This window comes from Corynebacterium sp. LK31 (assembly GCF_014335015.1).
Taxonomy (GTDB): Bacteria; Actinomycetota; Actinomycetes; order Mycobacteriales; family Mycobacteriaceae; genus Corynebacterium; species Corynebacterium jeikeium_D.
The window spans coordinates 519,043-576,713 of the sequence record NZ_PDGW01000011.1 but is presented as its reverse complement, the minus strand read 5'-3'; the positions used below and the strand labels follow the sequence as shown (position 1 = coordinate 576,713).

49 protein-coding genes and 1 tRNA gene (2 of these 50 only partly in view) are annotated in these 57,671 nt (G+C 59.9%); 21 read left to right on the top strand and 29 right to left on the bottom strand.

Going from position 1 to position 57,671, the window contains the following annotated elements:
* The 6 genes from CRD18_RS04840 to CRD18_RS04815 form a co-directional block, all read left to right on the top strand.
* Window positions 1–586: the 3' end of an adenosylmethionine--8-amino-7-oxononanoate transaminase gene (locus CRD18_RS04840; protein WP_222865656.1), read on the top strand. It extends 773 nt beyond the left edge of the window; only the last 586 of its 1,359 coding nucleotides appear in the window; the start codon falls outside the window, past its left edge; it ends in the stop codon at window positions 584–586.
* A 26-nt stretch (window positions 587–612) separates the two neighbouring features.
* Window positions 613–1,302, top strand: coding sequence for a dethiobiotin synthase (bioD, locus tag CRD18_RS04835; RefSeq protein WP_147719023.1), 690 nt, complete (start codon window positions 613–615; stop codon window positions 1,300–1,302).
* 347 nt (window positions 1,303–1,649) lie between these two features.
* Window positions 1,650–2,501: a pseudouridine synthase gene (locus CRD18_RS04830; protein ID WP_042389329.1), complete on the top strand. Its 852-nt coding sequence runs from the start codon at window positions 1,650–1,652 to the stop codon at window positions 2,499–2,501.
* Window positions 2,502–2,552: 51 nt separating this feature from the next.
* Window positions 2,553–4,865, top strand: a complete 2,313-nt coding sequence (gene der / locus CRD18_RS04825; RefSeq protein WP_187406533.1) for a bifunctional cytidylate kinase/GTPase Der — start codon at window positions 2,553–2,555, stop codon at window positions 4,863–4,865.
* A 157-nt stretch (window positions 4,866–5,022) separates the two neighbouring features.
* The gene (locus tag CRD18_RS04820; RefSeq protein WP_187406532.1) at window positions 5,023–6,033 is read left to right on the top strand and encodes a PASTA domain-containing protein; all 1,011 of its coding nucleotides are present in this window, start codon (window positions 5,023–5,025) and stop codon (window positions 6,031–6,033) included.
* Window positions 6,034–6,119: 86 nt separating this feature from the next.
* Window positions 6,120–6,193, top strand: a tRNA-Pro gene (locus tag CRD18_RS04815).
* Window positions 6,194–6,307: 114 nt separating this feature from the next.
* On the opposite strand, the gene rraA is transcribed toward CRD18_RS04815, so the two are convergent.
* On the bottom strand, window positions 6,308–6,781 hold the full coding sequence (rraA, locus tag CRD18_RS04810; protein WP_016422839.1) for a ribonuclease E activity regulator RraA: 474 nt from the start codon (window positions 6,779–6,781) through the stop codon (window positions 6,308–6,310).
* A 189-nt stretch (window positions 6,782–6,970) separates the two neighbouring features.
* On the opposite strand from rraA, the gene secA2 reads away from it, so the two are divergent.
* From secA2 to CRD18_RS04785, 5 genes are all read left to right on the top strand, one after another.
* Window positions 6,971–9,250, top strand: coding sequence for an accessory Sec system translocase SecA2 (gene secA2, locus CRD18_RS04805; RefSeq protein ID WP_187406531.1), 2,280 nt, complete (start codon window positions 6,971–6,973; stop codon window positions 9,248–9,250).
* 238 nt (window positions 9,251–9,488) lie between these two features.
* Window positions 9,489–9,914 carry an oxoglutarate dehydrogenase inhibitor Odhl gene (gene odhI / locus CRD18_RS04800; RefSeq protein WP_038625554.1) on the top strand — a complete coding sequence of 142 codons (426 nt, stop codon included), beginning with the start codon at window positions 9,489–9,491 and terminating at the stop codon, window positions 9,912–9,914.
* Window positions 9,915–9,987: 73 nt separating this feature from the next.
* The gene (locus tag CRD18_RS04795) at window positions 9,988–10,746 is read left to right on the top strand and encodes a MerR family transcriptional regulator (RefSeq protein ID WP_038625552.1); all 759 of its coding nucleotides are present in this window, start codon (window positions 9,988–9,990) and stop codon (window positions 10,744–10,746) included.
* A 45-nt stretch (window positions 10,747–10,791) separates the two neighbouring features.
* The gene (locus CRD18_RS04790; RefSeq protein ID WP_049193553.1) at window positions 10,792–11,391 is read left to right on the top strand and encodes a bifunctional nuclease family protein; all 600 of its coding nucleotides are present in this window, start codon (window positions 10,792–10,794) and stop codon (window positions 11,389–11,391) included.
* A 388-nt stretch (window positions 11,392–11,779) separates the two neighbouring features.
* Window positions 11,780–12,283: a MerR family transcriptional regulator gene (locus CRD18_RS04785; RefSeq protein WP_172620271.1), complete on the top strand. Its 504-nt coding sequence runs from the start codon at window positions 11,780–11,782 to the stop codon at window positions 12,281–12,283.
* Between the two features lie 163 nt (window positions 12,284–12,446).
* On the opposite strand, the gene CRD18_RS04780 is transcribed toward CRD18_RS04785, so the two are convergent.
* The 7 genes from CRD18_RS04780 to gndA all read right to left on the bottom strand — a co-directional run bounded on the left by CRD18_RS04780 (window position 12,447) and on the right by gndA (window position 22,184).
* Window positions 12,447–14,045: a hypothetical protein gene (locus CRD18_RS04780; protein WP_049193551.1), complete on the bottom strand. Its 1,599-nt coding sequence runs from the start codon at window positions 14,043–14,045 to the stop codon at window positions 12,447–12,449.
* 97 nt (window positions 14,046–14,142) lie between these two features.
* Window positions 14,143–15,060: a hypothetical protein gene (locus CRD18_RS04775; RefSeq protein WP_049193549.1), complete on the bottom strand. Its 918-nt coding sequence runs from the start codon at window positions 15,058–15,060 to the stop codon at window positions 14,143–14,145.
* A complete protein-coding gene (locus CRD18_RS04770) occupies window positions 15,057–16,271 on the bottom strand; it encodes a hemolysin family protein (protein WP_187406530.1) in 1,215 nt (404 codons plus the stop codon). Before CRD18_RS04770 ends, CRD18_RS04775 begins: the two co-directional genes overlap by 4 nt.
* Window positions 16,268–17,653, bottom strand: coding sequence for a hemolysin family protein (locus CRD18_RS04765; protein ID WP_016422831.1), 1,386 nt, complete (start codon window positions 17,651–17,653; stop codon window positions 16,268–16,270). Before CRD18_RS04765 ends, CRD18_RS04770 begins: the two co-directional genes overlap by 4 nt.
* 3 nt (window positions 17,654–17,656) lie before the next feature.
* Window positions 17,657–18,991: a DEAD/DEAH box helicase gene (locus CRD18_RS04760; RefSeq protein ID WP_242458673.1), complete on the bottom strand. Its 1,335-nt coding sequence runs from the start codon at window positions 18,989–18,991 to the stop codon at window positions 17,657–17,659.
* A gap of 80 nt (window positions 18,992–19,071) precedes the next feature.
* The gene (locus CRD18_RS04755) at window positions 19,072–20,685 is read right to left on the bottom strand and encodes a bifunctional hydroxymethylpyrimidine kinase/phosphomethylpyrimidine kinase (RefSeq protein ID WP_049193543.1); all 1,614 of its coding nucleotides are present in this window, start codon (window positions 20,683–20,685) and stop codon (window positions 19,072–19,074) included.
* Between the two features lie 47 nt (window positions 20,686–20,732).
* Window positions 20,733–22,184: an NADP-dependent phosphogluconate dehydrogenase gene (gndA, locus tag CRD18_RS04750; RefSeq protein ID WP_049170491.1), complete on the bottom strand. Its 1,452-nt coding sequence runs from the start codon at window positions 22,182–22,184 to the stop codon at window positions 20,733–20,735.
* A gap of 105 nt (window positions 22,185–22,289) precedes the next feature.
* Between gndA and CRD18_RS04745 the strand changes: the two genes are divergently transcribed.
* Window positions 22,290–22,853 carry a PaaI family thioesterase gene (locus CRD18_RS04745; RefSeq protein WP_224433479.1) on the top strand — a complete coding sequence of 188 codons (564 nt, stop codon included), beginning with the start codon at window positions 22,290–22,292 and terminating at the stop codon, window positions 22,851–22,853.
* A gap of 92 nt (window positions 22,854–22,945) precedes the next feature.
* Here the strand turns inward: CRD18_RS04745 and CRD18_RS04740 are convergent, their stop codons facing one another.
* Window positions 22,946–24,367: an NAD(P)/FAD-dependent oxidoreductase gene (locus CRD18_RS04740; RefSeq protein ID WP_048734034.1), complete on the bottom strand. Its 1,422-nt coding sequence runs from the start codon at window positions 24,365–24,367 to the stop codon at window positions 22,946–22,948.
* Between the two features lie 187 nt (window positions 24,368–24,554).
* Here CRD18_RS04740 and CRD18_RS04735 point away from each other — a divergent pair, with 187 nt between their 5' ends.
* Both CRD18_RS04735 and CRD18_RS04730 read left to right on the top strand, forming a co-directional pair.
* Entirely contained in the window at window positions 24,555–26,009 is a 1,455-nt protein-coding gene (locus CRD18_RS04735; RefSeq protein ID WP_049193541.1) for a class I SAM-dependent methyltransferase, read from the top strand.
* A gap of 117 nt (window positions 26,010–26,126) precedes the next feature.
* Window positions 26,127–27,836: an FAD-binding dehydrogenase gene (locus tag CRD18_RS04730; RefSeq protein WP_049170503.1), complete on the top strand. Its 1,710-nt coding sequence runs from the start codon at window positions 26,127–26,129 to the stop codon at window positions 27,834–27,836.
* Window positions 27,837–27,874: 38 nt separating this feature from the next.
* Here CRD18_RS04730 and CRD18_RS04725 read toward each other — a convergent pair whose 3' ends face one another.
* A complete protein-coding gene (locus tag CRD18_RS04725) occupies window positions 27,875–28,159 on the bottom strand; it encodes an Lrp/AsnC family transcriptional regulator (protein WP_005511316.1) in 285 nt (94 codons plus the stop codon).
* Window positions 28,160–28,333: 174 nt separating this feature from the next.
* Here CRD18_RS04725 and tpx point away from each other — a divergent pair, with 174 nt between their 5' ends.
* Window positions 28,334–28,831 carry a thiol peroxidase gene (gene tpx, locus CRD18_RS04720; RefSeq protein ID WP_049193539.1) on the top strand — a complete coding sequence of 166 codons (498 nt, stop codon included), beginning with the start codon at window positions 28,334–28,336 and terminating at the stop codon, window positions 28,829–28,831.
* Between the two features lie 64 nt (window positions 28,832–28,895).
* Here tpx and CRD18_RS04715 read toward each other — a convergent pair whose 3' ends face one another.
* From CRD18_RS04715 to CRD18_RS04695, 5 genes are all read right to left on the bottom strand, one after another.
* Window positions 28,896–29,933: a hemolysin family protein gene (locus tag CRD18_RS04715; protein ID WP_049193538.1), complete on the bottom strand. Its 1,038-nt coding sequence runs from the start codon at window positions 29,931–29,933 to the stop codon at window positions 28,896–28,898.
* 3 nt (window positions 29,934–29,936) lie between these two features.
* Complete coding sequence (locus tag CRD18_RS04710) at window positions 29,937–31,373, bottom strand: hemolysin family protein (protein ID WP_049193536.1); 1,437 nt, start codon at window positions 31,371–31,373, stop codon at window positions 29,937–29,939.
* Window positions 31,374–31,795: 422 nt separating this feature from the next.
* A complete protein-coding gene (locus tag CRD18_RS04705; RefSeq protein ID WP_016422819.1) occupies window positions 31,796–32,014 on the bottom strand; it encodes a hypothetical protein in 219 nt (72 codons plus the stop codon).
* Window positions 32,015–32,227: 213 nt separating this feature from the next.
* Window positions 32,228–32,938, bottom strand: coding sequence for a YceI family protein (locus CRD18_RS04700; RefSeq protein ID WP_070567052.1), 711 nt, complete (start codon window positions 32,936–32,938; stop codon window positions 32,228–32,230).
* A gap of 17 nt (window positions 32,939–32,955) precedes the next feature.
* On the bottom strand, window positions 32,956–33,348 hold the full coding sequence (locus CRD18_RS04695; protein ID WP_224783748.1) for a hypothetical protein: 393 nt from the start codon (window positions 33,346–33,348) through the stop codon (window positions 32,956–32,958).
* Between the two features lie 81 nt (window positions 33,349–33,429).
* Here CRD18_RS04695 and CRD18_RS04690 point away from each other — a divergent pair, with 81 nt between their 5' ends.
* Window positions 33,430–33,819, top strand: a complete 390-nt coding sequence (locus tag CRD18_RS04690) for an RNA polymerase-binding protein RbpA (RefSeq protein ID WP_005511311.1) — start codon at window positions 33,430–33,432, stop codon at window positions 33,817–33,819.
* 303 nt (window positions 33,820–34,122) lie between these two features.
* On the opposite strand, the gene CRD18_RS04685 is transcribed toward CRD18_RS04690, so the two are convergent.
* The 5 genes from CRD18_RS04685 to CRD18_RS04665 all read right to left on the bottom strand — a co-directional run bounded on the left by CRD18_RS04685 (window position 34,123) and on the right by CRD18_RS04665 (window position 42,758).
* Window positions 34,123–34,935 (bottom strand): polyprenol monophosphomannose synthase, encoded by an 813-nt coding sequence (locus CRD18_RS04685; protein ID WP_016422816.1) that lies wholly within the window; start codon window positions 34,933–34,935, stop codon window positions 34,123–34,125.
* A 12-nt stretch (window positions 34,936–34,947) separates the two neighbouring features.
* Window positions 34,948–36,636, bottom strand: coding sequence for an apolipoprotein N-acyltransferase (gene lnt, locus CRD18_RS04680; protein WP_070546148.1), 1,689 nt, complete (start codon window positions 36,634–36,636; stop codon window positions 34,948–34,950).
* 38 nt (window positions 36,637–36,674) lie between these two features.
* Window positions 36,675–37,295 carry an FxsA family protein gene (locus CRD18_RS04675; RefSeq protein ID WP_048734054.1) on the bottom strand — a complete coding sequence of 207 codons (621 nt, stop codon included), beginning with the start codon at window positions 37,293–37,295 and terminating at the stop codon, window positions 36,675–36,677.
* 76 nt (window positions 37,296–37,371) lie between these two features.
* Window positions 37,372–41,022, bottom strand: coding sequence for a cobaltochelatase subunit CobN (gene cobN, locus CRD18_RS04670; RefSeq protein WP_187406557.1), 3,651 nt, complete (start codon window positions 41,020–41,022; stop codon window positions 37,372–37,374).
* A gap of 173 nt (window positions 41,023–41,195) precedes the next feature.
* A complete protein-coding gene (locus CRD18_RS04665; RefSeq protein ID WP_187406529.1) occupies window positions 41,196–42,758 on the bottom strand; it encodes a lipase family protein in 1,563 nt (520 codons plus the stop codon).
* A 252-nt stretch (window positions 42,759–43,010) separates the two neighbouring features.
* On the opposite strand from CRD18_RS04665, the gene cobG reads away from it, so the two are divergent.
* The 5 genes from cobG to CRD18_RS04640 all read left to right on the top strand — a co-directional run bounded on the left by cobG (window position 43,011) and on the right by CRD18_RS04640 (window position 47,645).
* Window positions 43,011–44,186: a precorrin-3B synthase gene (cobG, locus tag CRD18_RS04660; protein ID WP_070549304.1), complete on the top strand. Its 1,176-nt coding sequence runs from the start codon at window positions 43,011–43,013 to the stop codon at window positions 44,184–44,186.
* An 11-nt stretch (window positions 44,187–44,197) separates the two neighbouring features.
* A complete protein-coding gene (locus CRD18_RS04655; protein ID WP_187406528.1) occupies window positions 44,198–44,848 on the top strand; it encodes a precorrin-8X methylmutase in 651 nt (216 codons plus the stop codon).
* Window positions 44,849–44,851: 3 nt separating this feature from the next.
* A complete protein-coding gene (gene cobJ, locus CRD18_RS04650; protein WP_048734064.1) occupies window positions 44,852–46,462 on the top strand; it encodes a precorrin-3B C(17)-methyltransferase in 1,611 nt (536 codons plus the stop codon).
* Window positions 46,463–46,834: 372 nt separating this feature from the next.
* Window positions 46,835–47,359 carry a hypothetical protein gene (locus CRD18_RS04645; protein ID WP_187406527.1) on the top strand — a complete coding sequence of 175 codons (525 nt, stop codon included), beginning with the start codon at window positions 46,835–46,837 and terminating at the stop codon, window positions 47,357–47,359.
* A complete protein-coding gene (locus CRD18_RS04640; RefSeq protein WP_070653059.1) occupies window positions 47,340–47,645 on the top strand; it encodes a hypothetical protein in 306 nt (101 codons plus the stop codon). The genes CRD18_RS04645 and CRD18_RS04640 overlap by 20 nt, the downstream gene beginning before the upstream one ends.
* A gap of 24 nt (window positions 47,646–47,669) precedes the next feature.
* Here the strand turns inward: CRD18_RS04640 and CRD18_RS04635 are convergent, their stop codons facing one another.
* From CRD18_RS04635 to CRD18_RS04595, 9 genes are all read right to left on the bottom strand, one after another.
* Window positions 47,670–48,410, bottom strand: a complete 741-nt coding sequence (locus CRD18_RS04635) for a cobalt-precorrin-6A reductase (RefSeq protein WP_070595229.1) — start codon at window positions 48,408–48,410, stop codon at window positions 47,670–47,672.
* A complete protein-coding gene (cobM, locus tag CRD18_RS04630; RefSeq protein ID WP_016422807.1) occupies window positions 48,398–49,171 on the bottom strand; it encodes a precorrin-4 C(11)-methyltransferase in 774 nt (257 codons plus the stop codon). Before cobM ends, CRD18_RS04635 begins: the two co-directional genes overlap by 13 nt.
* Before the next feature lie 46 nt (window positions 49,172–49,217).
* Window positions 49,218–50,444 carry a bifunctional cobalt-precorrin-7 (C(5))-methyltransferase/cobalt-precorrin-6B (C(15))-methyltransferase gene (locus CRD18_RS04625; RefSeq protein ID WP_070549296.1) on the bottom strand — a complete coding sequence of 409 codons (1,227 nt, stop codon included), beginning with the start codon at window positions 50,442–50,444 and terminating at the stop codon, window positions 49,218–49,220.
* Entirely contained in the window at window positions 50,441–51,205 is a 765-nt protein-coding gene (locus CRD18_RS04620) for an SDR family NAD(P)-dependent oxidoreductase (RefSeq protein WP_049193518.1), read from the bottom strand. The genes CRD18_RS04625 and CRD18_RS04620 overlap by 4 nt, the downstream gene beginning before the upstream one ends.
* Before the next feature lie 32 nt (window positions 51,206–51,237).
* Window positions 51,238–52,353 carry a Xaa-Pro peptidase family protein gene (locus CRD18_RS04615; protein ID WP_187406526.1) on the bottom strand — a complete coding sequence of 372 codons (1,116 nt, stop codon included), beginning with the start codon at window positions 52,351–52,353 and terminating at the stop codon, window positions 51,238–51,240.
* A gap of 89 nt (window positions 52,354–52,442) precedes the next feature.
* Complete coding sequence (locus CRD18_RS04610) at window positions 52,443–55,229, bottom strand: RNA helicase (RefSeq protein ID WP_088611547.1); 2,787 nt, start codon at window positions 55,227–55,229, stop codon at window positions 52,443–52,445.
* 24 nt (window positions 55,230–55,253) lie between these two features.
* Entirely contained in the window at window positions 55,254–56,480 is a 1,227-nt protein-coding gene (tatC, locus tag CRD18_RS04605) for a twin-arginine translocase subunit TatC (protein WP_065421641.1), read from the bottom strand.
* An 18-nt stretch (window positions 56,481–56,498) separates the two neighbouring features.
* The gene (gene tatA, locus CRD18_RS04600) at window positions 56,499–56,810 is read right to left on the bottom strand and encodes a Sec-independent protein translocase subunit TatA (RefSeq protein ID WP_049170543.1); all 312 of its coding nucleotides are present in this window, start codon (window positions 56,808–56,810) and stop codon (window positions 56,499–56,501) included.
* Between the two features lie 74 nt (window positions 56,811–56,884).
* Window positions 56,885–57,671 carry the 3' portion of a YafY family protein gene (locus tag CRD18_RS04595; RefSeq protein ID WP_049170545.1) on the bottom strand. Its footprint extends 245 nt past the window's final position, so only the last 787 of its 1,032 coding nucleotides appear in the window; its start codon lies beyond the right edge, outside the window — the gene reads right to left on this strand; its stop codon occupies window positions 56,885–56,887.

Here is a 57,671-nt window from a genome sequence, read left to right as displayed (position 1 = left end):
GTGTGACAAGCACGGGATTCTGCTCATCGCGGATGAGATCGCCACCGGCTTCGGCCGGGCCGGTGACCTGTTCACGACGCAGGCGGCCGGGATTGTGCCGGATATTATGTGTGTCGGCAAGGCGCTGACCGGCGGCTTTATGAGCTTCGCAGCCACCCTCACCACCGCCGACGTGGCTCGCACCATTTCCAGTGGTGCAGGCGGAGGTATCATGCACGGCCCCACCTTCATGGGAAACCCCTTGGCCTGTGCGGTGGCCTGCGCGCAGCTCGACCTGATTGCAGAGGGGCAGTGGCGTGAGGATGTCCCGCGCATCGAGTCCCGACTTCGCAACCAGCTCCAGCCCCTAGCCAGCAGCGATGCTGTGGCCGACGTGCGTGTCCTTGGCGCAATCGGTGTCGTGGAGATGCAGCGTCCAGTGGACATGGGCCTGGCCACCGCAGCGGCCGTCGATGCCGGGGTGTGGCTGCGGCCATTCGGCAAATTGGTGTACACCATGCCGCCGTACATCAGCACCAATGACGAGGTCGACCGTATCTGCGAGGCCATCGCCGCCATCGTCGCCGCCGAGGAAGAACGCAAGTAGCGCAACCAAAAGGAGCACCAACCACCATGAGCATCGTCCTTGTCACCGGCACCGGTACCGATATTGGAAAGACCATCGGCACGGCAGCCCTGGCGGCGGCACTACGCGAAGAGGGCAGGCAGGTGCACGTCGTCAAGCCGATTCAGACCGGTTTCCCGGGCCCAAATGGCGGCGATTTGGACACTGTCGCAGAGCTGACGGGGATCGATAACCTGCATGGTTTCGAGCGTTACCCCGAGCCGATGGCGCCGTTGGCGGCGGCGCAGCGCGCGGGAATGCGCCTGCCGAACGCCACGGAGATCGCGGAGAAGATCAAGCTTATCGACGGGCCGAACCGCGTTGTCCTCGTGGAGGGCGCGGGCGGCTTGCTGGTGCGACTCGGCGAGGACTGGGCGCTGCCGGAGCTGGCGGGGTTGTTGCCGGGTAGTCAGATGGTGGTCGTGACGCGGTTGGACCTGGGGTGCCTGAACGAGGCGGAGCTCACCGTCGAGGTGGCGCGGGGCCGTGGGGTCAATGTCACGGCGCTGGTGGGCGGTTCGTTGCCGGCGGAGGTCGACCCGATCATTGAGACGAACCTGGAGGAACTGCCGCGCATCACCGGGGTGCCGCTGCTGGGGTCGGTGCAGGCGGGAGCTGGCGCGCTGGACCGGCAGGAGTTTGTGGCGAAAGCTACGCAGTGGCTGCCGGGCGTGCGAGAGTGGGCCGCAACGCTGTAAAAGGCGCTGTAGGTGGAGGCCGCGCGGGACATCGTTAAGCTGGCGTTTTGCGAAAAACGTGCTAAGGTGGCTAGACGACAAGGCGCGAGGCTTTCTCTGTAATTCTCTTTATTAACCTGCTTCCACCGGCCATTTTGGGCCCACGGGGGAGAGAACAGCGTCGCCTGGCGCTGACGTTCTAACAAACAGAACATTCTCCAACGCTTGAAAAGGATGTAGGTCAAGTGGCTAAACCCGCTCGCCGAGAAGGCACACCGGCACACAAGAACCGTAAGAATCAATCCAACCGCGCACACGGCTCCACTAACGCCCAGCGCAACCGCAGCCGTCGCGACAGCGGCGCGAAGGTGGAGACCTCCAACGTCCACGCGAAGGACATCTACGTATCCAATGCTCGCCCGGCGCGCCACCAGCACGTGGACTCCGACCGCCGCGGCTCGGGCAAGCGCGTGCACAGCGAAGCAGGCGAAGGCGTACGTCTGCAGAAGGTGCTTGCACAGGCAGGCGTGGCGTCGCGTCGTATGGCGGAAAAGCTTATCGACGAAGGCCGCGTCGAGGTCGATGGCAAGATTGTGACGCGACAGGGCGTGCGGGTGGACCCGAACACGTCTGTGATTCGCGTTGATGGTTCCCGCGTCATCGTCAATGAGGACATGCAGTACTTCGTCCTGAACAAGCCGCGTGGTGTGCAGTCGACCATGCACGATGACATGGGCCGCCCGTGTGTGGGCGACATCATCGGTGAGAAGATCAGCGCTGGTCAGCGACTCTTCCACGTGGGCCGCCTGGATGCGCCCACCGAGGGCCTGCTGCTGCTCACCAACGATGGTGAGCTGGCCAACCGTCTGATGCACCCGAGCTACGAGGTCACTAAGACCTACATGGCCACCGTTGTCGGCGAGGTCGATGCCAAGGTCATGCGCGAGCTGGAAAAGGGCATTGAGCTCGATGACGGCATCGCTAAGGCGGACATGGCGCAGATCATCGATGTCTGGCAGGGTCGCTCTATTGTCCGCATCGAGCTGCACGAGGGCCGCAAGCACATCGTCCGCCGGATGCTCAAGACTGCGGGCTTCCCGGTCGAGCGTCTGGTGCGCACTAAGATTCACACTGTTCAGCTGGGCGAGCAGACCCCGGGCGCTCTCCGCGCACTCAACCGCGCTGAGCTGACCTCCCTCTACAACGCGGTGGGGCTGTAAATGGCACTAGTGAAGAAGAACGAAGAAAACCAAGGAGCTGAAGGAGCCCACATGAGCGAGCAGAACACTGACGACATGCTGTTGGTTGCCATCGACGGCCCTTCCGGCACTGGCAAGTCGACTGTCTCCCGGATGGTCGCAACCGAGCTGGGTGCAAAGTACTTGGACACCGGCGCAATGTACCGCGTGGCCACCCTGTGGGTGCTGCGCCAGGGCATCGACCCGACTGATGAGGAAGCCGTGGCCAAGGCGACGGCCGCCCTGCCACTGGAAGTCTCCGATGACCCGAACTCCACTGCGGTCCTCCTCGACGGCGAGGATGTTTCCGGCGAGATTCGCGGCCCGGAGGTCACCCGCAACGTGTCGGCGGTCTCCGCGATTCCGGCCGTGCGCACCAACCTGGTCGCACTCCAGCGCTCGTTGGCCGCATCGGCTGTGCGCTGTGTGGTGGAAGGCCGCGATATCGGCACGGTCGTGCTCCCGGACGTTCCGGCGAAAATCTTCATGACCGCCTCCGCCGAAGTGCGCGCTCGCCGCCGCTACGACCAGGACATCGCTGCTGGTCGTGAGGCCGACTTCGACACCGTGCTTGCCGACGTCATCCGCCGCGACGAACTCGACAGCAACCGTGCGACCTCTCCGCTGAAGCCAGCCGAGGACGCATTCATTCTGGACACCTCTGAGATGGACATTGAAGAGGTCGTGGAAAACGTCCTCGATGTCGTTGAGGCCGGTTACCCGGGGTCCACCATGGACTGGGACGATGTCGACAACGAGGAGTTCGAGGAATCTTACGAGGGCTCTTACAACGACTCCGAGGACGACACCGCCGGACACCTGGTCGCAAACGTGGAGAGCGAAAACGCGCCGGGCACCGCAGGCAGCCACACCAGCGCAGACGAGTTCATCGACCGCACGATTGCCGACCACGAGACGATCATCTCCGAAGCCATCGAGCGCGCCGAAACCGGTCAGATCGACGACGATGCCGACTGGGAAGAACTGGAAAACGCCTTCGCAGCGCTTGGCGTCAGCGACGAGGAGGAAGAAGCTCTTCCGACCGTGGCCATTGTGGGACGACCGAATGTTGGTAAGTCCACCATGGTTAACAGGTTCATTGGCCGTCGTGAAGCAGTTGTCGAAGACTTCCCGGGCGTGACCCGCGACCGCATCTCCTACCTGGGTGAATGGGGCGGACGTCGCTTCTGGGTGCAGGACACCGGCGGCTGGGACCCGGACGCCAAGGGTATGCATGCGGCGATTGCTCGTCAGGCGGAGACCGCCATGGAGACCGCCGATGTGATTGTCATGGTCGTCGACACCACCGTCGGCATCACCGCCACGGAAGAGGTCATGGCCCGCCGCCTGCAGCGCGCGGAGCAGCCGGTTATTCTCGCCGCCAACAAGTTTGAGTCGGATTCGCAGCTTGGCGACGTCGCGGAGTTCTGGGCCCTCGGGCTCGGCGAGCCGCACCCAACCTCGGCCCTTCACGGTCGTGGCAATGCCGACGTAATGGACGAAGTGGTGTCCTCCTTCCCGGAGGTGCCGCGTGCGAAGTCGCTGCCGACCGGGCCGCGCCGCGTGGCGCTGGTGGGCAAGCCGAATGTGGGCAAGTCTTCGCTGCTGAACAAGCTCTCCGGTGAAGATCGCGCAGTGGTCAGCGACGTGGCCGGTACCACGGTTGACCCGGTGGACTCGCTGGTGCAGATGGACGAGGCGCTGTGGCGCTTCGTCGATACCGCTGGTATTCGCAAGAAGACCAAGACCGCCAAGGGCCACGAGTTCTACGCCTCGCTGCGTACTCGTTCGACGATTGACAACGCCGAGGTCGTGATTTTCCTGGTCGATGCCTCCGAGCAGATTACCGAGCAGGACCAGCGCGTGCTGCGCATGATTCTCGACTCCGGTCGCGCACTTGTGGTGGCCTACAACAAGTGGGACCTCATGGATGAGGACCGCCGCGACCTGCTCGAGCGCGAGATTGAAGAGCAGCTTTCGCACGTCCCGTGGGCTCGGCGGGTGAACATCTCCGCCAAGACCGGGCGTGCTGTGCAGAAGCTGGAGCCGGCAATGCTGGAGGCCGTGGAGTCGTGGGATAAGCGTATCTCCACTGGTCGCCTGAACACCTGGTTGCGCGCGATCATGCAGCAGAACCCGCCACCGCTGCGTGGTGGCCGCCAGCCGCGCGTGCTGTTTGCCACCCAGGCATCCTCGCGTCCGCCGGTGATTGTGCTGTTCACGACCGGCTTCCTGGAGCACGGCTACCGTCGCTTCCTGGAGCGCAAGCTGCGTGAAGAGTTCGGCTTCGAGGGCTCGCCGGTGCGCATCGCGGTCCGTGTCCGCGAGAAGAAGAAGCGCCGGTAGGAAGCTGTTAGGAAGCGCGGCTGGGACGTGCTTTTAAGCCCTGCTAGTCGCTCGAACTGAGCTGAGAAAAGCCCAAAATGTGATTTAGGCAATTGCATTTTGGGCTTTTCGTTGGCATTTTAGAGTTTCAGTAAATTAGCGATAAGGAGAACTGACAATGGTCAGGCGCGGCAACAACCGTGACGGCTCTCAGCACGATGGCCGAGGTAACAGCTACGGACGCGATTCCTCAAGCTCATACGGCGATGACTCCGCGACTCGCTACATTCCGCGGGACGAGGGATACCGCGGATACAACCCAGATGCCGACTTCGCGGGTGAGCAGCCGACCGAGTATTTCAGTGGCGGCTCCTCTGAGACACGATTCCTGCAGCGTGGCGATGAAACACGATTTGATAACCCGCGAGGTGCCGGGGCCGGGGCGCAAGGTGCTGGCGCACAGGGCAGTGGCGCTCAGGGTAGCGGCCAGTACTGGGCCCCGCTTTCTGAAGAAGAACGCGGCTATGGCCAGGCGAGCCAGCAAGCAGGTGCAACCCAACAGTACGCTGCAGGTCGTGCAGGTGTCGCAGGCGGTTACGGCGACCCGCACAACGGCAACAACCGCGGTAATAACCGTGGCAACAGCGGCGACGATGACTCCAAGAAGGGCTGGGGTAAGCCTGTCGCCATCGTGGCCATTGCCGCGATGGTGGCCGTAGTCGCGCTGGTAGCCCTGGTTTTGTCCTTTACTTCCGGAACCGAGGACAAAAATGACAATACGGCGGCGCCGACGCAGGAGACGTCGTCAAGCCCGACGCCGACGACAACCTCGCCGGAAGAAACCACGACAAGCCCTACCGATCGCTTGGACCCGTCGGGCACGATTAATGACACCCGTGAGCGCCTTGAGCAGGAGCTGGATCAACTTCGCGAGTCGCCGCCAGCTATCCCTGGACCCGGTGAGCGCAGTAGCGGCTGGGGTACTATCCCGCAGGGTGTGGTGGGCAAGAGCCCGGCCTCGGTCGAGGTGGAGCTGCGTACCAACGGCTACCAGAACGTGACCGTCGTCGACGCAGAGGGCAACCAGACCAATTCTGTGGCCGCGATTATGGGCAAGGTTGCCTCGATCGATCCGCCGGAGGGGCAGATGGCGGAGACGTCCACGCCTGTGACCATCTACCTGCAGTAACGCGGCAGGCAGGGCAGGGACCAGGGGCGATTTCCGCTAGCAAACACCAATGATGTAACCTATAGCTCGTTGCACTTTCGTGCATGCGGGCTGTAGCGCAGTTTGGTAGCGCACCTCACTGGGGGTGAGGGGGTCGTCGGTTCAAATCCGGTCAGCCCGACAAAATAACCGCCGTCTTCTGGAAGATTCCGGGAGGCGGCGGTTTTTGTTTGCGGTTATTGCTTTACGGTTTCGTTTGCCGTCTAGCGCACGATGCTACTAGCGCACGATGCTACTAGCGCACGACAATACCGTCGGAGTCAGCGTAGAGCGTCTCGCCCGGAACGAAGTCAATGCCGCCGAAGGAGACAACGACGTCGCGCTCGCCCTCGCCGGTCTTGGTGGACTTGCGCGGGTTGGTGCCAAGCGCCTTGCACCCGAAGTCCATCTCACCGATCAGCTTGGAGTCGCGGATCGCGCCGTTGACGACCACACCAGCCCAGCCATTGTCCTTGCCGAGCCCCGCAATAACGTCACCGACCAGCGCCGTGTGGACCGAAGCATCACCGTCGATGACAAGCACGCCGCCCTCAGACGGCTCGGAGAGGACCTTCTTCAGTAGCGCGTTGTCCTGGAAGCACTTGACCGTGGAGATCTTGCCGCAGAACTCCACGCGACCGCCGAGGTTGCGCATCTGGGTATCGCAGGAACGCACGTCCGGGCCGATCTCATCAACCAGGTCAGCGGTGGGGATGAATTCAATTGCCATAGGGGATTCAAGTCCTTCCGAAATTACTCGCATCAAGTGTTAACTCCATTGTTTCAAACTCAAGATGTGACCAAAGACATATGGTGCAAATTCGCTGGCAGCGATTGACACTCCGAAGGCCGGTCCAGATTGATTACTCTGGTGAGTCAGAACGCGCCGACAACCACACGTGCGCAGGAAGGGTAGAAGATGGCTGGGTTTAATTGGTTTTGGAAGGCTCTTGGCGGCAAGCAAGGGCGCAACCAAAAACGCAGCGTAGGGCTGGTGGCGCGCGCCGCTGAGCTCGAGCCACAGGTACAGGCGCTTTCCGACGCCGACCTCGCCGACTTCGCCCGCCAACACGCCACCGACGCACCGGAGCTTTTAGCCGCACTCCGCGAAGTCTCCCAGCGCACCCTGTCCATGCGCCCCTTCGATGTGCAGCTGCAAGGCGCACTGGCGCTCATGGAGGGAGACGTTATCCAGATGGCCACCGGTGAGGGTAAGACTCTTTCCGGCGCCTTGGCTGCAGCCGGGTTCGCGCTGCGTGGCCACCGCGTGCATTCGGTGACCGTCAACGACTACCTCGCAGGCCGCGATGCGCAATGGATGCAACCGCTGTTCGGGTTCCTTGGGCTCTCGGTGGCGGCTATTTCGCCGCAGGATGGTCCGGGGGAGCGTCGTAAAGCATATGCGGCAGACATCGTCTACGCCGCCGTCAACGAACTCGGCTTCGACGTCCTGCGCGACCGTTGCGCGCCGACCATTGCAGACCGCGTGCAGTCGCCAGCTGACGTCGCGATCATCGATGAGGCTGACTCCGTACTGGTGGATGAAGCGCTAGTCCCGCTCGTGCTTGCCGGCAATGAACCGGGCACCGCACCGACCGGACAGATTACCGACGTGGTGCGCCGCCTGCAGCTCGGCGACGACTACACCGTCGACGAAGGTCGCCGCAACGTCTTCCTCACCGATACCGGCGCCGCACGCGTCGAACGTCTGCTTGGCATCAGCTCGCTGTACGACGCCGAACACGTCGGCACCACCCTGGTTCAGGTCAACGTTGCACTGCACGCCCACGAGTTGCTGCAGCGCGATGTCGACTACATCGTGCGCGACGGCAAGGTACAGCTCATCGACGCCTCGAAGGGACGTGTGGCGGAACTTCAGCGTTGGCCGGACGGTCTGCAAGCGGCGGTAGAGGCCAAGGAGGGACTGCAAGTCTCGGAGGGCGGCCGCATCTTGGACTCCATGACCATCCAGCAACTCGTCGGCCGCTACGACGTCACCTGCGGTATGACCGGCACCGCCACCTCTGCGGGCGACCAGTTCCGCGAGTTCTACGGACTCCACGTCTCCGTCATCGAACCCAACGTGCCATGCGTCCGCGACGACGAGCCCGATCGCATCTACGCCACCACCGACGACGCGTTCGCCGCGCTTGTCGACGAGGTCGTGGAACTCAACGGCACTGGTCGACCAATACTCGTAGGCACCCGTGACGTGGCCGAATCGGAACGACTGGCCGATGCGCTAGTCCTGCGCGGCATCGAATCCTCGGTACTGAACGCGAAAAATGACGAGCTGGAGGCCCAAGTCATCGCGGGTGCTGGCGATATTGGCCGCGTCACGGTGTCCACCCAGATGGCCGGCCGCGGTACCGACATCCGCCTCGGAGGGGCAGACGAATCCAACCGCGATGCGGTGGTCGAGCGCGGTGGCCTATGCGTCATTGGTCTGGGCAAGCACCGCACTGACCGACTGGACAACCAGTTGCGTGGCCGTGCCGGGCGCCAGGGCGATCCAGGCTCGTCGGTGTTCTTTGTCTCCCTGGATGACCCGGTGATTTCCGAAGGTGCTGCCGGCGAAACACTGAGCGTGCTGCCTGAGGACGATGGACGCGTTCGCGATAAGAGGGCCTACCAGTTCATCGACCGCGCGCAGCGGGTGACAGAGGCGACCATGCTGTCGATTCATGCGACGACATGGAAGTACAACAAGCTCATCGGCGACCAGCGCGAGATTCTGGATGAGCGCCGGGAGAAACTGCTGACTACGAATGCTGCCTGGGAAGAACTGTCCAAGCTGGCATCGGCGCGAGCGAAGGAAGTGGAAGCCGCAGTTGGGCGCGACGTCGCCGAGGACGCTGCCCGGGAAATTATGCTGAGCCACCTGGATCGCGGGTGGTCGGACCACCTGGCGGATCTGGACGACCTGCGGGAGTCGATTCACCTGCGCGCGCTGGCTAAGGAAAGCCCCATTGATGAGTTCCACCGCGCCGCCATCGGAGCCTTTAAAAACCTGGTCAACAATGCTGTGACCGACTCAGTGCAGACCTTCCAGGAGGTCGAAATCGATAGCGATGGCGCGCATCTGGAGGACACGGGACTTGCCCGCCCGAGCTCGACGTGGACGTACATGGTCAACGACAACCCATTGAGCAATGGTGGTGGCTCGGTCGTCGGTTCAATTGCAGCGATGTTTAGGTAAGTCGTAACCACAGGTTTGGTAACAATTTGAAAATATTTCTCAAGTGACCGGCCTAGGTACACCCACGGAGAAAGCTCTCCGATGTCGGTATTTACGCATATCAATCATGTTGTACATACCCTGTCGGTGAGCTGCGTCACAACATGGTTGGGATTAGATAACAACATGAAATCGGTTGGGGCGCTATTATCTAAAAAGTAACGAGTAAATCGCCCAAGGTTATCCCGGAGGGAAAGATATGACTAGCAATAGCGGCCAGCCAGAGGCATCGGTCGAGACCACCTCGGTCTTCCGTGCAGATTTGCTGAAGGAGATGGAGTCCAGCTCTAACACGGACTCCACGGTCTCCGGTGTTGAAGGACTTCCGGCAGGCTCGGCACTCTTGGTCGTCAAGCGGGGGCCAAACGCGGGTTCGCGTTTCCTGCTCGATCAGGCAGTCACCACCGCTGGTCGTCACCCGGAAAGCGACATTTTCCTCGATGACGTGACTGTTTCCCGTCGCCACGCAGAGTTCCGCAAGAACGGTGACTCTTACGAGGTTGTCGACGTGGGATCGCTGAACGGCACCTACGTTAACCGCGAGCCGAAGAACTCCGCGGTTCTGGCTAATGGTGACGAGGTCCAGGTCGGTAAGTTCCGCCTCGTATTCCTTATCGGTAACTAATTCGACATCGGTTAGTGTCGACGTCTGTCGGCATTAACCCTCCCTTATTTTTGTAAAGGCTCGGAAAAGACCAGTGGCAGCAGTACACAAATCAGCGGTTTCGCAGCCGGCTTCGTCAGAAAGCACTGCGAAGCAAGCACGCTCGGTGGGCAAGAAGAAGACCATCGGTGCTGTGCTGAAGGAAGTCAAGGTTGAGTTCCCTGATGTAACGCTGTCCAAAATTCGTTTTCTCGAGTCGGAAGGGCTGCTGTGCCCGTCGCGTAGTTCCTCGGGCTATCGTCGCTACAGCCAAGCGGACATTGACCGTCTGCGCTACATTCTGACCGTTCAGCGCGATAACTACTTGCCGCTGAAGGTTATTAAAGAGCAGCTCGACGAAATTGATGCGGGCAACGCTGGCGGCGACGGTCTGGCTTCGGTTACTCCACTGGTGACGGCGGATCAGTTCCGCGAAGCTGCAGTGGTCTCGCTGACGCAGGCGGAGCTGGCAGAGCGCACCGGCGCTAGCGAGAAGTTCATCACTGAGCTGGTCCGCGTCGGCCTGATTACTCCGGATACGCTGAACATGTTCGACGGCGATGACCTGCTCATCACTGAGACGGCAGTCAAGCTGGCTGAGTTCGGCCTGGATGCCCGCCACCTCAAAACTGTGCGTACCGCTGCGACCCGTGAGGCTGATTTGGTGTCGCTGGCAGCTAGTCCGCTGAGTAAGTCGCGTGCGGCTAGTGGCAAGCAGAAGGCTGTGGAGATGGGCCGTGAGATGACCGCGCTGATGGTCACGCTGCACGGCACGTTGGTCAAGCGCCAGGTCAACAAAGATCTGGGGAAGTAGTCAGTAGTCGCGCGTGAATAGCGGCTCGCTACAATTATCGCTGTTATGGACGAAAAACTCGTAGAAGTCAAGTTTCTAGACTGGATGGCGCATCCTCCTGAGGACGATCCGGTACTGCTCCTGCATGCCGAAGAGACTAACCGGATTATCCCGATTTGGATTGATTTGGCGACGGCGACGGAGTACTCCGCCCGTGAGACCGGCGCTACGCAGCGTCGCCCAGGCATGCATGAGGTCTTCGTCGATACGCTGGACATGGTGGGGCAGAGCGCCCTGCGCGGCCAGATTACGGGCGTGCACGAGGGCGTTTTCATCGCCAGCCTGGTGCTCGAAGGTGGCGCAGAGATTGATATGCGCCCCTCCGACCTAATCCTTATCGCCAGCGAGCTTGAGGTCCCGCTGTATGTTGCGCGCGATGTGCTCGACGCCACGTCGGTGTCGGCGCGTCTTGTCGCTACCAATGGCGGTTCGCTTACCGACGATACGGAGACCGACTCTGTCGAGGCATCGGTGTCGGAGTTTGCTGAATTTCTCGACAGTATTGATGCTGACTACTTCGCCGAGCCGCATGGTGATGCGGAGGACAAGAAGTCTGATGGTGAAGCCGACGGTGGCGCCGATTCAGCTTCCGATGGCGACCGTTAAACGTGTGACTGGAGTGAATAACCGGTTACTTTTGAGGTAGTTGTGACGCTTATTTCCTCCGGCGTGTCGCTGAATGACCCCATAAAAGGGGTAACTTTTCGTAAGTTATAGTTTCATCCCGTCCTGCGGTTTTGCTCCCGGGTCGTGCTTGAGCTGGGGAAACTGTGACTCCAAACTCTAAACCTTAACTTTAGGTTTAGAGATTCGGCGTGTCGTCCTGTGATGTATTGACAGCCGATTAACCTTGGCGAAAGATAAATAACGGCAGTGAAACTACCTCGGGAGAATTTATATGGTCGACGACAACAGCGGTTCGCTCTTTGGCGACAATGAGCTCCGTGCGTCTGACTCGCAAGAGCCGCGCGCGGTTCAGGAATCCCTGTTCGACATGGGACCGGACGAGCAGGTTGGCTACCGCGTTCCTATCGCATGTCAGGTAGCGGGCATTTCTTACCGCCAGCTGGACTACTGGGCACGCACCAAGCTGGTGGAGCCTTCTATCCGTACCGCTAAGGGCTCGGGTACCCAGCGTCTGTACTCCTTCCGCGACATCCTCGTTTTGAAGATTGTTCGCGGTCTGCTGGACACCGGTATTTCCCTGCAGAATATCCGTCTGGCTGTCGATCGCCTGCGCGACCTCGGCGTCGATGACCTGGCTACCATCACGCTGGTTTCCGACGGTCGCACCGTCTACCAGTGCCGCTCCAATGAAGAGGTCATCGACCTGCTCAACGGTGGCCAGGGAGTGTTCGGCATTGCTGTCCCGGGCATTATGAAGGAACTGACTGGCACCATCGCCTCCTTCCCGTCCGAGCGTATTGACGGTACTCAGGAGAACCCAGGTACTGGCATCGACGAGCTGGCTGAGCGTCGTCGCCGCCGCATCTCCTAACCGCCAACAGATACGGTAACCGCCAACGATACGGCTGGACAGCGGCGTCGCTGCTATGGCCTCCGTTCAAATAGCCGAAACAAACTAAACGAAAACCGCCTTCCACAACTGGTTCCGTTTTTCCTCTCCCGAGGTTGGACCAGATGGAGGCGGTTTTTTCTACTTACTCCGTACCGATAGCCGCAGCCAACTGAGAGGCCAGGCCATCGCCGTAGTCAGCCGCAATGCGCAGAGAGCCAGTGGTCATATTTGCCACTTCCTGCAGCTCGGGGCTGGAGCTGTCGCCGTCGGGAAGCACGATGACCTCAATCGTTACCGGGCGGTCCGGGCTAATGAGTTCCTTAATCCTCTCGACAGACTCGGCGGCATCGGCGCCCGAGGCATCGCGACCAGAGGTGAGCACGACGAGACGGTTCGGCTTGTCAGGGGAGTAGGTGTCGCGGGCGGCCTGGTAGGCATCGATAAGCGCTGGCCAGAACTGTGCCTCACCACCAGCCGGAAGTTCGGCCAGTGACCCCTTTACGGCGTCCGCGCCGTTGTTGGCCTCGTCATCGGGCGCGGGAAGTTCCGCGAGGCGGTTCACCTCAGGTGCGAATGTCCACAGGCCGTAGCGGCCACCAGGTGCCGCATCGATAGCGCCGGAAAGTGCCGTAGACAGCGCCCCAACATCGACGCCCTCGGAGGTGTCAGCGAGCAGGAGCGCCGAACCCACCGCAGTTGCGGGCTGTTGCGCGTCCGGCTGCTCCAGTGCTGGCGGCAGCGCAAAAGAATCCGTCTGAATCTGCGAGAGCACTCCAAAGTTCTCTGCTACTTCAGGGCTGAAAGTGCTCTCAGCAGCTTCGCCGTCGGCGCCGTGATCTGCTGCGAAGTTTCGGAAGTCCTCGGCCGCACGAGCCGTGTTCTCGTCGATCTTGCCGCCGGAGCCAAAGGTGACAACTGGCGCGTGCAACTGGGGTGCATCCGCAGGGGAGACCAGCTTCAGCCCCTCGCCGGCCATCTGCAGCATGGGCTGGGTCGCGGCCACGCCGTCGAAGTCAGCGACACTCTGGCTGAGCATGGTCAGCAGAGTATTGGAGGTGTAGACCTCACCCAAGCCCGCGCGTTCGCGAGCGACGTCCGGGCCACCGCCAAGTCGAGCACTAATCACGGCCGACAGTGCCGCGTCGGAGCCACCGGGGGCGGCTACGCGCAATCCTGCAAGCTCTTCCCAGGTGGCGTTGTTCAGCTGGTCAGCACGATTGGTTGTGAAGGCCACGCCGCTGGCAATCGGCGGCAACCACGTCTTGGGGTTGTTGACCTTGACCTTGTCTGAGTTCTTCGCCCGGTCTACGAAAGAGATATCGGCGGGAATCCAGACTCCCGGAGTCATAATTCCAGTACCGGCTTCACCCGCAGCGGGGTCCTCCGGAGCTCCCTCACCAGCTTCAGTGCCACCAGCCTTAGTCAGGGCGTTCACAACCTCCTGCGAGCCCGCCACCGTAATCTGTGGCCGCACACAGAAGTCCCTCACCACGGGATTCGACTCGCCGTAGTCCTGCACAAGCTTCTGTGCCGAGCCCACCGCAGCAGGATCGGCGGTCACCACCAGCGTCAGGTCACCCTTCGTGCACCGTGCACGGTCAGCATCAATCGACGAATCGTTGCTCTTGCGCAGATTAACCCAGGCAAAAACCGCAGCGACCAGAACAATTACGACCAAGACGGCAATAAAAGGCCCCTTAGCCACTCGATAGTTGTTCTCACCCGAGGCGTGTCGTCCCATGTCGTTCTAGCCCTTTCTATGCTGAGTGTGCTCGGCACTGTCGACTCGCAGCAGACCTCGTCGTAAAGCACAAACGCGCACGTAACTCCTGTCAACTTTACTGCGTGGACAATGCGACATCTACCACTTCGAGAAGACGGCCGCGCAGAACATCGGCACGCGCGCTGAGCTCACGCTGGCGGCGGACGTACTCGGCCTTGCCTTCGGGAGTTTCGATGCGAATAGGCGCAAAACCCCAATCCCGCAGATCGTAGGGAGCGGCGCGCATATCCAACTCACGGGCACTGCACGCGAGCTCGAAAGTATCCAGCCACAGGTCGCCGGGGACCGCCTCGCCGAGCTTGGTCGCCCATTTATACAAGTCCATGTTGGCGTGCAGACACCCCATCTGCTCACAGTGCGGCTGTGTCTCGCGCGTCGGGGCAAACTCGTTGAGCGGCACGGCGTCGGGCGTGAAGAAACGGAAGGCGTCGAAGTGCGTACATCGAACCGTGTGGGCCTCGACGACCTCGTCCGTGCCTGCCTGACCCAGCCGCAGTGGCTCCGGATGACGATGCTCCGGCTGGCGATACACCATCGCCCATTCATGCAGGCCAAAGCAGTCAAAGTGCGCCGGATTCGCGCGCGTCGAACGCAACAGATGGCCGATGTACGCCACCGTCTTACCTCGCTTATCGACGTACGCCGAAACATCCATACGCGCCGTCCCCGAGGCGGTATCGGTGGGCTCCTTGCAGGCAGGGCTATCGGTAGTGTCGTCCGTGTCGAGGGTAAAGAACTTCAGGTGACTGATGTCCTTGGCCGTCGCACCGGGAAGATCTACGCCGATGCCCGGTGACCAGCGGCGGAGTTGGCCGGGTTTAACGGGGTAGTACTCGAAGATGAAGTCCCAGACCGGGTGGCGCTGGCCGCGACTGCGACGGGACAGGTGGTCGCGGGTCAGGACATCGACGCGGGCGATATGCCTTGCTTTGGCTTCACGCCAATCGAAAGACGAATCGGGCGTAGGCGTCACTGCTGGCGTCCCTGCGTGCTGCCCGGTCGGGTCCGGGGCTGGTTCACGGTCGAGTGCTGCTTTGGCGCACCGCTGCGACGCGGGGAGACCTCGTGGGTCCAGTCGCGCACGACACCGACCTGCTCCTCGATGAGGTCCTCCAGAGCCACGATGCCGATCTGCTCCGCGCCGGAGAAAGCACCGGTCTTCGGAGCGATGCTTGCCGGGGCGTTTGCGCGCAGGTGCGGCTTTGGCATGCGAGCGCGTACAGCCACTGCCATGTGGGCGCTGTAGCGGCGCATGATGCGCAATCCCTCATCCAGCGTGGCATCGATCGGAATCTCGATCATCGGGCGAATCTCGTCATCGGGGATGGCTGTCTCTGGGCCGGAGGCAGGATCCATGACGCGGTCGAGGACATCTTTCACGTGAACATAGCCGCGGTACTCGTTGGGCTCATTGTTGGCCGCAGCGACGGGGAACCGGGAGAAACCAGTTTCGGTGACCGCCGTCTCTAGATCGCCCACAGTCGGTGCGGTGGGGAGGCGCCGAATCTGCTCGTGCGGAATCAGTACCTCCTCAATGGTGCGCGTGGCCGAAGCCAGTGTGCGACGAAGGCGGACGTGCTCCTCGCTGTCAAGGAGCCCCTCTTGACGAGACTCCGCAATCATCGATGCCAACTCAGTGGAATCGACAGTGGTGTCGAGCTCATCGTGCTGCTCAATGCCGAACAGCTTAAGCGTATGGCGAGCCATCCAGTTAAACAGCAGCAACAGCGGCTTGGTCAGACGGTAGAAGACCATATGAACCGGAATAAGCAGCATGGCCATCGTTTCCGGTCCTGCCAGCGCGATATTCTTCGGCACCATCTCACCGAGCATGATGTGCAGCACTGACACCAGCATCAATGCGATGGCAAAGCTCAGCGGGTGCAGCAGCGACTCCGGAATACCCATCGCCTGGAAGGGAGCTTCCAGCAGATGTGCCAGCGCCGGCTCAGAGACCTTACCCAGCAGTAGCGAGGCAATGGTGATGCCCAGCTGTGCGGCGGCGAGCATCATCGACAGGTGCTCAGAAGCATTGATAACTGTGCGTGCGCGCTTCTTTCCCTGAGCCAGCAGCGCTTCCAAACGGTCACGGCGCGCAGCAATAAGTGAGAACTCCGCGCCCACGAAAAACGCGTTGACCAACAACAAGAAGAAAGTCAGGAGGATTCCAAACCAGTCACTCATAGGTTGAACATCTCCTTAGCGCGTTCGTTGGTCACAGGAATCAAAATTGCACGGTCCACGCGGCGGTCATCCATCGCCAGAATGCGGGCGTACCAGCGTCCGGCGATACCCGATTCGAACTCGTCCATGAAATCGCGTTCGGTCTCTGGCAGCAGGACGACGTCACCGACCTCCGGGATGCGACCGAGCGCAAACATAATCAATCCACCGAGCGTTTCGAAGCTACCTTCTGGGGCGAAGTATCCGACCTTGGTCGGCAGCTCGTCGGTACGCACAAGGCCAGAGCAGTTCCAGCCTTCGATCGCGCGTTTGACTTCCTGCTCGGACTCCTTGTCGTCGTACTCATCCCAGACCTCGCCAAGAATTTCCTCGACGACATCCTCGATGGTGACAATGCCGGCGATGCCGCCGTACTCATCGGCGACCAGCGCAATCTGCGAGCCGGCCGAACGCACGGCCTCCAGCACGGCATCGCCGTCCAGCGACTGCGGCAGCGTCGGCACAGGCCGTGCAATCTCCCGCATAGTGGTGGTTGAGCGCTTCGCCGCAGGCACCGCAAATGCGTCCTTGACGTGGACAACACCGACAGTGGCATCGAGGTCCCCGTCAGTAATGGGGAAGCGGGAATGCCCCGATTCGATAGCGACAGCCAGCAGATCCAGCGCCGTGTCATCGACATCGAGGGAAGTAATCGTCGACCGCGGCGTCATTAGGTCCTCCGCCGTCGTTTCGCCAAAGCGTAACGACGACTCGAGTACAGCGGCCTTCGACTCATCCAATGCACCCTGCTCCGCAGAATTACGTACCAGTGCTTCCAGCTCCTGCGGGGAACGCGCCGAAGCCAACTCATCCGCCGGTTCAATACCGAGCTTGCGCACCAGCCAGTTCGCCGTGGCATTCAGCGAATGGATGAAGTAATGGAACACCCAGTTAAACGCCATCACCGGACGAGCCGTAACTCGCGCTACTGCCAACGGCTCTGTAATCGCGACATTCTTTGGCACCAACTCGCCATAGACCATTGACAACATCGTGGCCACAATGAGCGCAAGAATCAGCGCGGTCGGTCCCGCTGCAGACTCGCTGAGCCCCATCCAATGCAACATCGGCGTGAAGTACTGCGCCAGCACCGGTTCCGCGAGGAAACCAGTTGCCAGTGTCGTCAACGTAATGCCCAGCTGTGCACCGGAGAGGTGGAAGGACAGTCGATTATGCGCCTTGTGAACGGCCTCAGCAGGTGCATCCGCTGAACGGGCGCGGTCGGCGTCAATCGTAGACCGCTCCAGTCCCGTCAGCGCGAATTCAAACGCCACAAAGAGGCCGGTGCCAGCGGTTAGCGCGATAAAGCCGACAACCGCGACAATATTGAGAACAATATCCACTGATTATCTCTTCTTCTTTTTCCCTCGCTTGGGGCGGTGTACGCGACCGCCAGCACGATTCTTTCCGCTTGCCGACGAACCGCCGCGCCCGCGGTAACCGGCACCACCAGCACCGCCTGCCGATTGGCTCTGATCTTGACGAGCCCGGCGCGGACGCCGTGCGCCCAGTTCCTTGACAAATCGCGGCAGTCCCGGAGCGGCGCGCAGCTCTTCAGCTTCAACGCCGGCCCCTGCCAGCAGCTCGCGGGCCTGATCAACCTGGCGGTCACGCACAATCATCGCTACCGTGCCGGAAGCACCTGCACGAGCCGTCCGACCAGAGCGGTGAATATACGTCGCGGAATCCCTTGGCGGATCCGCGTGCACAACCAAGTCAAGAGCATCGATATCAATGCCACGAGCGGCCACATCCGTGGTGACGAGGACATTGATTTCACCCTCGGCAAAGGCCTTGAGGACCGCGCGGCGAGTTGCCTGGCCACGATCGCCGTGGAGGAAACCTAACTTGATGTCATAGAACTGTAGAAACTTAGCCAGCTGCACGACACGCGCCTTAGAGTTGGCGAAGATGACGCACTGATCCTTGCGGGAGGCAATCCAGGCGACCACTTCGTCGGCTTCGTTGTTGTCCTCCACCCGAAGTAACAGATGCCGCATATTGCGCATGGTCAACCGGGAGGCAGTGACCTTGTGCTTCGCAACTTCAGTGCTACTTGCGCGACGATCGCGAATAAGCCCCGCGGCGTCGTCGTTAATCGTGGCGGAAAAAACCATGCGCTGTGCCGACTTCGGGCACGCACGGACCAGGCCCAGAACATCGGGCAGAAAGCCCATGTCAGCGAGCATGTCCGCTTCGTCAACGACAACAGCGAGGACGTGCTCAAGGCTGAGGAGACCGCGGCGGCGCAAATCGTGTGCGCGACCCGGTGTGACCACAGCGATATCGACTGGTGCCGCGAGCAGAGTCTGCTGCTTGGCCACGGAGTCACCGCCGACCAAGCTCAAGACACGCAGACCTGCAGCGGCACCGATGTCAGCCAGGACATCAGCAATCTGATCTGCGAGTTCGCGCGTTGGCGAAATAATGAGCGCGCGCGGGTAACCGGGAAGCGCTGGAGAGGCGTTATTGAGTAACGCGACCAGCGGAATGCCGAATGCGAGCGTTTTGCCCGAGCCTGTGGGGGCCTGTGCGAGAACGTCCTTGCCAGCGAAAGCATCTGGCAAAGTCGCCACCTGCACGGCGGTAGGCGAAGTTATGTGCTGGGCACGCAGAATACTCACAATCGCTTCCGGCGTGCCCAACTGTCTGAAATCACTGGACTCAGCAGGAGGGGGCATGCTTGTTAGAATACCGCTATCCCCGGACAGCCATGCAATAGGCACGTCCGGTGAGCTTGAAAACTACCGTCCCATGACATTTACCAACCGCGACCCGGTTGCGCATAGGCCTCGCGCTCAAGAATGGCGGCTCGACGGAAGATGTTGCGGATGGATTTGAGCTCCGCATCGCTGGCCGTGGACATATTCTTTTCAAGGACCTCGAGAGCCTGCTGAACACTGTCAACATACTCGGGGTCGGAATACACCTCCACCCAGTTCGCGATCGCGGAATCCCCATCAACCAGCGATTTTCCTTGCAGAGTCAGCTCGGTTGCAATCCACATTTCGGCGACGATACTGGTTACGGCGACCCGATATGGGTTGAAAGCGCTACAGGAAGAATGCACGTCCAGCAAAAGCTGCGTGATGGTTGTCGGCTCGATGTCCTCGAGCGCCGAAGAAGTCTCTTCCAGCGCGTTATTGCTCAATTCCAACGCACGCACCAGGGCTTCCTGTGCGAGTGACGACCACAGAACCTGTTCCTTAGCGCAGGGTGCTTTGGTTGCCAGATGCGACAGGACTGGGAAAACTTGGTGCAAGTACCAGGCCTCTTGCGCTACGAAGAAGTTGGTTTCGTCCGAGGAAAGGTCGCCGCGGAGCATCGTGGGGACGCTGAACATTCCGCCAATCTCGGCAACGATGTCCTCGATGTCCCGCCACAGCTGGGAAGTAAAGGGGCCCGCCGGCGCAATCTGGAGTGAGTGGCCGAAGAAAGATTCCAGCTCCTTCGGCGTCTGCTCAGTATCAGTGCCTTCGATGGCCGCCGGGTAAAAACTAGAGTTCAGATGCACTGGTTGCATTCGGCGAAGCGCGACCTTTTCCAGGCGACGAGCCCTGTGGCCGTGGTCAATGGGGCCGTGCCCCTGGCCGACGTTGAGGTTATCCGCGAAACGAATGGACTCGCTGAGCCAGCGCGTAGTCCAGCGCAGGGCATCATTAATCGCAGAGCCCCCACCAATCCGTGTGGCAAGAGCTGCGGACAGCGAACAACCCGTGCCATGGGTGTTCTCAGTGTGAATGCGGGGAGAAGAGCTGAAGAAAACCTGGCCATCGGGGAAGGCCACGGCATTGCCGGCTTCCTCATCACTTAAGTGACCAGTCTTTGCAATCACGATGACATCGTTCTTGCTCGCGAACTCCAGCGCCTGCTCAATCAGCTCAGTGAAGTCGCTGGCCTCCGGGGCGTCGGCAAGCAATGCCAGTTCGGGAACATTCGGCGTGATGACGGTGGCTTCCGCGACCAAGTCACGCATTGCGTCCATGGCATCTTCGTCAAGCAGACGGTCGCCAGAGGTGGCGACCATAACCGGATCGAGAACAACCACGGCTGGCTTGGTCTCCCGAACCCAGTTGGTGACGGCCTGCGTGAGTTCGCGTGAACCCAACATGCCAATCTTCACCGCGTCGATGGTGACATCCTCAGTTACAGCAGCCAGCTGCTCGACGAGGAAGTCAACAGGTGGGGTGTGGACGGCACGAACGCCCACGGTGTTCTGAGATACCAAAGCGGTGACCACGCCCATGCCATAACCACCGGCGGCGGCGATTGATTTTAAATCGGCATGGAGCCCAGCGCCACCTGTTGGGTCTGTGCCGGCGATGGAAAGAACTCGTGGCACAAAATCAGGCTTTGCCTTCTTGGGAAATGGCATCTCAGACCCCTTTTAACTTCAAGAGCGTGAAGCGACAGACTTCAAGACTACGCTTCAACCTCGGAGCGGTCGCCAGACCAGAGGGTGTGGAAAGCACCCTCGCGGTCAACACGCTGGTAAGTGTGCGCACCGAAGTAGTCACGCTGCCCCTGAACCAGTGCTGCCGGCAGACGCTCCGCACGCAGGCCGTCGTAGTAAGCCAGCGAAGAGGAGAACACCGGAGCCGGGATACCCATCTGTGCTGCAGTGACGACAACGTCGCGCCACGCGTCGAGGCACTCGGTGACCTGGTCACGGAAGTACTCGTCGAGTACCAGCGCCGGCAGCTCCGGATTGCGGTCGTACGCTTCCTTGATGCGGTTCAGGAACTGTGCGCGGATGATGCAGCCACCACGCCAGATGGTCGCCAGCGCACCGCGGTCAATCTCCCAGCCGTACTCCTTGGCACCAGCGTTAATCTCATCGAAGCCCTGCGAGTAGGCAACGATCTTGGAAGCGTAGAGCGCCTTACGGACGCGCTCCACAAAAGCATCGCGATCTTCCGGTGCCTTAGCCAGGCTTCCCGACGGCAGGTTGCGGGCAGCCTCACGCTGAGCAAGGGAAGACGACAGGGCGCGAGCGAACACGGCCTCGCCAATACCAGTTACTGGAATGCCCAAGTCCAAAGCGGCCTTGACCGTCCAACGGCCGGTACCCTTCTGACCAGCAGCATCAACGATGACATCCACCAGCGGCTTGCCTGTCTTCTCATCGACCTGAGAGAGAACCTCAGCGGTAATCTCGACCAGGTAGGAGTCCAGGTCGCCCTTATTCCACTCGCGGAAGATATCTGCAATCTCGGCAGGGGTGAGGCCAGCGGCCTCACGCAGCAGGTGGTAGGCCTCGCCAATGACCTGCATATCCGCGTACTCGATGCCGTTGTGGACCATCTTTACAAAGTGGCCAGCGCCATCGGAGGAAATGTGAGTACAGCACGGAACGCCATCAACGTGTGCGGAGATGGACTCCAGCAGCGGGCCGAGGGACTCGTAGGACTCCTTCGTTCCACCCGGCATAATGGATGGGCCAGTCAGAGCACCTTCTTCACCACCGGAAATACCAGTGCCAACGTAGTGCAGGCCACGGGCGCGAATAGCCTTCTCGCGACGGATGGTGTCCGTGTAAAGAGAGTTACCGCCATCAATGATGATGTCGCCGGGCTCCATCACGTCGGCAAGCTGATCGATGACCGCATCAGTAGCGGCACCTGCCTGAACCATGATCAGAGCGCGACGCGGGCGCTCCAGCGAAGCGACGAACTCTTCAATGGTCTCGGACGGGATGAATGAGCCTTCATCACCGTGTTCAGCGATGAGGGTGCGAGTTTTCTCCGGACTGCGGTTGTACACGGCAACGGTGTGTCCCTTGTGGGCGAAGTTGCGTGCGATATTCGAGCCCATGACGGCGAGCCCGACGACACCAATTTGTGCGAGTTCATTGTTATCGGTCATGCCCACCATCTTAAAGCCTGGCCGGGGTTCGTTGTATCTGGGACTCAGAAATTGTTACTGCTTTTAACGTTGAAACTGCCACGAGTGATGGCGTGCGCTGGCACAATGTTTGGCATGACTGACGAGACTATTGCGAATAATGGCAGTTCACAGGACTCTAACTCTGCAGCTTCCGTCGCCGAGCAGGCGAAGAGGAAGGCGCTGCGCGATTATATGACACTGGCGACGAAGGCTAGCCAGGAAGCGCTGAGCGATGAGGAGCTGGCTGTTTTTAACAGCACCTTGGGCGATAACGGAATCGGCGGTCTAGATACCTTGCTGGGCACGAAGTTTGTCCATGTCGGGCCGGAGCGAATTCAGATGGAGCTCGAGGTCGGGCCCGACCACCTGCAACCGTGGGGCCTAGCCAATGGCGGTGTTTATTGCTCGCTAGGTGAGACTGCTGGCTCTATTGCTGGTTTCGTTGCCTGCGGTGCGAAGAAGCCGGTCGTCGGTGTGAACAATAACACCGATTTTTACCGCTCCGCCCGAGCTGGCGAGGTAATCGTTACCACGGCGGAGCCAGAGTACCTGGGGCGCACCATGCAACTGTGGCGTATTGAGCACACCCGCAAGGCAGATGAAAAACTGCTGGCCCGCACCAACCTACGAATTGCGGTACTCGACAAGCCGCTGTAGCAAATCGTTATAGGTGGTAACGGGCCTGGTAGGAAGCTCGCAGGTGGCTTGTCGTGATTAGCTGTTTTCTAATCTGGCCACCTGCAAGTTAACTACTTGTTCCTTTTTGCGCGGTGCTCGCGGCGAGTGTCGCGAACCTCCAGCGGCAGATCCTGCTCAGCCTTGTCCTTGTTGAACTCGGCCAGGCGGTCGATGGCGTTGCGTGCGTACATCTGCTGGCGGGTGGAAACCATCTGCCAACGGTTGCGGTCCAGGACGTTCAGGCCCCAGCTGACGCAGGAGACGAGGCGGTTGCGGAAGCCCACCAGGAACATCAGGTGGACGGCCAGCCACAGAATCCAGCCGATGAAGCCGGTGACCTCAACCTTGCCCATCTTCACCACTGCGGAGAAGCGGGAGACGGTTGCCATGGAGCCCTTATCGAAGTACTCGAACGGCTGACGCTCAGCGACGTCGCGGCCGTCGGCCTCAGCTGCAATGTTGGCGGCGACGTACTCGCCACCCTGAATAGCAACCTGAGCAACACCCGGCAGGTTCTCGCGGTTGGACATGTCGCCCACGACGTAGACGTTCTTGTAGTCACCAGCTGTCATGTCCTCGTTGACAACGACACGGCCAGCGCGGTCGGTCTCGGCGCCAGTCTGCTCGGCAATCATCTTGCCCAGCGGGGAAGCGGACACGCCGGCGGACCAAATCTTGCAGAACGACGGGATGAACTCCTCGGTTCCATCCTTCATGTTCTTGTAGGTGACTCCCTCTTCATTGACGTCAGTCACCATCGCGCCCAGCTTGACGATGACGCCCATCTTCTCCAGGGACTTCTGAGCCTTGCGGCCCAGACGCTTGCCAAACGGCGGCAGAACCTGCGGTGCGCCGTCGAGCAGGACGACGCGTGCAGCGTGCGGGTTGTAGCTGCGGTAGGACGATGCGAGGGTGCGGTTAGCCAGCTCGGCCAGCTGGCCAGCAAGCTCAACACCAGTCGGACCAGCGCCGACAACAACGAAGGTCAGCAGGCGCTCGCGCTCAGCCGGATCGTCGGTCAGCTCGGCGCGCTCAAACGCGCCGATGATGCGGGCACGGATTTCGAGTGCGTCGTCGATGTTCTTCATGCCCGGAGCAAACTCGGCAAAGTGATCATTGCCGAAGTAGGACTGGCCAGCGCCAGCGGCAACCAGGAGGTGGTCGTATTCCCACTTGGAAGTCTGGTGACCCAGTTCCGAAGTCACAACCTGCTTTTCGACGTCGATGTCGGTGACATCGCCCTTGACAACACGAACGTTCTGAACACCGTCGAAGATTGTACGAGTGGACGGAGCGATTTCGCCCGAGGACAGGATGCCCGTTGCTACCTGGTAGAGCAGTGGCTGGAACAGGTGGTGGTTAGTGCGGTCGATGAGAGTGACGTCGACCTCGGCGCCCTGCAACTTCTTCGCCGCGAACAAGCCACCGAAACCCGAACCGATGACGACCACGTGCGGGCGTCCGGAGTGCGGGCGGTACGGAGTCTCGGTCATGTATTTTCTCCTCACAGACTTGAAAGTTCTCGAAGTTTTAGATTCGGCTTTTAGCCGGCAAGCCACAATAGTAATCCTCTCGGTGCGCCACCGCCTATTCTGGGGCCCTGCGCGGTAGGCTTCGAGAGCAAACTCAGTTCGTTATTCGTACCTTTATGCGGCGCGATTGTTAGGAGGTTCGGGCAGGGTGAATTCGGCAAGCCGGCAGGCAATTGACGCAGAGCGATGGCCTCGGGTTGCGCGTATTCCAGAGGGGCGTTTCCTAGCGAAACGTGCCGAAATGATGGAACGCTCTTTTGAGTGGCTCTGCCAGGACAACGGCATTGAACTGGTCGAATCCGGTGAGTTTGTCGGAGAGTCCTTCATTACTCGGTCGACGGGTGACGCCGATTTGGCTATCGACGGAGTCGGTGGTGCCAGCTCTAGCAGCGGCAGTGAATCTCCCACTAGTTCTGAATCGTTTCGTCCAGTCATTTTCAGCGTCATTGATCCTGTTTTCTATTCTCGACTAGCTGATTCAGAATGGCTCGGATTGGGGGAGGCCTATCTCGCGGGCGAATGGTCCAGTGATGATTTGCCAGAGCTTCTCAGCCGACTGCTCAGCGCCGAGCTTGATATTGCTTCGTTGGGGCCGCTGGCACGTGGTCTGATGAAAGTCGCGCGTTCACGTCCGCGTCTCGATGGGCCAGATATGGCGGGAGAGTTGCCGACCTCATTGCTCGAGCTCTATTCCGGCGAATTGCTGATGGGCGGTTCCGGCCTGTTCGCCTCCGGAGTGCGAACCTCGTCGCGGGAACAGATTCAAAACTATGCCCGTGGTGCTGGCAAGGGTGGGGTTCCCTCGCACTGGTCAGTTGACGTGACTTATGTCGATGCCCCGAAATCCGTCGCGCGTGCCGATTTTCTGCATGCCCAGGTGCGCAATATTGAGCACATCCTCGATCTTGCTCGAGTCCGGGCCGGAGACCGTGTCGCCGAATGGCCGTCGGCAGGCGGAGAAATTTCCCTTCGGGCTGCAGAAAGAGGAGCGGGCGCGGAGGTTATTACCGTCTCTGATGACCACACCGAAACGGTGCTGGAACGGGTGGAAAAAGCCGGATTGCGCGGCGCGGTCGATGTGATCCAGATGGATCGCAACATTCCGTCGCCACGCGAATTCGAGTCCGACTTCGAGGCGGTTATCAACGTCGGGCGTCTGGAGACCTTCGGTCGTGCAGGTGCGCTGCGCTGGCTGAAGAGCGCCGAGCGTCTGCTTGTCGACCGCGGCACCATCGTCGTCCAAATGGTGGTAGCGACGGACAAATTCGATGCGCTCGCCGAGCGCAGCTTGGACCTCGTACGCGCTTATGTGTGGCCGCAGCTGCAGCTTTTCACCATGGAAGAGCTGCGCAAGATGGTGGACCGGGAAACCGGCCTGCGCATCGCGGCGGAAGAGTACATTCCGGCGCACTTCGCGACGACCTTGCAGCTCCAGCGAGATTTCTTTGCGGCGCATGCGCGCGAAGCCGCTGGTATCGGCTACGACAGAGTGTTCCGGAGGATGTGGAATTACTATCTGTCGCTGTTTGAAGCGCTCGTGCGCGCAGAGAAAGTCACGCTCGTACAGGTCGAGCTCGTGCATGCGCCACGCAGGCCTCACTAGCAGTGGGCGGCTCCGGGCGCGTTGGAAATTCGCCAGATAAATAATGCCTGTAAAAATAAATCACGTTTTTAGGCAAAACCACCTCAAAGGTGATGTTTAGGGTCTAAAAACGAAACTATGAACGCACAGAGCACCACACGTACTGCAGACATTGTTGTCGTCGGCGCCGGACTTGCCGGATTGGTCGCGACGTATGAGGCCACGCAGGCCGGCAAGAAGGTCATCCTTGTCGATCAGGAGAATGCCAACAACCTCGGCGGACAGGCTTTCTGGTCGCTGGGAGGAATCTTTCTCGTCGACTCGCCAGAGCAGCGCCGCCTCGGAGTCAAGGACAACCGCGAGCTCGCTGAAGCTGACTGGTTCAACTCCGCGCAGTTCGACCGCGAGGAAGACAACTGGGGACGCAAGTGGGCCAAGGCCTACCTGAACTTCGCGGCAGGGGAGAAGCGTGACTACCTCCGCAATCTCGGCGTGAAGTTCCTGCCTGTCGTCGGGTGGGCTGAGCGCGGTGAAGGGCGTGCCGACGGTCACGGCAACTCGGTACCCCGATTCCACCTCACCTGGGGCACAGGCCCCGAAATCGTCCGCGTATTCGCAGAGCCGGTCGCTGAGGCTGCGAAGAAGGGGCTGGTGGAATACTGCCATCGCCACCGCGTTGACGAGGTGATTGTGGAAGATGGCCGCGCCGTCGGCGTGCGTGGCAAGATTCTGGTTCCCTGTGAATCTTTAGAGCGAGGAGTGGCGTCGTCACGCGAGGAAACAGGGGAGGACTTTGAGATCCGCGGGTCGGCCGTGTGCATTGCGACGGGCGGTGTTGGCGGCAACCTGGAAGCCGTGCGTAAGTGCTGGCCGACCGAGCGCCTGGGCGAGATGCCGAAGGACATGGTCTGCGGTGTGCCAGAGCATGTTGACGGCCGTGGTATCGAGATCGCAGAGCAGGCCGGCGCAAACCTCGTCAACCGTGACCGCATGTGGCATTACACCGAGGGCATGAAGAACTGGAATCCCGTGTGGCCGAATCACGGTATCCGTATCATCCCGGGGCCGTCGGCCATGTGGTTCGACGCAGAAGGAAACCGCCTGCCAGCGCCATATATTCCGGGCGCCGATACTGTCGGCACGATGAAGCACATTCTGGCCACCGGACACTCGTACTCCTGGTTTGTGCTGAATAAGAACATCGTGGGCAAAGAGTTTATTTTCTCTGGCTCAGAACAGAATCCGGATCTGACCGACAAGGAGATCAAGAAGCTGATTGGCAAGGTGACCTCTGGTGTTGCCGCACCTATTCAGGCGTTTATGGATAACGGCGAAGACTGGGTGGTTGCCGACGATCTGCCAAAGCTGGTCGAGGGGATGAACGAGATTGTGGAGGCGAGCTCGGGCGGGGAGTCCGGAGCCGCAGCGCCGAAGATTGACCTGGAGAAGCTCGAGGAGCAGATTCGTCAGCGCGATATGCAGACCGGTAATCCCTTCTCCAAGGACTACCAGGTCAATTACGTCAACGTGGCCCGGAACTTCCTCGGGGACAAGATCATCCGCTCCGTGCCGCCATCACCGATTTTGGATCCGAAGAACGGCCCACTGATTGCTATTCGTCTGCGCATGCTGACCCGCAAGACGCTCGGTGGCATCGAGACCACCCTCGACGGCCAGTGCTTGCACCCGGACGGAACACCTTTTGAGGGGCTCTACGCTGCAGGCGAGGCCTCTGGCTTCGGTGGCGGTGGCGTTCACGGCAACAACGCGCTGGAAGGTACATTCCTGGGCGGCTGTATTTTCAGTGGCCGCCAGGCAGGCCGCGCGATGGCGGAAGTGGTTAAGTAGCTCCCGCATACCGCACGGCTCGGTGGAAGAATCCGCGGCTACTCCAGCCCGATGGAGAATGCACTTTCCAGGTCGTGCTGAGAGTAGGTGCGGAAAGCCAGCTGAGTCTGAGTGCGAATAACACCGTCGACCTTGCTGATGAGATTTGGAATGATTTCCGCCAAATCATCGTGATTAGTTGCGCGCACCACGACGACCAAGTCCCAGTCACCAGTAACGGAGTAGACCTCAGTCACGCCGTCGATCTCGACGATGGTCTCGGCGGCCTCCGGAATCTTGTCAGCTTCGACATCGATGGACACAATTGCGGTAATCAAACTCATGGCTGCCTTTCCTCGGAGTATAAACGTGGGGCCCGCTGAATAGCGTGGCCCGGACCGCAAGGTACGAAAGATTGCTCAAGATACTGCGGCCCGGAATTTCATTTCTGTCACGATTCTACTGATTTCCAGGAAACAGCCTGGAGGATCCGGACGAAAGGCGGTAAAAAGGGCGCTATGACACAAACCGCATTTCAGTCCAACCCAGTCCAGCTTTCCGGAGACCTGCCCCAGGTGGGCAACAAGGCTCCGGAGTTTACCCTCACCGGTGGTGACCTCGCCGAGGTCACCAATGAGACCTTCGCTGGTAAGAAGGTCGTCTACAACATCTTCCCGTCGGTAGACACCGGTGTTTGTGCAGCTTCGGTGCGTCACTTCAACGAGGACGCTGCTGGGCTGGACAACACCGTCGTGGTTAATGTTTCGCGTGACCTGCCGTTCGCTCTCGGCCGCTTCTGCGCTGCAGAAGGCCTGGACAACGTTGAGGTTGCCTCGGACTTCCGCCACGGCTTCGGCGAAGCCTTCGGTGTTGTCCAGCAGGATGGCCCGCTCGCTGGCCTGCTTGCTCGTGCCGTAGTCGTCACTGACGAAGAGGGCAAGGTCATTTACAACCAGCTGGTCGATGAGATCACCACGGAGCCGGACTACGACTCCGCACTGGCTGCACTGAAGTAATTAGCTAACAAGCTTTCAGCAGCAAGTAACCAGCTGGAATCGACGGGGCTCGTCGGCGCACGCGCTAGGCTGTTGCCTGGCGGACTTCGCCGACGAGCTCTTCTAGTACGTCCTCCAGCGCAACGATTCCGCTGACAGAGTTCTCCGAAGTACTATTTTCCTCCGTCACCAAGGCAAAGTGAGCCTGCTCGCGCTGCATCAGCCGCATGACCGTCTGGAGCTTGGCATCCGGGCTGACGCTTGCGAAGGTGCGAATCAGATTCCGCGGGAAGGGTCGGTCGCGGTGACCGTCGTCAAGCGAGAGCAAATCCTTGACATGAAGGTAGCCGATGAAGCTGCCATCGGCATCGGTGATGGGGAAGCGGGAAAAGCGCGTGCGTGCGCTGAGCTCTTCGATGTCGGCGACGGTGGCGTCGGGGCCAATGGTAACGAGGGTGTCGAGTTGCATAGTGACATCCGCGGCGGTGAGATGCTCGAAGCCGAGAGCTTTGTGGAGGAGCGCGAGCTCGTCATTGTCGAGAAGGCCCTGACGCCCGGACTCGGCGACGAAATCCTGCACCTGACTAGCGGTGAAGGAGGAATCGACCTCGTCCTTCGGAGTGGCGCGAAGAATCTTGCGAACCACGATGTTCGCGGTCGTATTCATCGCCCAGATAACCGGATTGAGCACCCGCACAATCACATACAGCGGAATAGCCACGAACTTCGCCGTCGGGCTGGGGGCCGCAATAGCGATGTTCTTCGGCACCATTTCGCCGACAACCATGTGTAAGAAAGTGACAATCAGCAGCGCCAACGCCAGCGCAACCACGTGGGCGGTGCCCGCGGGGAGTCCCAGCGCTGTCATGTAGGGCTCGAAGAAGTGCGCAATCGCAGGCTCGCCGACGGCACCGATGAGCAGGGAACAGGCGGTAATGCCCAGCTGTGTTGCCGCCAGGGAGACCGACACGTTTTCGATACCGCGCAGCGCGTACTTTGCGCTGGTAGAGCCGCTGACGGCATCCGGTTCAATTTGATCGCGGCGAGCCGAGACCATCGCAAATTCAGCGGCGACAAACCAGGCATTGAGGGCCAACAGCAAAATAAGAGTACGTAGTGGCATGTTCTAGCCCTCCTTTTCGCTGTTGTGCTCGACGTGGTTGTGACTGGTGCCGTCCTGGTCAGCGCCTTCATCCGTGCGCGTGACCTTGTTGCCGGCGAGGTCCACCTGGACACGAATACGGCCAACGCGGTGACGCGCCATGCGCTCGACTCGAAAAGCAACTTCAGCGGTGGTAGGCAAGTTCTCCTCATCGAGGTTTTCGTGGTCGGTGGCTTCGACCGTAATCGTGTCGCCGAAGCGAGGCATGCGATCCAAGCGTTCGGTGATAAATCCACCAATAGTGTCGGATTCTTCGCCCTCCGGCAGGACCAGGTTTAGGATCTCTCCCAACTCATCAGGGCGCATGAGACCGGAAACAATCACCGTATTGGGGCTAATCCGGCTGTAGAGCAACGAACGATCGTCTTGTTCATCGTCAATTTCACCGACGATTTCCTCGACGAGATCCTCCAACGTCACAATGCCGTCCGTGCCGCCGTACTCATCGACAACCACTGCGAACTGGTATGCATCCTCACGCAGTTGACGCATCAGCGGATCAAGTGTGGTCGAGTCGTTCACCACGAGTACATCTTTGGCCAGGCTCGCAGCCGACGTCGTCAAGCGTTGTGCGTGTGGCACGCTGAGCAGATCGGTGTAGTGCACCACGCCGCGAATGTCGTCGACGCTGTTGCCGACGACGGGGAAGCGGGCGTGCCCGGAATCTGCGACGACCGTCAGCATCTCTGCGACGCTCTGATCTTCGATAAAGATGATCTGTGTGCGTGGCGTCATCACATCAGCCGCCGTGCGCTCGCCGAACTCGATCGATCGCGCCACCAACTCGGCGGTCTGCGGGTTAATCTTTCCTTCATCGCTAGAGCGCGTGACGACGGCACGGAGTTCCTCCGCCGTCCTGGCACTGGCGACCTCTTCCTCAGGGGAGAAGCCGAGCCGTTTTAGCACCCAATTAGCCGCGCTGTTGAGTAGCCAGACCAGCCAGCCGAATGCGAACATGAAGGCATTCTGTGGCCTGACCACGAGGTTTGCGACTTTAGTGGGCTCGGCGATGGCCCAGTTTTTGGGGACGAGTTCGCCAAAGACCATTTGAGTGAAGGTCGCGATAATGAAAGCGCCCGTAGTGCTGATTGCAGTGACGGTGGCGGGAGAGATGCTAGTGCCACCAAATGCGGCTTCGAGGAGGACGCCGAGGGAAGGCCCGGTCAGGAAACCAGCGACGAGGCTGGTGACCGTAATTCCCAGCTGTGCGCCGGAGAGGTTAGTAGAGGTGCGTGATAGAGCACGGTCTACTAAATATGCGGACCTTGAGCCGGCGTTTGCGGCGTTCTTGACGTCGTTTCTATTAACCGTGAGGTAGGAAAACTCGACAGCAACGAAAATTGCGTTGGCGAAAACGAGGAAAAGAAAGACCGCTAAGACGATGAGTGCGGATACAATCACGCGGCATCACCTGAAGTGTTCGCTGCGTTCGCTGAGGATGCTGCGGCGGTTGCTGCGGTGATTGCGCTTACTGCGGCTACAGAGAGCCCGTCAACGTTGGCGCGAGGCTCTGGGTCGTCGGACGAGCCAGATCTATCTGATGTGTCGGATGTATTGGGTCTGTCTGAGCTGCTGGATGTGTCTGAGAGTTCAGGCATGCGGGAAATCTTACTAAAAATTCCTTAGACCTGACGGCAATGGCGCATCGGCGGTAATGGGGAGGACGGGACCCTTAGGCCAAAATGTCATAATGTATATTATCGGACAAATAATGAAAGTGGTTGGCCCTGGGGTTTTCTGAATTTCCAGGACTGTCGCCTTTTTCGCCGCCGCTTTTTCTGCTGCCGTGTTCTATCTTGGCGCTTGATCTATGCCGTCGGGATTTATTGCTCATTGTCCTTGGCGTTCGCTGCAAGCTCATCCGCGTTGCGGACGGCGATCTCTTCCCGCAGCCGCTTGTTCTGCCATAGCGTCATGCCAATCAGGAGTATGCCGACAGCCACGAGCCACCACACGCCCTTGTAGGCCACGAATGCAATGAAGATAATCAGAAGTACCATTCGCACCTTTCGTGCGAGCAACATTGCTTCGTAGGTGTTCATATCGTTGTGACTCCCAACTGGCCTACCAAAATTGTTTTTGGCAGGACTTCTGTGGTGTGTGGCTAAATGGCTTTATTGCGTCACAGTGACGAATCGAGGTGTATTTTCGCTGGCTATAAGCCTCTTTGGATTAGCGCTACTGCGATTCTCTTTAGAGCGCTACTGCGATTCTCTTTAGATGGCTGTGTCTGCCAGCCGCGAAACCTACGCGTCCTACGCGTCCTGCTTCTCTGCGACAATGCGCAGATTGAGTTCGCCGTTCTCCTCGATAGATGCAGCTACAAACTGTGGCAGGCGCACGTTGTAATCCAGGCGGTTGATTGGCAAAGTGCCCGACAGCAAAACCAGGTTTTCGGTACGAGCGGCCTTCATTGGCACGGTGACATCATTGGTGACACCGCGAATGGTCAGGCGTCCCGGAATCTCGATATTTGCCCATTGGCCGTTATCTGGAATGCTTGAAATATCGAGCGGCTCTGCAAGCTCAAACTTAGCTTCTGGGTACTGCTCAACGCTGAAAATATTGTTGCGGACATTGATGTCACGACGTTCAATATCGCTAGTCAGAGTTGCCATATCAACAACAACGGATGCGTCCTCAAGATTGTTGTTAGCAACCTTCAGCTCGCCGGTGACATCGTGGGTGGAACCGGACGTCGTCCGCCTGCTGCCCGGCAGTACCTCATTAAAAGTAAAACCAACGGAGGTGTTCTGTGAGTTATCGCCACCGACAATCTTCCAGGTGCCATTCGCATCAGTCGTTGCTGCAGGCAGCTCCGTGGCCTCGAAATCCCCAGTACGCACCCCTTCATGCGTGAAAACGCGATACAAAACTGGCCCCACAATAACAATTGCGAGCGCAACAACTGCAACGGCTATCAAAGTAATAATTGACTTACGGACACCAGAATTCATAGTGCTCATCCTATCCTTTTAATCCGCTATGGGATAAACCGTTCCACTTCACGCGTTTTCATAATCAATTCCTGCGTAATCTCCTGCAGGACGGCAGTCTCCATGCCGTCGTCAAGCGCGGTGCGCAAGTCTTCGGCGAGACAACGTACTTCGAAGAGCCCGTCCCCTATTCGCTTTACGACGTCATCGCCCGCCGGCCTGCTCGTGGCATCGGTGGCGGTCTTCAGCGTGAGATCCGAATTGATTCGCTCGGCAATCGGCCTGGAAGCGCCTTTTGCTACGCCAGTGCGTTTTTCATACGCGCGCTGCCGGCAGGCTTGGCTGCAGAACTTGCGACGGCGACCGCGGATAGCGACCTCCATTTCGCGGCCACACCACTGGCAATTGGCGGTAGTTGTGCTCGGCTTTTGATCTGACACAGAAGTCAATTATGGCATGAATGCTGACTAAGGCGTTATAATGTGTGGTCTAGTATTTCTACCAAAGGGGGCACGTTCCACATGGCAGATCGAGTTCTTCGTGGCAGTCGCATGGGCGCCGTTTCGTATGAGACCGATCGCGATCATGACCTCGCGCCGCGAATGATGGTCCGCTACCGCACTGAATCCGGTGAGATCTTCGAGGTCCCATTCGCGGATGACGCGGAAATTCCAGGTGAATGGCTGTGCAAGAATGGCCAAATTGGTGAGCTGGTTGAAGGCGAAGGCACTGAAGCCAAGCCGGTGAAGCCGCCGAGGACTCACTGGGACATGCTCCGTGAGCGCCGCTCCATCGAGGAGCTCGACGTGCTGCTGGATGAGCGTGTTGACTTGCTGCGCAAGCGTCGTCGTAACGCCGCTCGCCTGCTGAAGGCTCAGAAGGAAGCCGAAGAAGCAGAGAAGAACGCTTAAGGTTTGAGCTGGCTTGCGCTAGTGAGCTTTAGGGCGCTGCAGCTGTGAATTACATGCTGCAAAATGGGTCCGGATAAGGTTTTGCTCCTTATTCGGGCCCGTTTTTTGTTGGTGCCTGGCTGCGGCGGGCCGATCCGAGTTACTGACTGCGTTTATGACAAAAATGGCCTGAAAAATGGCCTGAAACTGTCATAAACTTAGACAGTTTCACATTTGCAGCCCCCATTCATACAGGCAGCCCGCAGTCATACAGGCAGCCCGTCTCCACACAGGTAGGCCGCAATCTTTGGGGCTGCCCTAGCCCTACTTGCGGAATCGCTGCTTAAACTCGTGACCAGCCAGGCGACCAATCTCCGACCCCAGGTTTTTTACCTGCTGCGAGCGGTGCTTGAATCCCCACTTGGTGACCTGCAGCAGAGACTGCTTCACAAAGCTGCCATCCATCTTGGACTCGCCGTACTCGCGCTCAGTAAAGGTGATCGGAACCTCCTCCACCAAGAAGCCCGCCTGTACAGCCTCAAAAGCGAGCTCGGTCTGGAACAGGTACGCAGCCTTGCCAATGTTCTCGAGGTCAAGGGTTTCGAGAACTTCCCGTCGATAAGCACGGTAGCCAGCGGTGATATCCGAGATGCCCGCGCCGAGCGCCAGCGAGATGTAGAGGTTGCCGCCGCGGGAGAGAACCTGACGGCTCATTGGCCAGTTGACGGTCTTGCCGCCCGGAATGTAGCGGGAACCGATGACGACATCGGCACCGTCCTCGAGCTTCTCCAGCAGCAGATGGAACTGCTCTGGTGCGTGGGAGCCGTCGGCATCCATCTCGCAGAGAACCTCGTAGTCGCGCTCGAGACCCCAAGCGAAGCCCGCGCGGTACGCACCCCAGAGACCGCCCTTGCCCTCGCGGTGCAGGACGTAGATGTGCTCTTCGCCGTTGTCCGACTTGTCAGCGGCAGCGATTTCATCGGCGAGCTCACCGGTGCCGTCTGGTGAAGAGTCATCGACAACCAAAATGTCGACGCGAGGCTCCGCTGCGCGCAGGCGTGCAATCACGCCCGGCAGGTTTTCCCGCTCGTTGAAAGTGGGAATGACAACCAGCGTCGACTCATTTAGGGCAGTCACTCGTGATTCTCCTTAGTGCATGTTCTGCTCAGTATCCCGGCCATCAACTTCATCTGCGCCTGCCCTGGCATCTCCGCCACGGCGACGCAGGACGGCACCAACCACACAAAGAATACCGAATGCGGTCAGTAGACCTTCAATCCACGTCCCGAAGCGGGCTGCAAAAGTCAGGTGGGCGTACTGAGGCAGAGTTTCAGTGAGTACCTTCTGCTCGAAGATTTTGCTCCGCTTTACGACGTCTCCGTGCGCATCCACAATCGCGCTCACACCGCTGGTTGCGGCGACGGCCGTGGAGCGTTGGAACTCCATGGCTCGCATGCGGCTCATGGCCAGCTGTTGGTAGGTCATGTCGGTGAAACCGAAGGTGGCGTTATTTGTGGGCGTGGCCAGCATGGTTGCGCCGTGTTTGACTGCGTTGCGGAAGGCACCATCGAAGACCACTTCGTAACAGGTGGCCACGCCTAGATTGACCTTCTTTAAACCATCGGTGCCTGGCGTTGTAACCACGGCATCGCCGTTGCCCGGAGTCATGTCTCCGGCGTGAGCGACCATGTCGGAAAAGTGACGTAGCAGTTCGCGGAATGGCATGGTCTCGCCGAAGGGCTGGAGATAGATTTTCTCGTGCTGGTCGCCGGGGCCGGTCTGCGGATCCCAGACCACCATGGTGTTTTGCACCCCATTGGTGTAGGTAAAGGTGCCGACCACGATGGGAGCGCCAATATTCATCGCGGCGTTTTCGATAATGCGTGCCGCTTCCCCATCCGTAAACGGGCTGACATCGGAGGAGTTTTCGGGCCAGATGACGATGTCCGGCTGCTCTTCCTTACCTTGGTGGACACGTCGGGCCAGCTCATTGGTGGCATCGGCGTGGTTTTGCAGGACTGCGCGGCGCTGGGCATTGAACTCTAAACCGAGGCGCGGAACATTGCCCTGGATAACCGCGACACGGGTGTTGTCAGCGGCCGTAGGCTCAGGCAGCGGTTGGGTCCACGCAGGAAGAACCCAGCCGACGAATAACGCTCCCACCAAAAGCGCAGCGGAGGTTGCATAGGAACGTAGCGTGAGCGCGACCAGTCCCGCACCAACGCAAGCAGCGAGGAAAGTGACCAATGCAGTGCTGCCGATTGCCACTGCTGGGGCCAGCGGGCCGTCGACCTGCCCCCAGGCAACGCGGAGCCAGGGGAAGCCTCCGAAAGGCCAGCGGGCTAGCAGCGCCTCCCCTGCCACGAGCGCAGCGGCCATGCCAGGGAGCTTCAGCGCGAGGGGGAAACTGGATTGGGCAATCAGCCACATCGCAAGCGCCGCCGGAATTGCGAGCAGTCCCAGCACAATTGAGAGCGCCACGTAGGGGCCAATGCCGACGAAGGAGCCGATCCACGGCAGTGAGAAAAGAGCCGTCGCTGTTGCCCAGCTGAAGCCCACCACTACGCTGGATTTCCAATCGGCTGCGCAGAAGAAGGCAAAAATGAGCAGGGCGAGGCCGATCCAGGCCGTCCACCACCAGCTCATGGGCGCATAGCTTAAGAACTGCAATCCACCAGCGAGGATTGCAATGAAGGCGAGAACGAGGCGCTGCTTTAGTGGGGTAAGCGCGCGAAAGCGCGCCTGCCAGCGATTCGGATTCTCCAGAATGTCTTTCGAAGCGTCTTTCTGAGCGACGTTCCCGTGCTCGCTGGAGCGCGCTTGGCGGTTAGTGTGCACTTGTATAAGAGAACTCTCTACGTTTGCGAGTTTTTGAGTTAGCGCTTGTCGCTGTCGTCCTGGTCATCATCCCAGGCGTTGTCCGGTGCCGGTGGGACGATTTTATCCTGTGGGAAGGCCTTGCCATCCGCACCCGGGAAACCACCAGAGAATCCAGGGAAACCCGAAAAACCGCCAGCACCAGCGCCAGTTCCTGGAGCACCCGGGTTCATGCCGTACTGAGAGACCACCATCATGCTGCGGTCACTGAAGTTGCGGAGTCCGTTGAGCAGCGCCACCGATCCGCTCTTACGAATCAGCCAGCGAGTCGGCGGTAGCACCATGAGGAAACCAACAACCGTGGAGACGACGCCCGGCAGGGCAATCAGCCAAGAGCCAACCAACAGGATTGCCGAGTCAGCCACAAAGTGTCCCGCGCCCTTTGCCGAGCGCTTGATTGCCTCCTCCGGATGCTTCTGTCCGTACTCAGTAAGAGTACGAGAAGTATCCAGCAGCAACTTCTGGTAGATGCGCTTGAACTCGATGGCGGCGAAAACCAATCCCAGAATGAATAGACCCAGAACCAGCAGGACGGTCCAGCCATAGCCAATCCATTCACCAAGTGCGATAAAGGCCGCAATCTCGGCGATGAGGTAAATAATTGTGAACCACTTGCTCATAGTTCCCCAGTGTAACCGCCACTAGATGAGCAAGTGGTTACGGCTATCGGCCGGTTAGACGACGACTAGCGGTCGCCTACCGGTCAGCGCGCTCCTCCAAGTCGCCCTCTGTATCCAGGTAGGTCTGGCGCAGCAGATCCATGCGTTCCTGGTCGGGGTTTTCCCACATACCGCGCTCGGCGGCCTCCATCAGGCGCTCGGAAATATCGTGCAGAGCCCACGGATTCGACTGTTCAAAGAACTCGCGGTTTTCCGGGTTCGCAACGTACTCGTCGGTAAGCGTTTCGTACATCCAGTCATCCATGACCTGCGCCGTCGCGTCGTAACCGAAGAGGTAGTCGACGGTTGCGGCCATTTCGAAGGCGCCCTTGTAGCCGTGGTTACGCATTGCCTGCATCCAGCGTGGGTTGACCACGCGGGCACGGAAGACGCGTCGCGTCTCCTCGTGCAGGGTGCGGGTGCGCACGGCGTCCGGGCGGGTGGAATCGCCCACATAGGCCTCCGGAGCGGAACCCGTCAGTGCGCGGACCGTGGCGATCATGCCGCCGTGGAACTGGAAGTAGTCATCGGAGTCGGCGATATCGTGCTCGCGGGTATCGGCATTCTTCGCGGCAACCTGAATACGGCGGTAGGCCGTCTTCATGTCGTCAGCTGCCTCTTCCCCATCGACACCGCGGCCATAGGCGTAGCCACCCCAGGTCGTGTAGACCTTTGCCAGGTCCGCGTCATCGCGCCAGGAACCGGAATCGATCAGCTGCAGCAGGCCAGCTCCATAGGTGCCCGGCTTGGAACCGAAGATGCGACGCGGGCGCTCCTGCTGGTCGGCCTTCGCATGGGCGCGCACGTAGTTGTCCTCATCGGATTCATCAAGCTTGACGACGAGCTGAAACGCATCATCCAAAAGGTCGATAACATGCGGAAACGCATCACGGAAGAAGCCGGAAATACGGACGGTCACGTCAATGCGCGGGCGGCCCAGCTCCTCCAGCGGAATCGGCTCAAGGCCGACAATACGGCGAGATGCGTCATCCCACACCGGATGCACACCAATCAACGCGAGCACCTCGGCGATGTCATCGCCCGAGGTACGCATGGCGGAAGTGCCCCACACCGACAGACCAACCGACTTGGGGTACTCACCGTGGTCGGCGCGGTAGCGCTCAATCAGGCCATCGGCGAGGTTAACACCGGTTTCCCAAGCCAGGCGCGACGGCACCGCCTTGGGGTCAACCGAGTAGAAGTTGCGGGCAGTCGGCAGCACGTTGACCAGGCCACGCAACGGTGAGCCGGAGGGGCCAGCCGGGACGAATTCGCCATCGAGAGCAGAAAGAATGCGTGGGATCTCCTCGCTGGTAGCAGCCAGGCGCGGGAGAATTTCGTCGCGGGTGAACTGCAGCAGCTCGACGACCTGGTCGAGGCCGTTTGGTGCCGCGATATCGGCAAATTCCTCGGAGCCGAGCACATCAGCCGCGATCTGTGTCACCGGTTGGTCGGGATTCTTCACCACGGCGGTTACCAGCGCCGTAGCCAGTGCATCGATAGAGTCCACAGCGTGGCGTTCATCGGTGCCGTCCTCGGCCAGGCCGAGAGCTTCGCGCAGGCCCGGCAGGGTCTGCTTGCCGCCCCACAGCTGGCGGGCGCGCAACATGGTGGTCACAGTGCCGATTAGGGATTCATCTTCCGGTGCCTGGCTGAGCACGTGGAGGCCACCGCGGATGGCGACGTCCTTAATCTCGCAGAGCCAGCCGTCGACATGCATGAGCATGTCATCGAAGACCTCCTCGTCCGGGCGCTCGTCCCAGCCGAGGTCGCGGTCCATCTTCGCGGCGGTCAGCAGCGTCCAAATCTCCTGGCGGATGGCCGGCAGCTTGGCCGGGTCCATGGCGGAGATGTTCTGGTGCTCGTCGAGAAGCTGTTCCAGACGGGTGATGTCGCCGTAGGATTCGGCGCGGGCCATCGGCGGAATGAGGTGGTCGACCAGAGTGGCGTGAGCACGGCGTTTGGCCTGTGTGCCTTCGCCCGGGTCGTTGACCAAGAAGGGGTAGATCATTGGCAGCTCGCCGATGGCAGCATCCGGGCCGCAGGAAGCGGAAAGGCCGACGGTCTTGCCCGGCAGCCACTCCAGGTTGCCGTGCTTGCCCATGTGAACCACGGCATCAGCGCCGAAACCGCCCTGCGCCTGCGACAGCGACAGGAAGCGGTAGCAGGCCAGGTAATGGTGCGTCGGCGGCAGATCCGGGTCGTGGTAGATACCCACCGGGTTGTCACCGAAACCGCGCGGTGGCTGCACCATGACCACGACATTTCCGAAGGTCAGGCCCGCAATGTAGATGTCCTGGGTATCCGGGTGGACGTACAGGGTGCCCGGCGCGGCACCCCACTTGTCCTGCATGTCGGAGCGAAGTTCTTCCGGCAAGGTAGCGAAGAACTTCTCGTAGGTGGCAGCGGGCAGGCGGAGTTCGGCTGCCTCCATAACCTCTTCGGTCAGCCAGTCCGGGTCTTGGCCGCCGGCCTCGATGATGGCGTGCATGAACGCATCTGGTTCATCGGCACCATTCTCGGCGGTGGCATATCCGGGGATTTTGGTGGTGTCGCCGAGGTTGTATCCGGCGTCGGCAAGCGCGTGCAGCACCTTCAACGTGGATGCTGGTGTGTCCAGACCGACAGCGTTGCCGATGCGGGCGTGCTTGGTCGGGTACGCAGAGAGCATGACGGCGACGCGCTTGTCAGCGTTGTTGATGTGGCGGAGCGCGGCGTAACGGGTGGCGATGCCGGCCAGGCGGTCGCAACGCTCGAGATCCGGGACGTAGGAAATGAGCTCGTCGGAGTCGATTTCCTTAAACGAGAACGCGACCGAGATGATGCGGCCGTCGAATTCGGGGACGGCGACCTGTGTTGCGACGTCCAGCGGCGACAGACCTTCGTCGTTGTCCTCCCATGCCGCCTTGGACGAAGTCAGGGCCAAACCCTGGATGATGGGAATGTTCAGGTCTGCGAGTGCGGCGACATCCCAGCCGTCATCGTCCTGGCCGGCCTGCGCGAGTGCCGGGCGGTTGCCGCCAGCGGCGAGCACCGTGGTGATGAGCGCGTCGCAGGAAGCTAGCTCTGCCAGCAGTTCATCGCTGGCGGTGCGCAGGGACGCGGCGAAGATAGGCTTGGCGACGTAGCCGCGAGCCTCGACCGCGTCAGCAAGCGCCTCAATGTAGTGCGTATTTCCCGCCAGGTGCTGGGCGCGGTAGTAAATAATGCCGACGGTGCCGCGGGAATCTTCCGTGGCCACCTTGGAGTCGCGCTCCAGGAAACCCCAGGCCGGCATGCGAGTGGGCTCTTCAAAGCCAAGACCGGTCAGAAGCAGTGTGTCCGACAGGAAATTGTGCAGCTGTGCGAGGTTCTTTGCGCCGCCTTCCGCCAGGTAAATGTGCGTTTGCGTGGCGACGTTTGCGGGAACTGTCGAATACTCGGTGAGTTCGGCATCGGGTGCCTGCTCACCGGAGACGAGGACGGTGGGAATACCGGAGTTCACAAAGTAGTCGATGCCGGATTCCCAGGCGCGGCGGCCACCGAGAAGTCGGATGATGACGACATCGGCGCCGTCGGCAAGCGTGGGCAAATCATCGTCGAGCAGACGCGCCGGGTTTGCCCAACGGTAGGACACCTCCGGGTTGGCCTGAGCGGCCGCGCGGGCGGACAGAAGGTCGGTATCCGAGGTCGACAGCAGCAGAATCACGGTGTAGTCATTCACTTCCTGGGGAGCAACGCGTCCCCGGTCGGCGGGAGTCTGCCTTCTAACCGATGACGAGGTCTGACTGTGACAGTGGCGCGACCGTGCGGATTTTCACCGAGCTTCTCGTCAGCGGCATGGCAGTGGATTTCTCCATCACTCTACTGCAGGGGCTATTGCTAGAGTTCCAGCGACTGCTCCGCCGGCTGATCTGGGAAGTGGGACCAGAGGAAGTCGGTGGCATTAGTCAGTTCCGCGAGCATCGGAACGATATGGTTAATGCCCGTCTTCGGTAGCACCGGTGAAGTCGTGTTTTCGACGTACTCCAGGTCGGTGAAGCCGAGATTCAGCCAGGAATCGCGCAGCTTGCGAACCTGGTTGATGGGGATGATGTCATCATGCTCACCCGAGTAGAGGTACACCGGCGCATTTGGGACGAAGTTGCCGACGCGCTGGCGTGCGAGTTCCTTCTGTACCGGCTCGTAGCGCTTAATCATCTCGCTGAGTGACTCACCGCTAGTCGTGTACTGGTCAGTGGTTTCAAACGAGTGATGGAAACCCAAGCCACCCGCGCAGTAGTTGCCCACGTTGTCCAGCAGTTCTTTGCCTTCGGGGCTGATTTCTTCCTTGAGGACTCGGCGCAGCTCCGGATCCTTATCCAGGACAGAATTGATTGCCAGTGCAATCGCGGCGGTCAGCGTAGTGCCATCAATCTGGTCGAGGACGTTTGCGAGATCGGACGGCGGGCCGCCGGCGGCAGATGCGGCGACGTTGAGCTCTGGAGCGTAGACACCTGCACGCTCAGCGGCTGCAGCGGCTGCGGAGCCACCCTGGGAGTAGCCATAAACTCCCACGGGCGCATTTTTGTCCACGCCGAGCTCGTGTGAGGCAGACACGGCATCAAACAGCGACTGTGCCGAGGCGATGTTGTCGACGTAGTCCTGGTTACCCTGGGAATTGCGGTGGTGGTCGATCATCACCACAGTCGCGCCTCGCTTCAAGTTCGCGACCATCGGGATCGTCTCGTATGGAGCAATAATGTCCAACGGACCGAACTCAATCTTTAGGCCGGTCTGTGAGGAGATTGATGGGTCGCATTTTTCCGCGCCACCCTGCGTGCCCGGCGCGATTGCGACGACCGGACGCGGACCGCTGCCCTTCCACTCCGTCTTCGGAGTCACCACAAGGGCTGTGTCCACACTGGGATTGCCGAGGGAATCCGTGGAGTTGTAGTGAATACGCTTGGCATCCACATTCCACAGCTTGTCGTTCACCATCATCTCGGCATCCTCGCTGCTGACCAGCGTGCCGGCATTTGCCGTGCGCGACGGGGTCAGCGGCAGAGAATTCAGCGGCGAGGCTGCGGCCACGCGTGCCTGTTCCGGGGTCAGCTGCCTACCTGCGTCCTCGCTGTCAGACTCCTCATCGTCTTTCTCGATGCCGAGTAGCCTTTCCATATTCGGGTTCGGTACATGGCCGAAACCAGGCAGTTCGCGGTTTGCGCTTGACGACGACACCTTATCCGCCAGCCCACTATCCGATAGGCCTGGGATGTTTAGTGGCTGTGCGTTTGCAGGTGTAGCCAGGCCGATGGTCATAAGACCTGCTAGCGCTACCCCGATTCCCGTTCGGATGGTGCGACGGTTTCGTCGTGAAGCAGAGCGTGTCTGTGTCGAGGCACGGCCGGTGCCGACGGTGTCGTGTGCCTCGTGCGTGAGTGCTTCAGCGTCGTGATGTGGCATGAAATCTCCTGAATAACCCCAGATTGAAAACCCAATGAAAACTTCCCTTAATTCAGAGGAAGTTAGGTTATGAAAACAATAAGGTTTTAAAAAGGTAGATCGGTGGATTTTCAGTGAAGAATTTGTATGTTTTTCGCGGAGGGGTATCAAAACTCCACTTCAGAAGGGTTTCGTTGGGCTGGAAAGGAGTCGGATAATGTGCCCCTGTTTTCGGGGGCTCAGCTCTGTGTGTGTTTGCGTATTCTTGAGAGTATGACTGCATCTGATCAAGGAACCCGCACTCGTCAGGACGGCTGCCCCGGCAGCCGCAAGGTTCATATCGCAGCTGATGGCGCAATTGGTCGTCTGCGCTTCCCCGGAGGCTTTCTTCCCGCGCCGGGCTTCGCCGTACTCGCCGATTTGGCCGAGAATTTCGGCGACGGTGATATTCACTTCACTTCCCGCGGCAATGTTCAGATCCGTGGCATCACCAACACCGGCGCATTCGCCGATGCCGCGGAAGAAGAGAAGCTGGTTCCCTCCACCAGCCACGACCGCGTACGCAACGTTCTTCAGTCGCCGCTGTCCGGTCGCGTCGGCGGTAAAGCTGATGTGCGTGACCTGGTTCAAGAGTTCGACAAGGCTCTCATCGCGGAGCCGTCGCTGGCAACACTGCCAGGTCGCACACTCATGGCTTTCGACGACGGCCGCGGTGACGTGCTCGGTGAGCGCCCCGACTTCGGCGTTGTCGCCCATGATGAGAACACGTTTGAACTCATCATTGGCGGCGCGACCTCGGGGATTGTCGTCTCGCGTGACGACGTCGTGGAGGCTCTCATCACCACAGCGAAGGTGTGGAATGACAGCCGTGGTTCAGCCTGGCGCATCGCGGAAGCCAATGCGGCCGAGCGCATTGCCGATGCGATAATCGAGGAATTGGGCGCCCGAGTCCGTCGCCAGGAGCCGACCCCGGCTGAGAGCTTTGATGCCACCGCCGGGCTGTCCCGCCAGATCGGTTGGATTGACCAGCCGGATGGCCTGGTTAGCCTGGCCGCTGGCCTGCGCTTTGGCGTCCTCCCGGCGCGTCTGGCCCGTGCGATTTCGCATACGCAAGTTCCTGTGCACGTCACTCCGTGGTACTCGCTGATTCTGCACGATTTGGAAGAGGAAGTTGCCGAACAGGTCGTCAAGGTATTGGCGCCCAATGGCCTGATCTTCGACCGGAAGTCCACCTGGCTGCGCGTCAGCGCCTGCACCGGACGCCCCGGCTGCAAAAAGTCTCTGGCTGACACCCGCGGCGATGCTTCTCACGCAATTGCCGATGGCCGACTGCCCGAGGGGCGCGTGCACTTCTCCGGTTGTGAGCGTCGCTGCGGCAAGCCCAAGGGCGGTTACTTCGACTATCTCGCCACCGGGGACGGAGAATACGAAGTCACTGCTGTGGACTAGGCTTTAAGCCTATGAAGCGCTTTGAGTACAACACCGACGGTGCGGATATTTACCGTAACTCGTTTGCCATCATTCGCGAAGAAAGCGATCTTTCCCGCTTCGATGCCGATGAGGAAACCGTCGCTGTCAGAATGATTCACGCAGCAGGTCAGACCGACCTGGCCAAGGACATCGTCTTTTCCACGGGAGCTGTGCGCGCAGCTCGCCAGGCTCTCGAGGAAGGCGCTCCTATCTTCACCGATGTCAACATGATCGCCTCGGGTATTACCCGCAAGCGCTTACCTGCTGACAACGAGGTCATCTGCCTGCTGCGTGATGAGCGCGTCCCCAAGCTGGCTCAAGAACTCGGCACCACGCGCACTGCTGCCGCCGTGGAGCTGTGGAAGCCACGCCTAGAGGGCGCGGTTGTCGCCATCGGCAACGCTCCCACCGCCCTCTTCCACCTGCTCAACCGCATTAATGAGGGCTCCTTCCCCATGCCCGCTGCCATTTTGGCCATGCCAGTGGGCTTCGTCGGTGCCGCGGAATCCAAGCAGGCCACTATCGACTCCGGTGCCGACAACCCGGAGCTGAAGTACATCACCGTCACCGGTCGCCGCGGCGGCTCGGCTATCACCTGTGCTGCCCTCAATGCCATCGCCACCGCAAAGGAGATTCTCTAAACCATGTCCGGCTCCTACAGTGCTCAGCCTGGTCATCTCTACGGCGTCGGACTCGGCCCCGGCGACGCAGGTCTCATTACACTTCGCGGTGCCGACATCATCCGCACAGCCGATGTCATCGCCTACCATGCCGGAACTCACGGACGTTCCACGGCGCGCTCAATCGCCGCCGAACTGATTGACGCGCGTGACGACGCTGCCGTGGAAGAGCAATTGCAATACCCGGTGACCACCGGGCGCCCAGTCGACTACCGCGAGCAGCTCGCCGGTTTCTATGCAGAGGCCACTGCTCGCCTGCACAAGCACTTGGCCGAGGGACGAAGTGTTGCAGTTCTTTCGCTCGGTGACCCGATGCTCTATAGCTCGTACCAGCATCTGCATCACGCCCTCAGCGAGGACTTTCCCACTGAGATTGTCCCTGGAGTGGCCAGCATTACTGCGGCGGCAGCAGAGATTGGTCAGCCGCTCGGCGAGGCTACCGAAATCGTCAGCGTTGTTCCCGCCACCGCTGATTCCGAGCGCATCGCTGCGGTTCTTGACGCCTCAGACTGTGTAGTCATTATGAAGCTGGGGAAAAACGTTGAGAAGGTTCGTACAGCGTTGCAGTCCGCAGGCATGCTCGAGCGCGCCTACGTTGTCGAGCGAGCAACCATGAATGAGCACACCAGCTACCCGCTGGCCGATGCAGACCCGGAGAAAGTTCCGTACTTCGCAGTAGCCGTCGTGCCTTCCGCTGTCTACGGAACTGAACGGAGTGTTTCTGGGGCGCCTGAGCCAGCTAATGATGCGGCGAGCGATACAGTCACCGATACGGCGACTGAGTCGGCTGCCCCAGCAGTTGGTGAAGTCGTCGTTGTCGGCCTAGGCCCGGGTGCGGAGCGCTGGACCACCCCAGAAGTCACCGAGGAACTGGCCCGAGCCACGGATCTGGTGGGCTACTCCACCTACATCAACCGGGTTCCTGAGCGCGCCGGGCAACGCCGCCACCTCTCAGACAACCGCGTAGAGGCAGAGCGAGCCACTATGGCGCTGGATATCGCCAAGCGTGGGGGTCGAGTTGCGGTGGTCAGTTCCGGTGACCCGGGGGTCTTCGCTATGGCGGCCGCAGTGCTGGAAGTCGCTGATGACGATATGTGGCGAGACATTCCAGTTCGAGTCGTGCCAGGCATGACTGCGGCTCAGGCTGTCGCAAGTCGAGTGGGCGCTCCCCTTGGCCATGACTTTGCGATGCTCAGTCTCTCCGACAGGTTGAAGCCCTGGGAGGTCGTCGTTAAGCGAGTGCGTGCCGTAGCCGGAGCAGACATGGCATTTGCTGTCTACAACCCGGCATCCAAGTCGCGGAGATGGCAGATTCGAGAGCTACGCGCATTGGCCATGGAGTACCGCGAACCGACAACGCCTGTGATTGTGGCACGGGCAGTTGGCTCGGAGCAGGAAAACGTTACCGTGACCACGTTGGCGGAGTTCGATCCGGATGTCGTCGATATGCGAACCATGGTGATTATCGGTTCGTCGTCGACGAAGGCGTATCGTGCCGGCAAGACCACTCGGGTCTACACCGCACGCCACTACGGTGAGGGCGGCACCAGCGGAACTGGCGAGTTGCTGCGTTAGTTTTGGGGTTTTCCAGCGCACATTGTCGCTATTAAATACCGGAGCGTGAATTGAAAGGAAGATTATTTACGCTGGCCGCGGCAATTTGAAAAGTGATATTGCTGAATCGAGATTTAGTGTTCAGTTGCAAATATGGTTCGTTTGGCCCAAATGCCTACCACTTTTGTCTACCCCTTTCTTGGCGGAGATTGCTTATTTAATCGGATGATATTTCTGAGCATAGCTCATTTACAGTGTTATGCTCGGGGCGATCACCGACATAAAAGGAGGTTTAGGTGATAGGGAAAAAAAGTTCTTTTATTGGAATCTGCCCTTATTTTAGCGGGTATCATCTTTTCACCCGTTGCTAGCGCTGAGGAATCTGCACGTCCCGTGGCAGCTCAGGCTGAATCACTTTATAGGGCGATTGATGAAGGTCGCCTTTCGATGGCGGAGTTGGATAACCACCAAAGAAGCCTTCTGCGAGCCTATACAACTCCGGGTGAGTTGATTGTAAAACGATTGCCACAGCCGTCGAATCTTTCAACGAAGCTTTTTGCGCAGGGCGGGGCTGACTACTGCCGAAAGGATGGTGCCCGGTTTGAGCAAAAGGCTGTTATGGGTAACACCCTATACACTTACTGGCAGACTGTTGAAATCTGCGGAACCCCAGGTAAAAAGATTAAGAATGTCAAAGTTCTTGATCACGGTGGGGAAACCAGTACTCCTACATGGTCGTATAGGGGTTCGGCCTCGAATCCAGCTTCGTATGCTGTAGGGGCAGGTTGGTTCGTGCGAACTTCGGAGAACTTTGAGCAGTCCATTGTGGTTGACGGCATTGGGGCAGGTCAAAGGACGGTCTGTATCTCAGCGACTATTCGACCATCTGGAGAATATAATGCAAGCGAAAGGTGCTAATAATAAAAGAGTGCCGGGATTGATTGACTGGGGATTTCAGATTCTTGCAGTCATTCTTTTTGTGGCGGGGGTCTATATCGCGTTTCCAATTCCATTTCTAACTGGAATTTATGGTCTGTTCGAGGCCAAAAAAGCCGAGGATGAATATCGTCGACGATGGATTACTTTCACATTAATTTCTGTTATCCTGACAATCGCTATGTTTATCGCATGGCTGATATTGAGTCCTTCTGGTGGAATCGAGCAGGTCCCCACTGAGCAAACAGAGTGGCAGCCTGTGCGGTAAGTTAGTTCACACCAGAATTAGCCGCTATGCCCGGCGGATGACGGCGTTGTACGCCTCATCCACCGTTGTGGCGACGGTGGCGATATCCGCGCCGGGCAGCTGTGGGCGCTGCACGATAACGACCGGCTTCTTCAGGTCGCGGGCTGCCTCAATCTTGGCGTAAGTAGCAGCACCACCGGAGTTTTTGGTTACCACGCAGTCCACGGCGTAATCCCGCATGAGCTTGCGCTCCGCTGCGACGTCGTAAGGCCCACGGCTGAGAATAATCTTCCGATTCTTCGGCAGCGGCGGCGCGGGCTGTTCCACGCAGCGAATGAGGTAACGGCCGTTGGAGTCACCGGTAAATGGAGCAAGCTGCTGACGGCCAATAGTGAGAAACGGGCTGTAGAAACGGTCGGCAACAACGTCCGCGGCCTCCTGCATGGAGGACACCTCAATCCAGTTGTCTCCTGGCTGCTTCTCCCACGCAGGGCGATGCAGCGCAACAAGCGGAATACCGGTGGCGCGGGCAGCTTCAGCAGCAGATTCGCTGATCTGTTCTGCATACGGATGCGTGGCATCGATGATGACTTCAGTGGCATCGGAGATGAGCCACCGAGTCAGTCCTGCGGGACCGCCAAAACCGCCAATGCGGACATTGCCGACGGGCAGCTTCGGGTTAGAAACGCGACCGGCCAGTGAAGAGGTGACAAACCAGCCCTCGCCCACTAAGCGCTTGGCCAGGGCGCGGGCTTCAGCAGTTCCACCCAGAATTAGTGCACGCATGGAATGGTCCGTCCGTGTTCATCGCGTGGACGATCATCGCTGTAGAGGTAGCTATCCGGGAACGCCTCGGCGGTGAGCACCTTGCCGACAATGATGACAGCCGTACGAGTCACACCTGCATCCTTGACCTGCTGCGCGATATCAGACAGCGTGCCGCGGAGAATAACCTGTTCCGGACGGGATGCGAAAGCCACGACTGCCACCGGACCGTGCTCACCATAATGCGGGGTGAGCTCCTCGACCACACGATCGATGTCGTGGGCGGCCAAGTGAATGCACAGAGTTGCGCCCGTGCGGCCGAAGTTCTCCAGGGTCTCGCCCTCCGGCATCTTGGAAGCGCGCCCGGAGATACGAGTCAGCACCACCGACTGGCCAACAGTTGGCACCGTGAGCTCGTGGCCCAGAGCGGCCGCCGCCGCGGAAAATGCCGGCACACCCGGAACGATTTCGTAGTCAATGCCGAGCTCGCTGAGACGACGGACCTGTTCTGCCAGCGCCGACCACACCGACGGGTCGCCGGACTGCAGGCGTGCGACATCCTTGCCCGCCGCATGCGCTGCCTGAATGGTTTCGATGATGGTATCCAGCGGCATTCGCGCGGTGTTGATGATCTCTGCGCCTTCGGGGCAGTGTTCCAGCACCTCAGGCGGGACAATCGATCCCGCGTAAAGGCACACTGGGCAGGAACGAATAAGCCGGTCCGCGCGCAGCGTCAGCAAATCCGCTGCCCCCGGGCCTGCACCGATGAAATACACAGTCATTGTGAGTTACAGAGTCCTCAATATTTTCTAGACAGAGAAATTACGTCTATGGTAGCGCAGGCTCTACTGGCTTCTCCGCCACCCACTGCACCACCGGCAACGTAGGGCGCCACGCAGTGAAACTGCCGACTGCACCTGCGCGCTCCACGGAAAGCCGGGTGACATCCCCGCCATAGTCGCGACGCGCCTGCCACAGCAGAGCCTCCGACTCCAGCGTCACGGTGTTTGCGACGATGGTGCCTCCCGGGGCAAGGCGTTGCCAACAGGTTTCAATCATTCCGTCAGCAGTGAGACCTCCGCCGATGAAAATGGCATCTGGGCGAAGATTCGAGTCCGCCAACACCGCTGGTGCCGCTCCGCGGTGGACGGTCACATTGCCAGACAGAGCCGCCACATTCTTAGCAATTCGCTCTGCACGAACAGCATCGCGCTCGAAAATTTCCGCACGTCCGCCGTGCCGAGCCCACTCAATGCCAATCGACCCCGTGCCACCGCCGACATCCCACAGCAGCGCTCCCGGCCGCGGATCCAACGCAGCGACCGTCATTTGGCGAATCGGCGCCTTCGTCAGCTGGCCATCTGAATCAAAGTCACCGTCGCGCAGCCAGCCGCGCGCGCTTCCCGACGGCTCCACCGCCAGCACCGTGAGGTTGCCAGCTGGAACTGGTGGGTTCGCCACCGTGCCTGCGGCAACGGACTCCGGCAGCCCTGTAGCTTCCGTGCCGCCGAGATTGGTCAGCGCGGTGAGCTTGGTGTCTGGGCGGTCGGCTAAAACCGTAGCGACCTCTTTCACTGAGTCCGCGTTTCGGCACAGCACCAGGAAGGGCCGTAGTGAATCCGCTACCGGTACGACACGCGCGGCACCAGGTAGCCCCGGCTCGCCTGTCACCAGCGAAATCACCGGAGTGTCATGCAAGGGCCAGCCGAGGTAAGCGCAGGCCAATGAGGCTGACGATGGCGCTGGAATAACCTCCACGGCGCCACGGCCGAGCTCCCGGACCAGGGACACGCCGACACCGTGGAACATGGGATCGCCACTGGCGAGGATGACATCGACTGCGGGGTCAATATCTGCCAGGGTGGCCCGCCAATCCTTCCAGAAGCCACCTGGCCAAGGTGAGAGGTCGGCGTCCAGGTTGACGTCGGCAAGCAAATGGAGCTGACGGGGAGAGCCAATGATGCGGCGAGCCGACGACAACGCCTCGACAGCGCGGGCGGATAGGCCAGGGTACCCGTCGCAGCCGATGCCGACGACGCGAAGCTTTGGGCTCATCGGGGCATCTTCCGCCAAATCCAGCGCGGAGTCAGATGTGTGGCGCGTGCGAGCAACGCCAGTTTCCGTGGCACCCAGACGTGGGGCTTCCGACCGTCGAAAGCAGTGACGGCGGCCTCCGCGACCTCGGCGGGGCGCGAGGACATCGGCGCTGGCTTCATGCCTTCGGTCATGCGGCCGATGACGAAGCCCGGCCGGACAATCGTCAGCTGAATATGGCTCCCGCGCAGGCGGTCCTGCATGCCCTGGAGGAAACCATCGAGACCGGCCTTCGCCGAACCGTAGACGTAGTTGGCGCGGCGCACGCGGGCACCTGCGATAGAGGAAAAGGCCATGATGCGGCCCGCGACCTTATCGCGCACAGGCAGCGTGCCGGAGGCGATGTCGGACTCCATGCGCGCGACAATCTCAGTGAGAATCGATGCCTGTGCTGTGAAGTCGGTATGAATGACTGCCGCAGCAGCCTCGCCGGACTCCTCACACTTCCGTTGATCACCGAGGATACCGAACGCGACAATCACCGTGTCGATGGGACCGTGCTGCCAGGCGTGCTCGACGAACTGGCGGTGTGCCGCGATGTCATCGGCATCAAAGTGGATGCGGTGCACCGCGACGGCACCGGAGTCGATGAGCCGACCGGCAATGCCGTCGAGCGCCTCAGTGCGGCGCGCAGCGAGCGTGAAGGTGTTGTGGTTGGCCAGTCGCGCGGCAACTTCCCCGCCGATCTCGCTGGTGGCACCAAGAACGAGTACGTGTCCCATGCGCTAGAAAATACCTTTCCTCTAAACCTCGATTAGACGGTAATTAAATCGTGCGGACCATTATTGACCGATTCTCCGCCGTCTTCGGTGACAACGATGATGTCTTCCAGCCGCATACCGAACTCACCCGGCAGGTACACACCCGGCTCCACCGAAAACGCCATGCCAGGCTCGAGCTTGAGCTCATTGCCAGCCATAATGAACGGCTCTTCATGCGTGGACAGGCCAATGCCATGACCAGTGCGGTGAATGAAGTACTCGCCGTAGCCCGCAGCGGTGAGGCTATTACGCGCAATCGCATCGATCTCTGCAGCCGTCACACCGGGGCGCACCGCCGCCACGGCAGCTTCCTGCGCCTTGCGCAGAGCCGCCCACGCTGCAGCTTCCTTCTCCCCCGGCTTGCCGACGACATAGGTGCGCGTGCAATCGGAGTGGTAGCCAAGCGGCAAGGTGCCTCCGATATCGACGACCACCACGTCACCTTCCTCGATGACGCGGTCGGAGAAATCGTGGTGCGGATTCGCGCCATTTTCAGCGGAGCCGACAATGACGAAGTCAATGGCGACGTGCCCCTCCTCCAGGATGGCAGCCGAGATCTCGTCGGCGACCTCGCTCTCAGTGCGACCTGCGCGCAGCATGCCCGGCACTCGAGCGTGAACGCGGTCAATAGCGGCGCCGGCCTCGCGCAACTGATCAATCTCAGCGGCGTCCTTGCGCATGAACAGTTCCTTCAGAAGGTCTCCGGCCAACACAGTCTTGGCTCCGGTGAGATCCTGGATAGGAATCAAGTGGTCAGCGGTCAAAGAGGCTCCCACTGCGAGGGTGCCCACGTGGCCCACCAAGTCGGCGACAATGCGGTGCGGATTCTCTCCGTCTTCCCACAACACCACATCGGCGTTGAGATCACCGATTGCACACAGCGGCAGATCCCCGCGCTCCACGGCGGGCAGTACCAACGTGGTGGTGCCGGATGCAGTGACCACCAGCGCGGTCAGGCGTTCATGCGAAGTGACCGCAGAACCAATGAGATACTGCAGGTCAGCGCCGGTTCCAAAGACTGCAGCGTCCGCATCGCGGCTGCGGAGTAGCTCCGCAGTGCGATCCAGACGCTGCTGATAGATGTCAAAGCTAAAGATACCGTTGCTCATAGTTGCCAACTGTACCCGTCGGCCTGTGCCCGTCGCCGGTTGAGTGGCCTCGGGGCGACGAGGCTTCGGCTGACCAACGTAACCGGCAACTAATTGTTCAGCGCCACTACGCCCCTGCGAATTGCCTGAATAGCCTCGGCGGACTTGTCGCGAATGTCCGTGGAGTAGCCCGTCTTCTTGATCTGCTGCAGCAGGTCAATGACCTGACGGCACCAGCGGACAAAGTCACCTGGAGTCAGCTCCGCGCCACTCTCGGCGGCGGCTTGCAGGCAGTACCCCAGCGGTGCACCCGCAGTCCACTGATGAATTGCCGTAGCAAAAGCCATATCCGGCAAGTCCGTTACCGGCAGCCGGTAACGGCGCTCATCCTCCGACAGTTCCTCCCAGATGCGGTAGGTGTTCCCCAGCGCCTTGGCCAGCGGCTCGGTAGGCACCTCGTCACTGCCTTGACTGGCCTTGCGGTTTTCAAAGACCAAGCTCGACACCGCACCGGCCAGTTCCGCGGGGTCCAGGTCATCCCAAATACCGCGGCGCAGACACGTGGCCACCAGCAAATCCGAGCCGTTGTGAATCTGCGCCAGCCGCAGGCCTTCCTCGGTAATTGTCGGCTCCGCGCCCTCCCGCCATTCCACGTAGTCCATTTGTGTTAGCAACTGCAGCATGCGGTCGAATGTGCGCGCCAATGTATCCGAGGCGGAATCGACGCGCTTTTGCAGCTTGGCCACATGCGCCTCGGCCTGCCGCAGCGTATCGGCGTGACGAGCCATCGTCTCCACCGCAGGATCGCCATGTAGCGGATGCTCGCGCAGCTCCTGGCGCAACTTCCTCACCGCCGGCGAGTTGCCACCAGTGCGACGCTTCAGCCTCTTTGGTCCCTTTAGCCCCTTGCGGCCAATCTCTGCGCGCACAATTCCGAGTGCACGTCGCGGATGCCGGTCCGCATCCCGAGGCAGCTTAATCGCGCCGACCGTCTGCGGCGCCGCTGGGAAGATATGCGGCTCTACACGCCCCACGAACCCGCCGACACTGATGACACCGGGACGTGGATTCGACTTCGAATGGTCCTCTCGGTACACGACCGCCAGCTGCACCTTCTTACCCTTCGGCAGAGGAATAACCTCGCCTCGACGGAGTCTGCGCAGCGCGGTCACTGTTTCCGTGTGGCGGTCTTCAATATTGCGGCGCTTGGCGTTCTTCTCCTCCTGGGTCAGCTTCGCGCGCAGATCCAGATATTCAAGCATCTGGGTCAGGCGCTCGTCGTCACGCGAACTGCCTTCCTCGCTTGACGACGACCCCTCAGCCTCCGCCCCTTCAGCGTGCGCGTCGGCTCCCCTGCCGAGCAGTTCCGCACGCAGGGCCGCGGCTTCTTGCTTTGCCTTGGACAGTTCGGCGGCGACTCCGACGATGTCGCCATCCGCCTGGAACTGTGCGAATGAGCGCTCCATGACGCGCTTCGAGCCGTCGTAACCGAGCGTCTGCAGGAGGTTGACGCTCATGTTGTAGCTCGGCGCGAAGGTGGAAATCAGCGGGTATGTGCGCGTAGATGCCAGCCCTGCGACAGCCTTCGGATCCATTGCCGGGGCCCACTGCACCACTGCATTGCCGACAGTGTCGATACCGCGGCGGCCAGCGCGACCGGTCATCTGCGTGTACTGACCCGGCGTGAGATCCACATGTGCTTCGCCGTTGAACTTGACCAGCTTCTCCAGCACGACCGTGCGGGCAGGCATGTTGATGCCCAGCGCAAGCGTCTCGGTGGCGAAGACAACCTTGACCAGGCCTTCGTTAAAGAGCTCTTCCACAATGTGCCGGAACGCAGGCAGCATGCCCGCATGGTGCGCCGCAAAACCACGGATGAGAATGCGGCGCCAGCGCAGGAAACCGAGAACCTGCAGATCTTCCTTCGGAATGTGTGCAACACCGTCATCGATAATCTTGGCGATGCGCTCCTGCTCATCCCGGTCAGTGAGCTCTGCGCGCGTAGCACCGACCTGCGCCAGCGCGCCTTCGCAGCCCGCGCGGGAGAAGATGAAAACGATCGCGGGCAGCATGTTCATGGAGCCGAGCATGCGGATAACATCGCCGCGCTTCGGCGGGCGGAACTTGCGCTGCCCCTTATCGCCCCAGCTATACGAGCGTCCACCGCCCTTGTGCTTTTTGTACTGGTAGCGCTCCCTGGCCCCAGCGTCGCCGTAGCCGAACTCGGCACGACGGCACGCCTCCAACAGGTCCTGATTGACCTTGTCCGACTTCGCCTCGAAAAGCGGATAGAGCCGGTTTCCCACCAGCATGTGCTGATGCAGCGGAACCGGGCGCAGATCCGTGACAATGACGTCCGTGTGCCCGCGCACCGTGGACAGCCAGCGGCCGAACTCCTCGGAGTTGGACACCGTCGCGGACAAACCGATGACGGCCACGGACTGGTCGAGGTTCAAAATAACCTCTTCCCAGACAGCGCCGCGCTCGCGGTCTGCGAGGTAGTGAATCTCGTCCATCACCACATGCGTGAGCCTCTTCAGCGTCGGCGAGTCCGCATAAATCATGTTGCGCAGCACCTCGGTGGTCATCACCACGATGTCCGCGTCGCCATTAATAGAAGTGTCGCCAGTGAGCAGGCCTACGCGGTCCTCGCCGTAGTCCTCGATTAGGTCGTGGTACTTCTGGTTGCTCAACGCCTTGATAGGTGTGGTGTAAAAGCACTTGCCACCGCGCTCAAGAGCTGCATAAATAGCGAATTCGCCAACAATGGTCTTGCCCGCACCGGTGGGTGCACAGACGACAACGCCCCGCCCTGCCTCAATTGATTGGCAGGCGCGGAGCTGAAAGTCGTCAAGATCGAAATCCTGTTGGCTGACGAAATCGCCGAGAAGAGTCATGCCTCTAGAGTGTCATAAACCGCGCTAGAGAACATCATCAAAGTCGCTCGTCGGACGATTTCGCAAGTCCTGCGTCGGCATCGGAGTCTCCGGAATCATGCCCTGTGGCCGTGGTGGACGCGAATTGCGAGTAGGACGCATCTGGGATGCCCGCGTCGGCGTCGGCGCGTTCACTGGCGTGGGGCCAGAGACCGGAGAGGTCGTCGGGGCCGCTGATGCCGTCGGCATGCCGCCCGGCTGAATCGACGTCGGCGCACTTACTGAAGTCGGGGCGTCAATGCCGCCCACATCACCGATACCGCCGGCGGAGCCAATCGGGCCGGACGCTGTAATGGGTCCGGAGCCTTGCTCGTCATCGACGTCCAACCAATCAGGTCGCTCATTTGCTTTACGACGGTCATGGAGACGACAAATCTGGATTGCGATTTCCACCAGCAACGTCAGTGCCGTTGCCATTGCGACCATGGATATTGGTTCCTGCCCCGGAGTCATGAAGGCCGCAAAGATGAACAGCGACATAATGATGATGCTGCGCTTGTCCTTGATGCTCTCGTAGGTAACGACACCGGCCATGTTCAACATGACCAGGAAAAGCGGAACCTCAAAGCTCACGCCAAAGCAGACGATGAGCGCCAAGAGGAAACCGAAGTATTGCGAACCGGTGAGTGCAGAAATTTGCGTCTCTTCACCAATCTGGAGCAAGAACTCCAGACCGATGGCGACAACGTAGTAGGCCAGGACGGAACCCATGACAAACAGCAGCGCGGCGGCAGTCACAACTCTGCGCGTGGTGCGGCGTTCCTTCCGAACCAAGCCGGGAGTGATGTAGGCCCAAATCTGGTAGAGCCACCATGGCGACGACATCACCAGACCGGCCAGCGCACCGACCTTCAGTCGCAGCATGAACATTTCAAACGGACTGGTCGCCAGCAGACGACACTCCGCGCCCTCACCGCCGCCGAGACGCATCTCGGGTGGAAGCTGACAGTACGGATCCTTGAGCAACTCACCCAGGGACTTAAAGTGCACAGGGCCAACATTGACCGAGGTAAACGGTATGCGGAACTGACCAATGGTAAAGGCGGTCTGATACCAGATAAAGCCCACAACAGTGCCGACGGCAATACCAGCGAGGGCGAGAACGAGGCGACGCCGGAGCTCTTGAATGTGCTCGACAATAGTCATCACGCCCTCGGGATTGCGCCTACGCTGGCGCTTCCGAGGACGTGATGTGGATGTAGCTGAAGTCACGCTTCAACCGGCCTTCTACTACTGCTGCGGCTGGCCAGGGTTGTTCTGGCCAGGCTGCGGCTGGTACGGCTGCTGCGGCTGAGCCTGCGGTGCCTGCTGCTGGTACTGCTGCTGCGGCTGGTACGGCTGCTGTGGCTGGGCCTGCGGAGCCTGCTGAATTGCAGCCTGCTCCTGGTGCTCGTCATCGTTGCGCATTTCCTTGACTTCGGACTTGAAGATACGCATGGAGCGGCCGAGCGAACGTGCGGCATCCGGCAACTTCTTTGCACCAAAGAGCAAGACAAGAACGACCAGGATAATGATGATTTCCCAGGGACCTAGGTTCGGCATCCGCTTAGAGACCTTTCAAATGAATACAAATACAAGTGGCAAGTTGCCACATCGTGCGCGATTTAAGCTTTGATTTAAGCCTTGTCGTTTCGACCATACTCTGCCAAAGCTTCGCGGGCTCGCGCAACAACGGCGTTTTTCAATTTTAAGGGCTCAGCGACCGTTACGCTCGGTGAACGGCGGAGCACAAAGGAGACTGTTGCGGCCAAGTCGGACATCGGCACGTCAGCGACAAATTCCGACTGCCCTAAGCCTTGGTCAGAGACCAGTTCGGTATCCTCTTCTTCTCCCTCATCTTCAGTAAAGAAGACCGGTTCATAGTCTGCGATCCAGGTGGCGTCGGCGTCGATAAGCACACTTGCCCATTCGGACGTTCCCGTTTCCGCACCAAAGGCGTGGGGATCACGGATATCGACAGGCTCGGGGCGGTGGAAACCGGAGGGAGTGTCGAGGACCTCGGCGGCCTCCAGGCGGTCGACGCGGAAGCTCTTCTGACGACGGTCTTCCTGCGCACGGTCGACAGCGCGGAGATACGTCGTGGATTCAACTGTATAAACGTTGACACAGTCAAGCTCACGGACTGTAATCTGCCCTGAGGCATTCCGGTAGCGCACCTTCAACACCTTGCGCTGATGCAGCGCGGAATAAATCTGCTCAGAAAAGGAAAAGGCCTTGCCATTTTCCGCAGCGGTCGAGTCAATGATGGGGACGTTTATTCCCAGAGCACTGCGTAGTTTTGTCGCGGCCGTCTGCGCGGCCTCGGAGGAAGTGGTGGCTGCGGAGTCCTCGATGGTTTCCAGGATGAGCAGCAAGGTCGCGGTTTCTTCGGCTGTGAGCGCACGTGGCTGGCTGAGCACCGTT

What these genes read in the sequence shown, in the direction of transcription:
- CRD18_RS04770 (WP_187406530.1), bottom strand. Translation starts at nt 16,271, where the DNA reads ATGAGTGACTGGTTTGGAATCCTCCTGACTTTCTTCTTGTTGTTGGTC.
- CRD18_RS04785 (WP_172620271.1), top strand. Translation starts at nt 11,780, where the DNA reads ATGGGACCGGACGAGCAGGTTGGCTACCGCGTTCCTATCGCATGTCAG.
- rraA (WP_016422839.1), bottom strand. Translation starts at nt 6,781, where the DNA reads ATGGCAATTGAATTCATCCCCACCGCTGACCTGGTTGATGAGATCGGC.
- tatA (WP_049170543.1), bottom strand. Translation starts at nt 56,810, where the DNA reads ATGCCGAACCTAGGTCCCTGGGAAATCATCATTATCCTGGTCGTTCTT.
- CRD18_RS04715 (WP_049193538.1), bottom strand. Translation starts at nt 29,933, where the DNA reads ATGCCACTACGTACTCTTATTTTGCTGTTGGCCCTCAATGCCTGGTTT.
- CRD18_RS04690 (WP_005511311.1), top strand. Translation starts at nt 33,430, where the DNA reads ATGGCAGATCGAGTTCTTCGTGGCAGTCGCATGGGCGCCGTTTCGTAT.
- CRD18_RS04615 (WP_187406526.1), bottom strand. Translation starts at nt 52,353, where the DNA reads ATGAGCAACGGTATCTTTAGCTTTGACATCTATCAGCAGCGTCTGGAT.
- cobG (WP_070549304.1), top strand. Translation starts at nt 43,011, where the DNA reads ATGACTGCATCTGATCAAGGAACCCGCACTCGTCAGGACGGCTGCCCC.
- CRD18_RS04730 (WP_049170503.1), top strand. Translation starts at nt 26,127, where the DNA reads ATGAACGCACAGAGCACCACACGTACTGCAGACATTGTTGTCGTCGGC.
- cobM (WP_016422807.1), bottom strand. Translation starts at nt 49,171, where the DNA reads ATGACTGTGTATTTCATCGGTGCAGGCCCGGGGGCAGCGGATTTGCTG.
- CRD18_RS04620 (WP_049193518.1), bottom strand. Translation starts at nt 51,205, where the DNA reads ATGGGACACGTACTCGTTCTTGGTGCCACCAGCGAGATCGGCGGGGAA.
- CRD18_RS04820 (WP_187406532.1), top strand. Translation starts at nt 5,023, where the DNA reads ATGGTCAGGCGCGGCAACAACCGTGACGGCTCTCAGCACGATGGCCGA.
- bioD (WP_147719023.1), top strand. Translation starts at nt 613, where the DNA reads ATGAGCATCGTCCTTGTCACCGGCACCGGTACCGATATTGGAAAGACC.
- CRD18_RS04625 (WP_070549296.1), bottom strand. Translation starts at nt 50,444, where the DNA reads ATGAGCCCAAAGCTTCGCGTCGTCGGCATCGGCTGCGACGGGTACCCT.
- CRD18_RS04755 (WP_049193543.1), bottom strand. Translation starts at nt 20,685, where the DNA reads ATGCCATTTCCCAAGAAGGCAAAGCCTGATTTTGTGCCACGAGTTCTT.
- CRD18_RS04640 (WP_070653059.1), top strand. Translation starts at nt 47,340, where the DNA reads ATGCAAGCGAAAGGTGCTAATAATAAAAGAGTGCCGGGATTGATTGAC.
- CRD18_RS04610 (WP_088611547.1), bottom strand. Translation starts at nt 55,229, where the DNA reads ATGACTCTTCTCGGCGATTTCGTCAGCCAACAGGATTTCGATCTTGAC.
- CRD18_RS04745 (WP_224433479.1), top strand. Translation starts at nt 22,290, where the DNA reads ATGACTGACGAGACTATTGCGAATAATGGCAGTTCACAGGACTCTAAC.
- tpx (WP_049193539.1), top strand. Translation starts at nt 28,334, where the DNA reads ATGACACAAACCGCATTTCAGTCCAACCCAGTCCAGCTTTCCGGAGAC.
- CRD18_RS04665 (WP_187406529.1), bottom strand. Translation starts at nt 42,758, where the DNA reads ATGCCACATCACGACGCTGAAGCACTCACGCACGAGGCACACGACACC.
- CRD18_RS04675 (WP_048734054.1), bottom strand. Translation starts at nt 37,295, where the DNA reads ATGAGCAAGTGGTTCACAATTATTTACCTCATCGCCGAGATTGCGGCC.
- odhI (WP_038625554.1), top strand. Translation starts at nt 9,489, where the DNA reads ATGACTAGCAATAGCGGCCAGCCAGAGGCATCGGTCGAGACCACCTCG.
- CRD18_RS04725 (WP_005511316.1), bottom strand. Translation starts at nt 28,159, where the DNA reads ATGAGTTTGATTACCGCAATTGTGTCCATCGATGTCGAAGCTGACAAG.
- der (WP_187406533.1), top strand. Translation starts at nt 2,553, where the DNA reads ATGAGCGAGCAGAACACTGACGACATGCTGTTGGTTGCCATCGACGGC.
- gndA (WP_049170491.1), bottom strand. Translation starts at nt 22,184, where the DNA reads ATGGTGGGCATGACCGATAACAATGAACTCGCACAAATTGGTGTCGTC.
- CRD18_RS04780 (WP_049193551.1), bottom strand. Translation starts at nt 14,045, where the DNA reads ATGGGACGACACGCCTCGGGTGAGAACAACTATCGAGTGGCTAAGGGG.
- CRD18_RS04760 (WP_242458673.1), bottom strand. Translation starts at nt 18,991, where the DNA reads ATGCCCCCTCCTGCTGAGTCCAGTGATTTCAGACAGTTGGGCACGCCG.
- secA2 (WP_187406531.1), top strand. Translation starts at nt 6,971, where the DNA reads ATGGCTGGGTTTAATTGGTTTTGGAAGGCTCTTGGCGGCAAGCAAGGG.
- CRD18_RS04740 (WP_048734034.1), bottom strand. Translation starts at nt 24,367, where the DNA reads ATGACCGAGACTCCGTACCGCCCGCACTCCGGACGCCCGCACGTGGTC.
- CRD18_RS04705 (WP_016422819.1), bottom strand. Translation starts at nt 32,014, where the DNA reads ATGAACACCTACGAAGCAATGTTGCTCGCACGAAAGGTGCGAATGGTA.
- cobJ (WP_048734064.1), top strand. Translation starts at nt 44,852, where the DNA reads ATGTCCGGCTCCTACAGTGCTCAGCCTGGTCATCTCTACGGCGTCGGA.
- CRD18_RS04655 (WP_187406528.1), top strand. Translation starts at nt 44,198, where the DNA reads ATGAAGCGCTTTGAGTACAACACCGACGGTGCGGATATTTACCGTAAC.
- CRD18_RS04790 (WP_049193553.1), top strand. Translation starts at nt 10,792, where the DNA reads ATGGACGAAAAACTCGTAGAAGTCAAGTTTCTAGACTGGATGGCGCAT.
- CRD18_RS04635 (WP_070595229.1), bottom strand. Translation starts at nt 48,410, where the DNA reads ATGCGTGCACTAATTCTGGGTGGAACTGCTGAAGCCCGCGCCCTGGCC.
- CRD18_RS04700 (WP_070567052.1), bottom strand. Translation starts at nt 32,938, where the DNA reads ATGAGCACTATGAATTCTGGTGTCCGTAAGTCAATTATTACTTTGATA.